General features: G+C 65.9%; 50 protein-coding genes and 3 pseudogenes (1 of these 53 only partly in view). 23 read left to right on the forward strand and 30 right to left on the reverse strand.

Annotation, left to right across the window (positions count from 1 at the left end):
• Positions 1–63: 63 nt before the first annotated feature.
• From napE to ppk2, 7 genes are all read left to right on the forward strand, one after another.
• Positions 64–249 carry a periplasmic nitrate reductase, NapE protein gene (napE, locus tag QX132_RS24980; protein ID WP_315733882.1) on the forward strand — a complete coding sequence of 62 codons (186 nt, stop codon included), beginning with the start codon at positions 64–66 and terminating at the stop codon, positions 247–249.
• Between the two features lie 17 nt (positions 250–266).
• The gene (locus QX132_RS24985; RefSeq protein WP_315733883.1) at positions 267–587 is read left to right on the forward strand and encodes a chaperone NapD; all 321 of its coding nucleotides are present in this window, start codon (positions 267–269) and stop codon (positions 585–587) included.
• 15 nt (positions 588–602) lie between these two features.
• A complete protein-coding gene (gene napA / locus QX132_RS24990) occupies positions 603–3,107 on the forward strand; it encodes a nitrate reductase catalytic subunit NapA (RefSeq protein WP_316163134.1) in 2,505 nt (834 codons plus the stop codon).
• 23 nt (positions 3,108–3,130) lie between these two features.
• Entirely contained in the window at positions 3,131–3,583 is a 453-nt protein-coding gene (locus tag QX132_RS24995; RefSeq protein WP_409999362.1) for a nitrate reductase cytochrome c-type subunit, read from the forward strand.
• Entirely contained in the window at positions 3,580–4,242 is a 663-nt protein-coding gene (locus QX132_RS25000) for a NapC/NirT family cytochrome c (protein WP_315733889.1), read from the forward strand. Before QX132_RS24995 ends, QX132_RS25000 begins: the two co-directional genes overlap by 4 nt.
• 265 nt (positions 4,243–4,507) lie before the next feature.
• Positions 4,508–5,617, forward strand: a complete 1,110-nt coding sequence (locus QX132_RS25005) for an ATP-dependent RecD-like DNA helicase (protein ID WP_316163135.1) — start codon at positions 4,508–4,510, stop codon at positions 5,615–5,617.
• Positions 5,618–5,763: 146 nt separating this feature from the next.
• Positions 5,764–6,891, forward strand: coding sequence for a polyphosphate kinase 2 (ppk2, locus tag QX132_RS25010; RefSeq protein WP_316163136.1), 1,128 nt, complete (start codon positions 5,764–5,766; stop codon positions 6,889–6,891).
• A gap of 10 nt (positions 6,892–6,901) precedes the next feature.
• Here the strand turns inward: ppk2 and QX132_RS25015 are convergent, their stop codons facing one another.
• Both QX132_RS25015 and QX132_RS25020 read right to left on the reverse strand, forming a co-directional pair.
• Positions 6,902–7,153, reverse strand: coding sequence for a hypothetical protein (locus QX132_RS25015; protein WP_315757314.1), 252 nt, complete (start codon positions 7,151–7,153; stop codon positions 6,902–6,904).
• A 177-nt stretch (positions 7,154–7,330) separates the two neighbouring features.
• Positions 7,331–7,588 (reverse strand): hypothetical protein, encoded by a 258-nt coding sequence (locus QX132_RS25020; protein WP_315733898.1) that lies wholly within the window; start codon positions 7,586–7,588, stop codon positions 7,331–7,333.
• Positions 7,589–8,525: 937 nt separating this feature from the next.
• Here QX132_RS25020 and msrA point away from each other — a divergent pair.
• The 3 genes from msrA (at position 8,526) to QX132_RS25035 (ending at position 10,426) form a co-directional block, all read left to right on the forward strand.
• On the forward strand, positions 8,526–9,239 hold the full coding sequence (msrA, locus tag QX132_RS25025; protein WP_316163137.1) for a peptide-methionine (S)-S-oxide reductase MsrA: 714 nt from the start codon (positions 8,526–8,528) through the stop codon (positions 9,237–9,239).
• 95 nt (positions 9,240–9,334) lie between these two features.
• On the forward strand, positions 9,335–9,745 hold the full coding sequence (gene msrB / locus QX132_RS25030) for a peptide-methionine (R)-S-oxide reductase MsrB (RefSeq protein WP_315733900.1): 411 nt from the start codon (positions 9,335–9,337) through the stop codon (positions 9,743–9,745).
• A gap of 396 nt (positions 9,746–10,141) precedes the next feature.
• Entirely contained in the window at positions 10,142–10,426 is a 285-nt protein-coding gene (locus QX132_RS25035) for a hypothetical protein (protein ID WP_315733902.1), read from the forward strand.
• 100 nt (positions 10,427–10,526) lie between these two features.
• Here QX132_RS25035 and QX132_RS25040 read toward each other — a convergent pair whose 3' ends face one another.
• The 6 genes and pseudogenes from QX132_RS25040 to QX132_RS25065 all read right to left on the reverse strand — a co-directional run.
• Positions 10,527–11,078, reverse strand: a complete 552-nt coding sequence (locus QX132_RS25040) for a DUF4112 domain-containing protein (RefSeq protein WP_409997726.1) — start codon at positions 11,076–11,078, stop codon at positions 10,527–10,529.
• A gap of 48 nt (positions 11,079–11,126) precedes the next feature.
• Positions 11,127–11,573, reverse strand: a complete 447-nt coding sequence (locus tag QX132_RS25045; protein ID WP_315798168.1) for a DUF5413 family protein — start codon at positions 11,571–11,573, stop codon at positions 11,127–11,129.
• Between the two features lie 54 nt (positions 11,574–11,627).
• Complete coding sequence (locus QX132_RS25050) at positions 11,628–13,277, reverse strand: hypothetical protein (RefSeq protein WP_315733908.1); 1,650 nt, start codon at positions 13,275–13,277, stop codon at positions 11,628–11,630.
• A gap of 36 nt (positions 13,278–13,313) precedes the next feature.
• A complete protein-coding gene (locus QX132_RS25055; RefSeq protein ID WP_315733910.1) occupies positions 13,314–14,606 on the reverse strand; it encodes an adenylosuccinate synthase in 1,293 nt (430 codons plus the stop codon).
• A 347-nt stretch (positions 14,607–14,953) separates the two neighbouring features.
• Positions 14,954–15,298: pseudogene (locus tag QX132_RS25060) on the reverse strand (ABC transporter ATP-binding protein); the annotation flags it as partial.
• Positions 15,296–15,435: pseudogene (locus QX132_RS25065) on the reverse strand (FtsX-like permease family protein); the annotation flags it as partial. The pseudogenes QX132_RS25060 and QX132_RS25065, both read right to left, overlap by 3 nt.
• A 128-nt stretch (positions 15,436–15,563) precedes the next feature.
• Between QX132_RS25065 and mgtA the strand changes: the two are divergent.
• From mgtA to QX132_RS25085, 4 genes are all read left to right on the forward strand, one after another.
• A complete protein-coding gene (gene mgtA, locus QX132_RS25070; protein WP_316163138.1) occupies positions 15,564–18,122 on the forward strand; it encodes a magnesium-translocating P-type ATPase in 2,559 nt (852 codons plus the stop codon).
• A gap of 144 nt (positions 18,123–18,266) precedes the next feature.
• Positions 18,267–19,196, forward strand: a complete 930-nt coding sequence (locus QX132_RS25075; protein ID WP_315798166.1) for a DMT family transporter — start codon at positions 18,267–18,269, stop codon at positions 19,194–19,196.
• A gap of 97 nt (positions 19,197–19,293) precedes the next feature.
• The gene (locus QX132_RS25080; protein WP_316163139.1) at positions 19,294–20,271 is read left to right on the forward strand and encodes a DMT family transporter; all 978 of its coding nucleotides are present in this window, start codon (positions 19,294–19,296) and stop codon (positions 20,269–20,271) included.
• 120 nt (positions 20,272–20,391) lie between these two features.
• Positions 20,392–21,747, forward strand: coding sequence for an esterase-like activity of phytase family protein (locus QX132_RS25085; protein WP_315798164.1), 1,356 nt, complete (start codon positions 20,392–20,394; stop codon positions 21,745–21,747).
• A gap of 73 nt (positions 21,748–21,820) precedes the next feature.
• Here QX132_RS25085 and QX132_RS25090 read toward each other — a convergent pair whose 3' ends face one another.
• The 6 genes from QX132_RS25090 to QX132_RS25115 form a co-directional block, all read right to left on the reverse strand.
• Positions 21,821–23,506 (reverse strand): methyl-accepting chemotaxis protein, encoded by a 1,686-nt coding sequence (locus tag QX132_RS25090; RefSeq protein WP_315733915.1) that lies wholly within the window; start codon positions 23,504–23,506, stop codon positions 21,821–21,823.
• Positions 23,507–23,623: 117 nt separating this feature from the next.
• The gene (gene ftsH, locus QX132_RS25095) at positions 23,624–25,480 is read right to left on the reverse strand and encodes an ATP-dependent zinc metalloprotease FtsH (protein ID WP_315798163.1); all 1,857 of its coding nucleotides are present in this window, start codon (positions 25,478–25,480) and stop codon (positions 23,624–23,626) included.
• 134 nt (positions 25,481–25,614) lie between these two features.
• The gene (locus tag QX132_RS25100; protein ID WP_315798236.1) at positions 25,615–27,282 is read right to left on the reverse strand and encodes a mucoidy inhibitor MuiA family protein; all 1,668 of its coding nucleotides are present in this window, start codon (positions 27,280–27,282) and stop codon (positions 25,615–25,617) included.
• Positions 27,283–27,715: 433 nt separating this feature from the next.
• Entirely contained in the window at positions 27,716–29,305 is a 1,590-nt protein-coding gene (serA, locus tag QX132_RS25105; protein WP_315733917.1) for a phosphoglycerate dehydrogenase, read from the reverse strand.
• Between the two features lie 275 nt (positions 29,306–29,580).
• On the reverse strand, positions 29,581–30,753 hold the full coding sequence (locus tag QX132_RS25110) for a phosphoserine transaminase (protein WP_316163140.1): 1,173 nt from the start codon (positions 30,751–30,753) through the stop codon (positions 29,581–29,583).
• A gap of 144 nt (positions 30,754–30,897) precedes the next feature.
• Positions 30,898–31,188, reverse strand: coding sequence for a hypothetical protein (locus tag QX132_RS25115; RefSeq protein ID WP_316163141.1), 291 nt, complete (start codon positions 31,186–31,188; stop codon positions 30,898–30,900).
• A 106-nt stretch (positions 31,189–31,294) separates the two neighbouring features.
• Between QX132_RS25115 and QX132_RS25120 the strand changes: the two genes are divergently transcribed.
• Together QX132_RS25120 and QX132_RS25125 are read left to right on the forward strand one after the other, a co-directional pair.
• Positions 31,295–32,281: an aldo/keto reductase gene (locus QX132_RS25120; protein WP_316163142.1), complete on the forward strand. Its 987-nt coding sequence runs from the start codon at positions 31,295–31,297 to the stop codon at positions 32,279–32,281.
• Positions 32,278–33,129 (forward strand): amidohydrolase family protein, encoded by an 852-nt coding sequence (locus tag QX132_RS25125; RefSeq protein WP_316163143.1) that lies wholly within the window; start codon positions 32,278–32,280, stop codon positions 33,127–33,129. The genes QX132_RS25120 and QX132_RS25125 overlap by 4 nt, the downstream gene beginning before the upstream one ends.
• A gap of 5 nt (positions 33,130–33,134) precedes the next feature.
• Here QX132_RS25125 and QX132_RS25130 read toward each other — a convergent pair whose 3' ends face one another.
• The 4 genes from QX132_RS25130 to glmM form a co-directional block, all read right to left on the reverse strand.
• Entirely contained in the window at positions 33,135–33,590 is a 456-nt protein-coding gene (locus tag QX132_RS25130) for a GNAT family N-acetyltransferase (RefSeq protein WP_315733922.1), read from the reverse strand.
• Between the two features lie 28 nt (positions 33,591–33,618).
• Positions 33,619–34,446, reverse strand: coding sequence for an outer membrane protein (locus QX132_RS25135; RefSeq protein WP_315733923.1), 828 nt, complete (start codon positions 34,444–34,446; stop codon positions 33,619–33,621).
• Between the two features lie 189 nt (positions 34,447–34,635).
• Positions 34,636–35,481 carry an outer membrane protein gene (locus tag QX132_RS25140; RefSeq protein WP_315778051.1) on the reverse strand — a complete coding sequence of 282 codons (846 nt, stop codon included), beginning with the start codon at positions 35,479–35,481 and terminating at the stop codon, positions 34,636–34,638.
• Between the two features lie 597 nt (positions 35,482–36,078).
• Positions 36,079–37,431 (reverse strand): phosphoglucosamine mutase, encoded by a 1,353-nt coding sequence (gene glmM, locus QX132_RS25145; protein WP_315733925.1) that lies wholly within the window; start codon positions 37,429–37,431, stop codon positions 36,079–36,081.
• A 401-nt stretch (positions 37,432–37,832) separates the two neighbouring features.
• On the opposite strand from glmM, the gene QX132_RS25150 reads away from it, so the two are divergent.
• On the forward strand, positions 37,833–38,969 hold the full coding sequence (locus QX132_RS25150) for an alpha-hydroxy acid oxidase (RefSeq protein WP_315733926.1): 1,137 nt from the start codon (positions 37,833–37,835) through the stop codon (positions 38,967–38,969).
• Positions 38,970–39,250: 281 nt separating this feature from the next.
• Here the strand turns inward: QX132_RS25150 and QX132_RS25155 are convergent, their stop codons facing one another.
• From QX132_RS25155 to QX132_RS25190, 8 genes are all read right to left on the reverse strand, one after another.
• Entirely contained in the window at positions 39,251–39,829 is a 579-nt protein-coding gene (locus QX132_RS25155) for a hypothetical protein (RefSeq protein WP_315784236.1), read from the reverse strand.
• 143 nt (positions 39,830–39,972) lie between these two features.
• Positions 39,973–40,815, reverse strand: coding sequence for a shikimate dehydrogenase (locus tag QX132_RS25160; protein WP_315771871.1), 843 nt, complete (start codon positions 40,813–40,815; stop codon positions 39,973–39,975).
• A 126-nt stretch (positions 40,816–40,941) separates the two neighbouring features.
• Entirely contained in the window at positions 40,942–42,705 is a 1,764-nt protein-coding gene (locus tag QX132_RS25165) for a SulP family inorganic anion transporter (protein WP_315733928.1), read from the reverse strand.
• A gap of 93 nt (positions 42,706–42,798) precedes the next feature.
• Complete coding sequence (locus QX132_RS25170; protein ID WP_315733929.1) at positions 42,799–43,101, reverse strand: helix-turn-helix domain-containing protein; 303 nt, start codon at positions 43,099–43,101, stop codon at positions 42,799–42,801.
• A gap of 205 nt (positions 43,102–43,306) precedes the next feature.
• A complete protein-coding gene (locus tag QX132_RS25175; RefSeq protein WP_316163144.1) occupies positions 43,307–45,355 on the reverse strand; it encodes an elongation factor G in 2,049 nt (682 codons plus the stop codon).
• A gap of 177 nt (positions 45,356–45,532) precedes the next feature.
• Positions 45,533–46,006: a DUF992 domain-containing protein gene (locus tag QX132_RS25180; RefSeq protein ID WP_315733931.1), complete on the reverse strand. Its 474-nt coding sequence runs from the start codon at positions 46,004–46,006 to the stop codon at positions 45,533–45,535.
• A gap of 173 nt (positions 46,007–46,179) precedes the next feature.
• Positions 46,180–46,704 carry a DUF992 domain-containing protein gene (locus tag QX132_RS25185; RefSeq protein ID WP_316163145.1) on the reverse strand — a complete coding sequence of 175 codons (525 nt, stop codon included), beginning with the start codon at positions 46,702–46,704 and terminating at the stop codon, positions 46,180–46,182.
• A 120-nt stretch (positions 46,705–46,824) separates the two neighbouring features.
• Positions 46,825–48,027 (reverse strand): pyridoxal phosphate-dependent aminotransferase, encoded by a 1,203-nt coding sequence (locus tag QX132_RS25190; RefSeq protein ID WP_315757337.1) that lies wholly within the window; start codon positions 48,025–48,027, stop codon positions 46,825–46,827.
• A gap of 191 nt (positions 48,028–48,218) precedes the next feature.
• Here QX132_RS25190 and QX132_RS25195 point away from each other — a divergent pair, with 191 nt between their 5' ends.
• From QX132_RS25195 to QX132_RS25215, 5 genes are all read left to right on the forward strand, one after another.
• Entirely contained in the window at positions 48,219–49,451 is a 1,233-nt protein-coding gene (locus tag QX132_RS25195) for a glycosyltransferase family 87 protein (RefSeq protein ID WP_316163146.1), read from the forward strand.
• 193 nt (positions 49,452–49,644) lie between these two features.
• Entirely contained in the window at positions 49,645–50,295 is a 651-nt protein-coding gene (locus QX132_RS25200) for a glutathione S-transferase family protein (protein WP_315803309.1), read from the forward strand.
• Between the two features lie 194 nt (positions 50,296–50,489).
• A complete protein-coding gene (locus QX132_RS25205) occupies positions 50,490–50,741 on the forward strand; it encodes a hypothetical protein (RefSeq protein ID WP_316163147.1) in 252 nt (83 codons plus the stop codon).
• A gap of 67 nt (positions 50,742–50,808) precedes the next feature.
• Positions 50,809–51,003 (forward strand): hypothetical protein, encoded by a 195-nt coding sequence (locus QX132_RS25210; RefSeq protein WP_315733936.1) that lies wholly within the window; start codon positions 50,809–50,811, stop codon positions 51,001–51,003.
• A 63-nt stretch (positions 51,004–51,066) separates the two neighbouring features.
• Positions 51,067–51,531 (forward strand): GNAT family N-acetyltransferase, encoded by a 465-nt coding sequence (locus QX132_RS25215; RefSeq protein ID WP_316163148.1) that lies wholly within the window; start codon positions 51,067–51,069, stop codon positions 51,529–51,531.
• Positions 51,532–51,692: 161 nt separating this feature from the next.
• Here QX132_RS25215 and QX132_RS25220 read toward each other — a convergent pair.
• The 4 genes and pseudogenes from QX132_RS25220 to QX132_RS25235 form a co-directional block, all read right to left on the reverse strand.
• A pseudogene (locus QX132_RS25220) lies at positions 51,693–53,676 on the reverse strand (AI-2E family transporter).
• A 571-nt stretch (positions 53,677–54,247) separates the two neighbouring features.
• Entirely contained in the window at positions 54,248–54,568 is a 321-nt protein-coding gene (locus tag QX132_RS25225; RefSeq protein WP_315733939.1) for an antibiotic biosynthesis monooxygenase, read from the reverse strand.
• 137 nt (positions 54,569–54,705) lie between these two features.
• A complete protein-coding gene (locus QX132_RS25230) occupies positions 54,706–55,929 on the reverse strand; it encodes a DUF1501 domain-containing protein (protein WP_316163149.1) in 1,224 nt (407 codons plus the stop codon).
• Positions 55,926–57,446, reverse strand: coding sequence for a DUF1800 family protein (locus QX132_RS25235; RefSeq protein WP_316163150.1), 1,521 nt, complete (start codon positions 57,444–57,446; stop codon positions 55,926–55,928). The genes QX132_RS25230 and QX132_RS25235 overlap by 4 nt, the downstream gene beginning before the upstream one ends.
• Before the next feature lie 140 nt (positions 57,447–57,586).
• On the opposite strand from QX132_RS25235, the gene QX132_RS25240 reads away from it, so the two are divergent.
• Positions 57,587–57,671 carry the start of a cysteine-rich CWC family protein gene (locus QX132_RS25240; protein ID WP_315784232.1) on the forward strand. Its footprint extends 137 nt past the window's final position, so the window shows 85 of its 222 coding nt (coding positions 1–85); the start codon lies at positions 57,587–57,589; the stop codon falls past the right edge of the window.

Here is a 57,671-nt window from a genome sequence, read left to right on the forward strand (position 1 = left end):
AAGATTAGGCGCGGCCCGGATGCCGCAATCCCTCCTGAACCTCCCCTAGCAGAGAATTCTCTCATGTCGCTCGTTGGCAGCGATGCGAACGCGCATGCGCGTCGCAGACGCATGGAAATTTTTGCCTTCCTGTTTCTCACCGCCGTGCTGATGCCCGCGCTCGCGGTCGCCACCGTCGGCTCCTACGGGCTCACGGTGTGGGTCTACCAGATGATGGTCGGGCCGCCCGGCCCGCCTGCTGCGCATTGATTGGAACGACCACGCCCATGCTCTCCCACCGCACCTCCCTCGACCGCCGCGCGCTGATCACCGGCCGTGTCCTCACCGCCGATCCCGTCGTCGCGCCGGCCAAGGGCGAGATCGCCAGCATCATCGTGCAGACCCGCCCCGAGCAGCTCGATCGCGTCGAAGCCGACATCCTCGCGCTGTCCGGCTGCGAGATCCACGGCCGCGACGAGCGCGGCAAGCTGATCGTGGTCGTCGATGCGCCCGATGCCGGCGCGCTCGGCGCCACCATGAACCGGATCGGACTGCTGCCGCACGTGCACTCCGCCTGCCTCGTCTTCCACGCCATCGACGCCGGCTAATCACACGAGACTCTAATGACCGACATGAAGATCGATCGCCGCCAGATGCTGAAGCTGGAGGCCGCCGCGATTGCCGCGGCCGCCGCCGGCATGCCGAGCGCCTCGCTCGCGGCGAACCTCGTCACCGAGCGCGAAGCCTCCGAGTTGAAATGGGACAAGGCCGCCTGCCGCTTCTGCGGCACCGGCTGCAGCGTGATGGTCGCGACCAAGGACAACCGCGTCGTCGCCACCCATGGCGACATCAAGGCCGAGGTCAATCGCGGCCTGAACTGCGTCAAGGGCTACTTTCTCTCGAAGATCATGTACGGCCATGATCGCCTGACGCATCCGATGCTGCGCAAGACCAACGGCAAATACGACAAGAACGGCGAGTTCACGCCCGTCTCCTGGGACGAAGCGTTCGACGTCATGGCCGCGAAGTACAAGGAGGCGCTGAAGAAGCGCGGGCCTTCCGGTGTCGGCATGTTCGGCTCCGGACAGTGGACGATCTGGGAAGGCTATGCGGCCTCGAAACTGTTCAAGGCCGGCTTCCGCTCCAACAACATCGATCCGAATGCGCGGCACTGCATGGCCTCGGCCGTCGCCGGCATGATGCGCACCTTCGGCATCGACGAGCCGCCCGGCTGCTACGACGACATCGAGGCCACCGACGCGTTCGTGCTGTGGGGCTCCAACATGGCGGAGATGCATCCGATCCTGTGGAGCCGCGTCACCGACCGCAGGCTGTCGGCGCCGCACGTCAAGGTCGCCGTGCTCTCGACCTTCGAGCACCGCTCGTTCGACCTCGCCGACATCGGCATGGTGTTCAAGCCGCAGACCGATCTCTATCTCCTCAACGCGATCGCCAACCACATCATCAAGACCGGCCGCGTCAACAAGGAGTTCGTCCAGGCGCATACGGTGTTCAAGAAAGGCCAGACCGACATCGGCTACGGCCTGCGCCCGGAGCATCCGCTGCAGAAGAAGGCCACCGGCGCAGCCAAGGCCAACGACGCCACCGACATCTCGTTCGACGAGTATGCCAAGTTCGTCTCCGACTACACGCTGGAGAAGGCCGCCGAGATGTCCGGCGTGCCGCTGAATCGGCTCGAGGCGCTGGCCGAGCTCTATGCCGATCCGAAGACCAAGGTGGTCTCGTTCTGGACCATGGGCTTCAACCAGCACACCCGCGGCGTCTGGTGCAACAACCTCGTCTACAACATCCATCTCCTGACGGGAAAGATCAGCGAGGCCGGCAACAGCCCGTTCTCGCTGACCGGCCAGCCTTCGGCCTGCGGCACCGCGCGCGAGGTCGGCACCTTCTCGCACCGCCTGCCCGCCGACATGGTCGTCACCAACAAGGAGCATCGCACCAAGGCCGAGCACATCTGGCAGTTGCCGGAGGGCACGATCCCCGACAAGCCCGGCTATCACGCCGTGCTGCAGAGCCGGATGCTGAAAGACGGCCTGCTCAACGCCTATTGGGTGCAGGTCAACAACAACCTGCAGGCCGGCCCGAACGCGAACGAGGAGACCTATCCGGGCTTCCGCAATCCGGACAATTTCATCGTCGTCTCCGACGCCTATCCGTCGGTGACCGCGCTCGCCGCCGATCTCATCCTGCCGACCGCGATGTGGGTGGAGAAGGAAGGCGCCTATGGCAATGCCGAGCGCCGCACGCAGTTCTGGCACCAGCTCGTGTCGGCACCCGGCGAGGCACGCTCGGATCTCTGGCAGTTGATGGAGTTCTCCAGGCGCTTCAAGATCGAGGAGGTCTGGCCCGAGGAATTGATCGCCAAGAAACCGGAATATCGCGGCAAGACGCTGTTCGACGTGCTCTACAGGAACGGCCAGGTCGACAAGTTCCCGCTCGACCAGATCGAGCCGGGCTATGCCAACGACGAATCCAAGGCGTTTGGCTTCTACGTCCACAAGGGCCTGTTCGAGGAGTACGCCTCCTTCGGCCGCGGCCATGGCCATGACCTGGCGCCGTTCGAGGCCTATCACAAAGAGCGCGGCCTGCGCTGGCCGGTGGTCGACGGCAAGGAGACGCGCTGGCGCTTCCGCGAGGGCTCCGATCCCTACGTCAAGGCCGGCACCGGCGTGCAGTTCTACGGCTTCCCCGACGGCAAGGCGCGGATCTTCGCGCTTCCTTACGAGCCGCCGGCGGAATCGCCCGACAAGGACTATCCGTTCTGGCTGTCGACCGGCCGCGTGGTCGAGCACTGGCATTCCGGCACGATGACCCGCCGCGTGCCCGAGCTCTACAAGGCCTTCCCCGAAGCCGTCTGCTTCATGCATCCGGACGATGCGCAGGAAGCCAACCTGCGGCGCGGCGACGAGGTCAAGGTCGCCTCGCGGCGCGGCTTTATCCGCGCCCGCGTCGAGACCCGCGGCCGCGACAAGCCGCCGCGCGGGCTCGTGTTCGTGCCGTGGTTCGACGAGTCGAAGCTGATCAACAAGGTGACGCTCGACGCCACCGATCCGATCTCGCTGCAGACCGACTACAAGAAATGCGCCGTGCGCATCGAGCGGGTGTGACGATCATGATCAGGAAACTTGCCATGATGCTGGTCGCGGCCAGCGTTGCAGCCGGGTCGAGCGCGCTGCTCGCCCAGAGCGTCAGCTCGTCCCTGCGCGGTCCCGCGCCGCTCAACGACGAAGGCCCGGCGCCGCCGATCCAGCCGATGAAGAACACCGCCGAGAGGGAGGTGCGCAACTATCCGGAGCAGCCGCCGGTGATTCCGCATGCCATCGACGGCTATCAGGTCGACATGCAGGGCAACAAATGCCTGTCCTGCCATGCCCGCGCGCGCACCGCGGAGTCGAAGGCGCCGATGCTGTCGATCACCCACTTCATGGATCGCGACGGCCAGTTCCTGGCCTCGGTGTCACCGCGCCGCTTCTTCTGCACCCAGTGCCACGTGCCGCAGAGCGTCGCCAATCCGCCTGTCAGCAACGACTTCGTCGACATCGACACGCTGCTGGCGCACGACAGGCCAGGTGGCAAGCGATGAGCAGCGCCGACATCCCGGAGGGCGCCAAAGCGCCCGTCCCCGAGAAGCGGCTCGGCCTTGTCCGCCGCGCCTGGCAGTTCATTCTCGACCTCATCGACGTGCTGCTGAAGCCGAGCTCCGTGTTCGGGCTCGGCGTGCTGGTGCTGGCGGGCTTCCTCGCCGGCGTCATCTTCTGGGGCGGCTTCAACACGGCGCTGGAGATCACCAACACCGAGAAGTTCTGCACCGGCTGTCACGAGATGCGCGACAACGTGTTCGCCGAGCTGAAGTCGACCGTCCACTTCTCCAACCGCTCCGGCGTCCGCGCCAGTTGCCCGGACTGCCATGTGCCGCACAACTGGACCGACAAGATCGCGCGCAAGATGCAGGCCTCCAAGGAGGTCTGGGGCCATCTGTTCGGCTCGATCAACACCCGCGAGAAGTTCACCGACCGCAGGCTGGAGCTGGCCTTGCACGAATGGGCGCGCTTCAAGGCCAATGATTCGCTCGAATGCCGCAACTGCCACAGCGCGCAGTCGATGGACATCACCAAGCAGTCGCCGCGCGCCGTCGAAGCGCACCAGCGCTTCCTCTTCACCGGCGAGAAGACCTGCATCGACTGCCACAAGGGCATCGCGCATCATCTGCCGGACATGCGCGGCGTCCCGGGCTGGCAGTAGGCTTCTTCTGGAGGGGAACGAGCGATCGCCGCAGGCACGCTGCGCCCCCTCCCCCGCTTGCGGGGGAGGGCTGGGGTGGGGGCGCCACACGGGCAGTCCCGCCGGAGCGTTCCCCCACCCGCATCGCATCTTCCGATGCGATGCGACCTCCCCCGCAAGCGGGGGAGGCGTGGACCCATTCGCATCAAGCGCTTGATCTCTCCCCGCCAGCCCTTAGGTTCACGGAATGTCCCCGAGTCGCTCCGCGGCTCCATTCCGTTGAGCCATGACCACCTTCTCCCCGCATCAGGATTCCGCGCTCAAGGCCGTCGGCGACTGGCTGAAGGCCAAGCCGGGCAATAACGGCACACCGCAGGTGTTCCGGCTGTTCGGCTATGCCGGAACCGGCAAGACCACGCTGGCCCGCCACATCGCCGAAGACGTCGACGGCGAGGTCAAGTTCGCGGCCTTCACCGGCAAGGCGGCGCTGGTGATGCGCAGCAAGGGCTGCGACAATGCCTCCACCATCCACTCGCTGATCTATCGCGCGCAGGAGAGCGGCGAGGAGCAGCCGAACTTCGAATTGTGGGACGACGCGCCGGCGTCCAAGGCCAAGCTGATCATCATCGACGAATGCTCGATGGTCGACGCCGATCTCGGCCGTGATCTCCTGTCCTTCGACTGCCCGTTGCTGGTGCTCGGCGATCCCGCGCAGCTGCCGCCGGTCAAGGGCGGCGGCTTCTTCACCGAGAGCGAGCCCGACGTGATGCTCACCGAGGTGCATCGCCAGGCCAAGGACGATCCGATCGTGCGGATGTCGATGGACGTGCGCGAAGGCAACACGCTCGACATCGGCCGCTACGGCGAGAGCGAGGTGGTGGAGCGCCGCGAGCTCGATCCGTCGCGCGTGATGGAGGCCGACCAGGTGCTGGTCGGCCGCAACGCCACCCGCCGCGCCTACAACAACCGCTTTCGGCAGCGCCTCGACATCGAGGACGCCCTCCCCGTCGCCGGCGACAAGCTGGTCTGCCTGCGCAACAACCGCAAGAAGGGCCTGTTCAATGGCGGGCTATGGCGGGTGAAGTCGCGCGCGACCTCGAAATCCAAGATCGTGACGATGCGGGTCGCGCCCGACGAGGATCTCGGACGCAAGGTAACGAAAGTCTCGGTGCGCGGCGAATGCTTCGGCGGCGGCATCGAGGACATCCCGTGGGAGCAGCGCAAGCCTTATGACGAGTTCGACTACGGCTACGTGCTGACCGTGCACAAGTCGCAGGGCTCGCAATGGGACGACGTGGTGCTGTTCGACGAGAGCTTTGCCTTCCAGGAGAGCCGCGCCCGCTGGCTCTACACCGGAATCACACGGGCCGCGAAGCGGCTGTCGATCGTAGTGTAACGCCGGCTTTACCGCGCGAGGCGATTTCATCCGCCCCGCTGGTACCCGCCTGCGGCCGGTTGATCCACGTCAACCTGACGCAGGGTCCTTGGCGGATAGAGATCGATTCACATCTCTGTTAATCCAGCAGCAGGCGGCGGGATCGCATGGCAAAGTCCAGGACCACGAAGGGCAAGGCCTCCAACGGCCAACGCATGAAGCGCGCAGCCGCCACCGCGCGCGTCGCGCGCCGGCAGTCCGCCGCCAGGCTCGATCCGATCGCGCAGTCGCTGGTCGACGAACAGATGCAGGCCGCGCAGATCACCGGGCTGTCGGCGTTCGAGAGCGTGCTCAACGGACCGCCGGCCCTGGACGCCAACTCTGCGCCGGTCAAGGCGATGCTGGATGGTGCCGCGCCCGACGATGCCAAGCTGATGAAGGCGCTGATCGAGGGCAAGGCCAAGCCCGACAAGCGTCACACCTCCGACGAGCTCGCCGACAACTGGCGCCAGGGCGGCTACCCCTACAAATTCCGCATGTACCGCAAGGACTATGAGGAACAGAAATTCATCCTGCAGACCGAGCTGCTCAAGCTGCAGAACTGGATGAAGGATGCGCGGCAGCGCCTGGTGCTGCTGTTCGAGGGCCGCGATGCCGCCGGCAAGGGCGGCACCATCAAGCGCTTCATGGAGCATCTCAATCCGCGCGGCGCCCGCGTCGTCGCGCTGGACAAGCCGAGCGACGTCGAGCGCGGCCAATGGTATTTTCAGCGCTATGTCGAGCACCTGCCGACCGCGGGCGAGATCGTGCTGTTCGATCGCTCATGGTACAACCGCGCCGGGGTCGAGCGCGTGATGGGCTTCTGCTCGCAGGCCGAATATGACGAGTTCCTGCGCCAGGTGCCGGAGTTCGAGCGCAATCTCGTGCGCAGCGGCATGCATCTCATCAAGTTCTGGTTCTCGGTCAGCCGCGAGGAGCAGCGCCGCCGCTTCAAGGAGCGCGAGGCGCATCCGCTCAAGCAGTGGAAGCTGTCGCCGATCGACACCGCCTCGCTCGACAAATGGAACGACTACACCCGCGCCAAGGAGGCGATGTTCTTCTCCACCGACACCGCCGACTGTCCGTGGACCGTGATCAAGTCCGATGACAAGAAGCGCGCGCGGCTGAACGCGATGCGCTGCGTGCTGCACTCCCTGCCCTATGCCGGCAAGGACGCCTCGCGCATCGGGCAGGTCGACGATCTCATCGTCGGCCGCGCCAGCGTCATCCACGAGCGCGAGGAGCACGCGAGCTGAGGCGACGCGCTCAGCGCCGATGACGCCGATGCGCCCTCACGGGATCGGCCGGCGGCATCGCTGCATTTGCATTCGGAAAGGCCGGCGTGCCACGACGGGCCAGCTCCGCCTGCGCCGCCGGCGTCAGCGCGCCGCCATTGAGCACATCGCGGTCGGGATGCATGGCCGCATATGCCGCCGGCTCGGAGAATTGGGCCGACGCCGCGGTGGCCGCCAGTGGCGACATCAGCAGAGCTGCCGCCAGGCTCCTGAATGCGATCATGATTGGTCTTCCCTGTTGCGCACCAATTCGCGCAGGCGATGATGTAGGCAGGCGAAAGCGGCATCCCAATCACGACCGCGCGAGGTGACGGCCGTTCGTGATCGCGCCCATCTCTCAGACGTAGCGCTGCAGCCGCTGTCCGGGCAGCAGATCGTAGGACGCCTTCCAGGCGACCCGTCATCGCCGCTGCGGCAGCCGATCATACGGGCGGAGATGAGCGGACGGCGGAAACGCGGGCGCCGCGCCGGAGGCGCGCACCAGGCCCATTCGTCCCGCCGGCGTCAGTGCGCCGCCGTTGAGCACGTCGCGATCGGGATACATCGCCTGAAACGCCCCCGGCTCCTGCTCGCCGTAGAACCAGCCCTGCGCCGATGCCGGCGCGGCAGTCGCCATCGACAGCAGCACCGCTGCCGCCTTTGATTTCCAGGATGTCATGATTGTTCTCCAGGTTCTCAAGATGCGGAGAACGCGCACTCGATGTCTGGTCAGGGGTCTGACGATCGAGACGCGTCCGCCTCTGTATTGACCGCAGAGAGAACGAAATATTCGCGGCGTCTCCGCCGCGCGGGCATCACGACCACGAGACCTGAACCACATCATGGTTCGAAGATCGACGAAGTGTGATATCATCGTGAGCTTGCGGACTAGATGGCCCGTCGGGCAAATCGGCCAACGACGACAGAAGCTGTCAAGGTATTCTGAAAAACATAAATCGTTTCGCGGTTTGCCCAAATCAGGCTTATGATGCCCGCGTTTCGTTGCACGGCAGGGGACGTATCGCGATCGTCACGGACGTTGGCAGCGAAATGCGATGGACGCGACATGTTGCAGCGGGCGAAGCGCCTGCGGACGAACGGCATGGCGCGGACGGCGAAAGCGTGTGGTCCTGGCCTCCCGACGCTGAGGCCAAGCTGGTGGTGATGATCCGCCGGCGACGGGGGCAAGACAGCCGGTCCCCGAGGAGAGCACGTATAAGCGTTAACACCATCGCGCGGGGAAGGCCGGATCTGTCTGGCTGCACCTGTGGTACCTGCCGCCTGCATTTTTTTGAGCAGGCGGGCCACGGGCCTCAGCCGAGGTCCGGCCTTCCCTGCGCCCTCCGCTTCCGGAGGGCCAATGAACCGGTATCCCTCGGGCCATTCGAGCCGCGAGAACAAATCGCCATGTCTGGAACGCTCCCGCCACAACTCACAGTGTCGTTCCCGGCGCCCAGTGCGCAATTGTGCACGCCTCGCGCCACCCCGGCCGTTCACGCAGTCGTGTCGCGTCCCCCGTAACGCCGGCCGAGCACCGACGTATCTTGCAGCAGAGGCCGGACCGGGCCAGTGTTTCCGGCTGGCGAGAAGAGCCCACCCCTCACGAGGATCCAAAGATGCGCCTCACCCGCTCCCTTTTCGTCAAGACAGCCGTGCTCGGTGCCATGGCGGCCGGCATCCTGGCCTGGCAGCCGCTGCACGCCGCCGAGGTGGCCGTCGTGATCCCGCCGCCGGCCCAGGATCAGCCAGCCTCCGACGGGCTGGAAACCGCCGTGGTCGCCGGCGGCTGCTTCTGGGGCGTCCAGGGCGTCTACCAGCACACGGCGGGCGTGATCAGCGCGGTGTCCGGCTATGTCGGCGGCACCAAGGCCACGGCCGACTACCGCACGGTCTCGAGCGGCACGACGGGCCATGCGGAATCGGTCCAGATCAAATACGACCCGAAGAAGATCTCCTACGGCAAGATCCTGCAGATCTTCTTTTCGGTCGTGCACGATCCGACCCAGTTGAACCGACAGGGCCCGGACTCAGGCCCGCAATATCGCTCGGCGATCTTCACCACCTCGGAGGCGCAGAGGAAGGTCGCGGAGGCCTATGTCGCCCAGCTCGACAAGGCCAAGGTGTTCGGCAAGCCGATCGTCACCAAGATCGGCAAGCTCGAGGCGTTCTATCCGGCCGAGGCCTATCATCAGGACTATCTGACGCTGCACCCGAGCCAGCCCTATATTGCCTATAACGACCTGCCGAAGATCGAGAACCTGAAGAAGATCTTCGCGGAGAACTACATCGAGAAGCCGACGCTGGTCGGCGAGGCCAAAGCGACGAACTGAGGCGACGACCTGTCGCCACGACTTTGAGGCCGCGACGGTGGCCGATCAGCGCAATGACAGGGGCGGACGAGTCTAGGTCCGCCGGAGGAAAAGAGATGAGCGACACCAGGACCGACGACAAGGTCATCAAGAGCGAGGCGGAATGGCGCGAGGAGCTGACGCCGATGCAGTACGCCGTGCTGCGCGAGAAGGCGACCGAGCGCCCGTTCTCGGGCGAATACGAGCATGAGCATCGCGCCGGGACCTATGTGTGTGCCGGCTGCGGCCAGACCCTGTTCGAGTCCGACGCCAAATTCGACTCCGGCTGCGGCTGGCCGAGCTTCACCCAGCCGGCGACGGAGAGCCACATCGACGAGGAAACCGACTATACCCACGGCATGGTCCGCACCGAGGTGCTGTGCTCGAAATGCTCGGGCCATCTCGGCCATGTCTTTCCCGACGGTCCGGGGCCGACCGGCCTGCGCTATTGCATCAACTCCGCGGCCCTGAAGTTGAAGCCGCGCTGACGTCACCATCGGCCCCGGTTCCGTTACGGACGGTAATGGGGCCGCTGGGCTGGCGGCCGGCGAGGCGTGGGCGGCCAAAACCGGCCACCAGGGGTGAGATTTTAGCCGTGCAGATCGGGCTCTCCTGCATTCACAAGTTGCAGATCGATTAAACTATTGAAAAAATAGGACATTTCAGCGCGGTCCGAACCAGGCCGGATTTACGATGTGAGCGTGCAGGATTCGCATTTCTGCCAAATCGGCCTATATTAGGGGTCGTAACTGACTATGCAGGGCCGGGCCGCCTGGAGCGGCAAATCCCGCCCTCCACCCCCGCAATCGCTGGCGTCATCGCCAAGCTGAATGTTTTGAAAGCTCGCGTCAGCGCTTCCAGCCGACAAGAAGAGGTCTCAGACCATGCGTCCACTGCGTCCGTTCAACTTCAACACCTCTGCCGAACTGTTTCCCGCCGCCATCCGCAAGAAGAAGCGGGCGGGGTTTGCCTATCGGCGGTTCGGCACCGCGGCTGAAGCCGTGCGCTTTGCCATGGAGGAGTTGCCTGCGGATTCGCTGAATGGCGCCTACCTGCAGGTCGAGGAAGCCCGGTTCGACCAGAACGGCATCCGCACCCTGTATGAGAGCGAGGCGTTCCCGCTGCCGCGCCGGGTGGTCGACAAGGCGCCGGACGCCGATGCAGCCTGACGGCTGCCAGACCATTCTCCAACACCCTGCCCCGCCTTGTGCGGGGCAGTTTTTTTATGGGGGTCGGTTTGTGCGGCTTTTGGCCCGGTCTCGCGGCGCATCAACGCGGCTGGGTATCGAGCCACCGCCGCAAGATCTTAGCGTTGCGCATATTGGCGCGGAACAGCACGTCGAAGGCGTCGCCCGCCACCGGCACCATGCCGATCACCCCCTCGACCGCGACATTGCCGAGCATCCGGGTGATGACGTGCCAGGGCGCGCCCAGCGCACGGGCCTCGCGCACCAGCCACAGCGACAGCGCGGTCGCGATGAGGTCACCGACCACGGGGATCAGGCCGATGATGCCGTCGATGCCATAGCGGATGTTGGTGCCGGGCAGGACGAAGGCGACGTCGAGCAGCTTCGCCACCGCCTCCAGCCGCGCGATCCGCTGCTCACGGGTCAGATTGCCGAATGGATTGGAGGTGCTGAAATCGAAGCGCACGCCGCCCGGGCCGACGAAGGCGCCATTGAACGAGGACTGGAAGGATCCCTGCGGGATCTCACGTCCGTCCTGGTCGATGATCGGTCCGCGCGCCTCATTGGCGTTGAAGCGTGCCTGCGAGGCGCGTCCGGAGGCGCGGCGGGGCGAGGGGGTCATCTGCTCTTGCATACCCATCACATAGAAACGCGGCAGCAGGGCGCAAGTTGCGTCACGCCGTCACGCGCTGTGCTCGCTGGGCTGAGCCGCCGGCGCTTCGGGCGGGGTTTCGTCGACGAATTTGTGCACCAGCCACGACGACACCGTCGCGGGAATGAAGCCGACCAGTCCGTAAAGGACCCATTGCAGGGCACCGTATTCGGAGCCGTGCGAAGCGTAGTTGAAGCCGGCGAGCAGGAAGGCGATGCCGCCCACCAGCAGCATCCGCATGGTCGGTCCGATGCGCCTGACGTGGAACAGGATGTCGTCGATCGCGCACATCATCAGTGCCGGCAGGAAGCCGAACAGGTAGCTGTATTGCAGCGAGGTGACGAAGACCTTGAACAGCTTGGCCACTTCGCCGGGATTGGTGTTGGTCCAATAGCCGGACATGTAGGTCGTGACCAGAAGCAGCGCGAAACCGCCCAGCGCCGGGCCCACGGCAACGAAGATGAGATATCGCTTCATGCCCAATCTCCTGCCTCGCCGATTCGCCCAACGCGCGAGGCGCGTGCGGACTGCTCAGTCACCCCACAGCGCGAAGGCGTCGTTGAAGGCGCGCTCGCCCGGCGCGCCCTTCTCGATCGCGATGATGGCCCGGCGCTGATTGCTGTAGACCAGCGGAACGTCGAACCAGGAGCGCTCCTTCAGGAGCTGCACGTTGCGGGTCCGGTCGGCGTCGACATTGGACAGGCCGACCAGGAAGAAGCCGTCGGTGACCTTCACTGCGAGGCCGGCCAGCGGCGTCCCGCGCGCCTGCTCGTTGGATTTCATCAGGATCCCCGGCACGTTGCCGACGCCGCCGCCAGAGAAATCCTGCGGCAGGATGAAGGTCAGTTCCGCGGTGTGGCTCGCCGGCAGCGACGTGTCGGTGTTGCGGCGGAACGACATCGTCATCTTGAACTTGCGATCGGGAATCTCGATGTCGGCGCGCACGGCGATGTCGGCCTTCTGCGTCCCCGTCGCCTTGATCTGCTCGGTGCGCCAGACCACCGAGCCGATGTATTGCTTGCCCTTCGGGTCGGCGGGATCCTCGTCATAGAGCACGACGCGTTGCGCGACCGGCGCGATCTGGTCCGAGGACGGCGACTGCCCGACACGGTCGGTGATCTTCGGCTTGCTCAGCGGCGTGCCGGTGTCCTTGGGCGCCTCGACCGTCGAGGAAGATTTGAACAGGCCATTGACCATCCCGACCAGCGGCCGGCCCCACAGAATTCCGGCGCCGATCAGGATCAGCACGATCCCTGCGGCGATGGCGGCCTTGAACGGAAAGGTCGAGCCGCTGCGCTCCGACTTCTTCTTGCCCTCGCGATCCGGCGCGGCGCCGCGCTGGCGGGTCGAGGTGGCAGGCAGCGCGTAGCGCTCGGCCTCCTGGACCGACTCGTCATAGGAGTATGGCGCCTCGGGCAGCGGCGGCCGATCATCGTCGTCGCCCTCGAGCCGATCGAGATCGGTGGTCGGAACGTTGGCGTAGGTCTTGCGCGCCGCACGGTTGGCCTGGGCAGTGGCCTTGCCGAGATCGTCGACATCAGCGGTGATGTCGCGGAAGCCGCGCATGGCGGGCGGCGTTGCCGGATTGCCGTTGTCCTGAGCACCGCGGCGGGCGGCCGCCGGACGTTCGCGCACCGGAGGCGCCGCCCCATCCTGTGGAGGCGTTTGAGGCGGCTGGGGCCGCGGCGGCACAGCTGGCGCGCCAGCGGCAGCCGGCGGCGCTTCCGGTCGCGGATTGCGCGCCGGACGCGGCTCGGCCGTCTCGCCGCCGAGCGGCGGCCGCTCGGCCCGGGCAGCGGCCGGGGCCGCCGGTCGTGGCCGCGAGGCGGTCGTGGCGGCCTGGTCTGGAGTCGGAGCGGGCTGAGCCGCGGGGGTGGCCGGAGCATCCGAATTGCGCGCACCGGCCCGCCGGAGCGCATCACCTGGGCGGGCCGCGCCGCTGGACGCCCGCTGTGCCTCGCGGGCGCGCTGGGCCGCTTCCGCCTCAACCTTGCGCACGGCTTCCTCGAGCGACAGCCGCTCGCGCGTGATCTCGGATTCGCTCAGCGGCGGCTGGACGCTGCGCAACTGTGCGATCAAGGCCGCCCGCGCCCGCTCGTAAAGCGCACGCCGGCTTTCCCCGGGAGCGTTGGGGTCCAATCCGGCAATGGCACGGGCTATCAGCGGGTAGTAGTCGGCCATATCAACTCAATTCGCGCGCTCAGCTGTCGGGTCCCGTCACGCCTCGAAGGGATTCTGGACCAGAATAGTATCCTCGCGTTCGGGGCTGGTGGAAAGCAGCGCGATCGGGCAACCCACCAGTTCCTCGATCCGCCGGACGTATTTGATGGCCTGTGCCGGCAGATCGGCCCAGGAGCGCGCGTTTGCGGTCGGCTGCTTCCAGCCTTCGATGGTCTCGTAGATCGGTTCGACCCGAGCCTGCGCGCCCTCACCTGCCGGGAAATGATCGATCTCCTTGCCGTCCAGCCTGTAGCCGGTACAGACATCGATGGTGTCGAAACCATCGAGAATGTCCAGCTTGGTCAGCGCAAGACCGTTAATGCCGCAGGTCCGCACCGCCTGGCGGACCAGGACCGCATCGAACCAGCCGCAACGACGCGGCCGGCCGGTATTCGTTCCGAATTCGCGGCCACGCTCGCCGATCTTGCGGCCGGTCTCGTTGTCCTGCTCGGTGGGAAACGGCCCCTGCCCGACCCGGGTCGTGTAGGCCTTGCACAGGCCGAGCACATAGCCGATCGCGCCCGGCCCGAGGCCCGCGCCCGTGGCCGCCTGCGCCGCGACCGTGTTGGACGAGGTCACGTAGGGATAGGTGCCGTGATCGACGTCGAGCAGCGCGCCCTGCGCGCCCTCGAACAACATCCGCTTGCCTTCGCGGCGCTTGATGTCGAGCAGACGCCAGACCGTCTCCGCATAGGGCAGCAGCTTCGGCGCAAAGGCCGTCAGCTCGCGCAGGATCTGCTGGCCGTCGATCGGCTCGAGGCCGAGGCCGCGGCGGAGCGCATTGTGGTGCGCGAGCAGCCGATCGATCTTGTGCGGCAGCGTATCGAGATCGGCGAGGTCCATCAGGCGGATCGCGCGGCGGCCGACCTTGTCCTCATAGGCCGGGCCGATGCCGCGGCGGGTGGTGCCGATCGCGGTCGCCGCGCTCGCGGACTCGCGCAGCGCGTCGAGTTCGCGGTGCAGTGGCAGGATCAGCGTGACGTTCTCGGCAACGCGCAGATTGTCCGGGCTGATGGCGACGCCCTGCGACTGGAGCTTGCCGACCTCGTCGAGGAAGGCCTGCGGATCGAACACGACGCCATTGCCGATCACCGACAGCTTGCCCGTGCGCAGCACGCCCGACGGCAGCAAAGCGAGCTTGTAGGTGGCGCCGTTGATGACGAGGGTATGGCCGGCATTGTGGCCGCCCTGGAAGCGCACGACGATGTCGGCCTGCTCCGACAGCCAGTCGACGATCTTGCCCTTCCCCTCGTCACCCCATTGGGCGCCGACGACGACCACGTTAGCCATTCGCAGCTCTTTCCTCTGCCAAGATCCAAAACAGCACGATCGGTTCGGACGAAATCGCTTCCGATGAGGGGCCAGCCTGGCCAACCATGCGCCCAGCCCAAATCGCGGCCGGGACCGCTCGCTTGCGAGGCGACCCACCGGATAAAGGAAGCCGCCGGGCTAGGCAAGCGAGAACGGGCCTTCGGAGCACACAAGAGCGCCACCAAGCCTTTGATAAGCCCCAAAATTTCATGCCGCCCCGGCTGCGGATCGGGCGACCCGGCCATACGCTTCTGGCGGCGCATCGACCCGGGCGGTTCCATTGAGCACCCGAACGGCGGCGAATCTACGATCGAAGCGGCGCGCTCTCAGCTCTGGATGCGGCCGTCGACAACCTCGATGATGCGATCGCAGCGCCGGGCCAGATCAAGGTTGTGGGTGACGAGCAGGAAGCTCGTGCCGACCTCCCGATTGACCTCGCGCATCAGGCCAAAGACCGCCTCGGCCGACTTGGTGTCGAGGTTGCCGGTCGGCTCGTCCGCCAGCACCAGATCGGGGTTCATCGCCAGCGCCCGCGCCACCGCGACGCGCTGCTGCTGGCCGCCTGACATGTTGCTCGCGAGATGGTCGGCGAATTTCGCCAGCCCGACCTGGTCGAGCAGCTCCGACGCCTGCGCCTCGATCTCGGGGCCCGGGAAGCCGCGATCGACCAGCGAGCCGACGAAGCCGAGCAGTCCGCCTGCAGCAGAAACACACGCAAAATCTGTCCGCGCGAGGTGCCCATCGCACGCAGGATCCCGATCTCCTTGGAGCGCTGGATCACCGAGACGATCAGCACGGCGGCGATGCGGCGCATTGCGGCAACCGAGGCCATCACGGCAGCGGGATGTTGCGCTAGGTCAACCGCCGCCCGGAGAGCTTCATGCAAATCAGCCATGATGACCACGACCATTCATCCACCAACCTGGACAGGCCCGCGTGAGCACTGAGACGACCTCCGGCCCGCACCAATTTTGGCGCCTGTCGCCCGCGCAGGCGGGCGCGACGCTCGGCTGCGACCTGAACGGTCTCGGCGCGGCCGACGCCGAGCAGCGGCTGCAACGCTACGGCCACAACGCCGATGCGCCCTCGCACGTCGTGGGTCCGTTGCGCGCCGTGCTCCGCCGCCTGCTCGAGCCGCTGTCGCTGATCCTGCTGGTGGCGGGCATCATCTCGATGGTGACGGGAGACGTGATCGGCGGCGCCATCATCGTTCTCATCCTGACGCTGTCGATCGGCCTCGACACGGTTCAGGAGGGACATGCCGTCAAGGCGGCCGAGGAGCTCCGCCGCTCCGTCGCCTTGAAGGCCGAGGTCAAGCGGGATGGCGCCTATCGCCAGATCGACGTCGAGGCGGTCGTTCCCGGAGACATCCTGCGCGTACGCGCGGGCGACATCGTTCCTGCCGATGCGCTGGTCATCGAAAGCAAGGCGTTCACCGCCGGCGAGGCGGCGCTCACGGGAGAGCCCTATCCCGTGACGAAACAGGCCGGCATTCCGGCCGTTGAGAACGACACGTCGAATGCGCTGTTCCGCGGCTCGGTGGCGCAGACCGGCGAGGCCGTCGCCATCGTCGTCAACACTGGACCGAACACGATGTTCGGCGCGGCCGCCGCGGCGCTCGCCGAGGGGCAGGCGCGCACACCGTTCGAGCGCGACCTGCATGAATTCGGCCTCGTCATCGCGCGGCTTACGCTGGCCCTGGTCGTGATCGTGCTCACGGTTCGCGTCGTATTCGGACGCGATGTGCTCGACTCGCTGTTGTTCTCGGTCGCGCTCGCGGTCGGATTGACGCCCGAGCTGCTGCCGATGATCACGACGGTGACACTGTCGCGCGGCGCACTGCGCATGGCCAAGCGCAAGGTGATCGTGAAGCGGCTTGCGGCGATTCATGATCTCGGCGCGATGTCGGTGCTGTGCACCGACAAGACGGGAACACTGACATCCGCGGAGATCACGCTCGCCCGCAGCGTCGCGCCCGACGGCACCGACCATCCGCGAGCTGCCGAGCTCGGCGCGATCGCGGCCGCACTCGGCGGTGATCGCGGCTCGCTCGATTGCGCGCTCGTCGCAGGCGCCAATCATGCGGCCGAGGGATGGTCCCTGGGCGGCCAGCAGACCTTCGACTTCTCGCGCCGGCTCGGCTCGGTGCTGGCGATCCGCGGCCAGGATCGGATCCTGATCGTGAAGGGCGCGCCTGAGGCGGTGATCGAGTTGTGCACGCAGCAGCGGCATGGCGGCACGTTCGCGCCGCTCAACGACAACGGCCGCACCGAGATGTACGAGCGCGTTCACGCGCTCGCACGCGAGGGCTTGCGCACGGTCGCGATCGCGTCACGGCCGTGGAACGGCGCGCCGCGCGAGATCGAAACCGACGACGAGCAGGAACTGATCTTCGAAGGGCTGTGCGCGTTCGCCGATCCGCCCAAGCCGACCGCGGCGGCAGCGATCGCGCAGCTTGCCCGCGCCGGCATCGCGCTGAAGATCCTCTCCGGCGACGATCCCGTCGTGGTCAAGCGGCTGGCCGGCCTGGTCGGGCTGAAGGCGGATCGCGTGCTGTCCGGCAGCGACATCGCCGAGCTCAGCGACGACGCGCTCGCGGTGCAGGTGCACTCGGCCGATGCGTTCGGCCGTCTCGCGCCCGATCAGAAATCGCGTATCGTCAAGGCGCTGCAGGCCTCCGGCGAGATCGTTGGCTTCCTCGGGGACGGCATCAACGATGCGCCGGCGCTGAAGGCCGCCGATATCGGCCTGTCCGTCGAAGGCGCCACCGGCGTCGCGCAGTCGGCCGCCGACATCATCCTGCTCGCCTCTGATCTCGACGTCGTCGCCAACGGCGTCGAAGAAGGCCGACGCACCTTCGCCAACATCCTGAAGTATGTCCGAATGGGCGCGAGCTCGAATGTCGGCAACATGCTGTCGATGGCCGCCGCATCGATGGTGCTGCCGTTCCTGCCGATGCTGCCGACGCAGATCCTGCTCAACAATCTGCTCTACGATCTCTCCGAGCTCGGCATTCCGTTCGACCGCGTGAGCCGGCAGGCGACCGCGCGGCCGCAGCGCTGGGACATGAAGCGGCTCATGCGCTTTGCCGCGATCATGGGGCCCCTGTCGTCCCTGTTCGACTTTCTCACCTTCGGCGCGCTGCTGTATTTGTTCCATGCGACGCCCGATGAATTCCGCACCGCATGGTTCCTCGAATCGATGGCAACCCAGATTCTCGTCATCTTCATCATCCGGACCAATGGGCGGCCATGGAGCAACCGGGCGGATCCGATGCTGACGGCGTCGTCGCTCACCGCGCTCGCCGTCGCACTGGTCGTGCCCTTCACACCGGCCGGCGCATGGTTCGGCTTCGTTGCACCGCCCCTCACCGTCTTGGCTGCCATCGCCGCCCTCGTCGTCGCCTATCTGGTCAGTGCGGAGGGCCTCAAATCGCTCGCGGTGCGATCCGGACCGCGGAGACCGCACCGGGGACACGCTCGTGCGCGATCTTGACGACGGCCACCGCTGCATGGTCGCGATGCATCTGCCCTCTTGATAGGCAGCTGCAATTGGTGTCTGTCGAAAGCGCCGGGAGGAACGGCGGCCGGACATCCCGGCCGCGCGCCGCGGCGCATCGAACCAGGCCAACACCGCCGCATGTCCGCCGCCGATCCCACCGCGTCCGCCGCGCCCACGCGCGCCTGGATCGCCAACCAGCCCTATGTGCTGCTCAGCATCACGGCGCTGTGCTGGGCCGGCAACTCGATCGTCGGGCGGCTTGCCGCCGGCCACATCCCGCCGGTGACATTGTCGTTCCTGCGCTGGTCGCTCGCCTTCCTGCTGATCCTGCCGCTCGCCTGGAAACAGCTGCGCCAGGACTGGCCCGCGATCCGGTCGCGGCTCGGCATCATGATCGCGTTGTCCGTGACGGGCATCGGCGCCTTCAACACGCTGCAATACTGGTCGCTCGAATATACGCAGGCACTCAACACCCTGCTGCTGCAGTCGGCTGGTCCGCTGATCGTGGCAATTTGGTCGATGCTGCTGTTGCGCGTGCACCTGACCCTGGCGCAGGCCATCGGCATCGTGCTGTCGCTCGTGGGCGTGCTGCTCATCCTGACGCGCGGTCACCCCACCGCGCTGGCCGACATCAGCTTCAACAGAGGGGATCTGATCTTCCTGCTCGCGATGGCGGTGTTCGGCTTCTACTCGGTGCTGACGATCAAGCGGCCGCAGATCCACGGCCTGTCGATGGTCGCCTTCACCTTCGGTTGCGGCGCAGCCAGCCTCATTCCGCTGCTGATCTGGGAACTCAACGCGCGACCGGTCATGGCGCTCGACGCGCAGAACCTGTTGTCGCTGCTCTACGTCGCCATCTTTCCTTCGACGATCGCCTATCTCTGCTTCAATCGCGGCGTGCTCCTGATCGGCGCCAATCGCGCCGCGCCATTCTTTCACGTGGTCCCGGTGTTCGGCTCGATCATGGCCTTCGTGTTCCTCGGCGAGCAGCCGGAGGTCTTCCACGTGATCGGCTTCGCGCTGGTGCTCGCCGGCGTGTTCGTGGCGTCGCGCAAGCAGGCGACCTGATATCCACGTCCTGCGCGCGCCCCCGCGGCCCTTTGCTATCCGATGCATGGCACCAATCCGCTGCGCCGGCTTGCGAGGGGATACGATTCAGCCCAGATTGCCTCGTCTCTCCAAGCACGCTTGGCTGCCTTTGCCTGCCCAACACCGTCATCCGCTCTCCTGGCTGAACAACCAGCCCTATCTGCTGCTCACGCTGGCCTCGCTGTTCTGGGCCGGCAACATCGTGCTCGCGCGCTATGTGGCCGGTCATGTCCCGCCGCTGACCTTGTCCTGCATCCGCTGGGTCGGAACGTTCCTGATGCTGTGGCCTTTCGCCCGCGCGCATCTCGCCCGCGACTGGCGAACATTGCGCGCGCATTGGCCGCTGATCCTGCTGTTGTCGCTGACGGGCTTTGCCATCAACAACGCGCTGTCCTATTGGGCGATGCAATATACCCAGGCGCTGAACGGTCTCCTGATCCAATCCTCGACGCCGCTGTTCGTCGCGCTGTGGTCGCTGGCCTTGTTCGGTGTGCGCCTGACCATCGCCCAATTCGCCGGCATTGCGATGTCGCTGATCGGCGTGCTGGTGATCCTGCTGCGCGGCGATCTCGGTGCGCTCGCCGGCATCCAATTCAACCGCGGTGACCTGATGTTTGCGGGCGCGCTGATGGTATTCGGGCTCTACTCGGCCGCCATGACGCGACGGCCGGCGGTGCACCAGCTGTCGCTGATCTCAGCCTGCACGGCGGCCGGCGCCGTGCTGCTGCTGCCGTTCGCGGCTTGGGAATACGCGTCGGGCTTCGTGCTCAAGCCCGATCTGCTGTCGGTCCTGACGCTCGGCTACGTGGTCGTGTTTGCGTCGACACTGGCCTACCTGTTCTTCAATCGCGGCATCAGCCTGATCGGACCGAACCGCGCCGCGCCGTTCCTCCATCTGGTGCCATTGTTCGGCTCGGTGCTCGCGATCCTGCTCCTCGGCGAGGAGCTCAGGCTGTTCCACCTTGCGGGCTACGCGCTGGTCATTGCCGGAGTGATCATCGCGTCGCGGGTCCCGATCCGGCCTCCCGGCACGGGTGACCGGCTCAAGGTGTGAGCGTGCGGCAAGACGCCTCATGAAGACCGGGGAGCATCATCCGGCTGTCATCGAAATGTCAGCGGCGCGTCAGGCCTCCTGTTCAGAACGGCGCGTGTTCAAGCTCCCAGGAGGCTTTTCATGCATCGATATCTTCTTACCACCGTGGCCGCGATGGTCCTCAGCGCCGGCTCCGCATTCGCCCAGGGCGAAGGCGAATTCCCGGCGACGCTCTCCGGCCATGCCGTGATGCCGGCCGAGTCCTTCGTCGAGGCGCCGGCCGATGCCCCGAACGATCTCAAGACCTCCGGCAAATACACCACCGGCAAGCGCATCGACGCGATCGGCAGCGTGATGGGCAAGTCCTATGAGCGTCCGACCGGGGTGTCGCTCCCGTTCAAGGGACAACCTCTCCAGGGCCACTCCGGCATCAAGAAGATGGCCGACGGCACGTTCTGGGTCCTCACCGACAACGGCATGGGCTCGCGCTACAACTCGCCCGACTCGATGCTCTATCTGAACCACCACAAGATCGACTGGACCAGCGGCAAGGTCGAGCGGCTCGAGACGATCTTCCTGCATGATCCCGACAGGAAGGTTCCCTTCCGCATCGTCCATGAGGACACCGCCAAGCGCTATTTGACCGGTGCTGATTTCGATACCGAGGGCTTCCAGATCATCGGCGACAATCTCTGGATCGGCGACGAGTTCGGTCCCTACGTCATCAAGGCGGACAGGACCGGCAAGGTGCTGGCCGTGTTCGACACGGTCGCCGACGGCAAGCCGGTGCGCTCGCCCGACCATTGGGCGGTGCAATCGCCGGGCGCGCCAGGCGCGACCTATGCGAACGTCAACCTGCGGCGCTCGAAGGGCTACGAAGGCTTCGCGTCCTCGGTCGACGGCAAGTTCATCTACGGCCTGCTCGAAGGCCCGCTGTGGGACGCCGAGAAGAAGGATTGGGAGAAGGTCGACGGCAAGGAAGCCTCGCGCATCCTCGAATTCGACGTCGCGGCGGAGCGGTTCACCGGCCGGTTTTGGCAGTACGTGTTCGAGCAGAACGGCAACGCGATCGGCGACTTCAACATGATCGATCCGACCCAGGGTCTGATCATCGAGCGCGACAATGGCGAGGGCACCAGCGACAAGGCCTGCCCGCAGGGCACGCGCGGCGACAACTGCTTTCCCGATCTCGCCAAGTTCAAGCGCGTCTACAAGATCGAACTCTCCGACGCCAACGTCGGCAAGCCGCTCCGCAAGATCGCCTCTATCGACCTGATGAAGATCAAGGATCCGGACAACAAGGCGCGCAAGCCGCTCAACGACGGCGTGCTCGCCTTCCCGTTCTTCACGATCGAGAATGTCGACCGCGTCGACGACACCCACATCATCGTCGGCAACGACAACAACCTGCCGTTCTCGTCCAGCCGGGATCCCAACAAGGCCGACGACAACGAGTTCGTGCTGCTGGAGGTCGGCGACTTCCTCAAAGCCAAGTGACGGCTGGCACGCCTACGACTTGACGGCCGCCGTTGATCCGAGAGCCCCGGATCAACGGCGCGCCCTGACCTGATCAGGCCGTTCGCACCTTCGCCATGAAGCCATCGACGGCCTGCTGCAGCAGGCCCGACTGGCTGTCGAGCTCGCGCGCGCTCGACAGCACTTCGGAGGCAGCCATGCCGGTCGCTTCCGCCGCCTTGGTGACGCCGCCGATATGGGCGCTGATCTCGTTGGAGCCTGCAGCGACGGACTGGATGTTGCGGGCGATCTCGCGCGTCGCGTCGCCCTGCTGCGCGATCGAGGTCGAGATCGAATTGGTGATCTCGCTCATCTGCGCGATGGTCTGGGTGATGCCGCTGATGGCGGTGACCGCATCCTGGGTCGAGGTCTGCATCGCCGCGACCTGTGCCGAAATCTCCTCGGTCGCCTTCGCCGTCTGGTTGGCGAGCGCCTTCACCTCCGAGGCGACGACGGCAAAGCCCTTGCCGGACTCGCCGGCGCGCGCGGCTTCGATGGTGGCGTTCAGCGCCAGCAGGTTGGTCTGCGCCGCGATCGAGTGGATCAGCTTGACGACCTCGCCGATCTTCTCGGCGCCGGTCGACAGCACCTGAACGGTCGCATTGGTGCGCTCCGCATCGCCCACGGCTTTGCTCGCAATCTCGCTGGAACGGGCGACCTGGCGCGAAATCTCATTGACCGAGCTCGACAGCTCTTCGGCCGCGGCCGCGACCGTGCCGACATTGTCATTGGCGCTCTGGGTGGCGGCGCTGACGGTCGAGGCGCGCGAGCTGGCATCGCTCGCGGTCGAGGTCATCGATTGCGCGGTGTGCTGCATGCTCTCGGCCGCCGACGCCACCGAGCGGACGATGCCGTTGACGCTGCGCTCGAAGTCGGCGGCGAGGTTCTGCATGGCCGCGGTCCGCTCGGCGGCCGCGCGCTGCTGGGTGGCGGCCTCGGCCTGCTCGAGCTCGCGCATCCGCAGCGCGTTGTCCTTGAAGATCTGGACGGTGGCGGCCATCCCGCCGATCTCGTCGCCGCGGCCGACACCGGGAATCTCGCCATCGAGCCGGCCATCTGCGATCTCGCGCATGCGGATGCCGAGACGATCGAGCGGCACGCTGATGCTGCGGCTGATCAGCCAGGCGATCCCGCCGGCGATGACCGCGATGCCCGCGCAGGCCATCCAGATCAGCCATTTCAGGGGCTTCATCTTCGCATCGAGATCGTCGACGTAGACGCCGGTGCCCACGAACGTATTCCAGCCGGGAATCATCACCGCATAGGAGATCTTGCGGGTCGGCTGCTCCTGACCGGGACGCAGATATTCGTAGTGCAAGGTGACTTCGCCGTTCTTGGCAACGCCGTCGCGCAGCTCGACGACGAGCTTGCGGCCGTTGAGCTCGAAATCGATCACATTCGAGCCACGCTGCTTCGGATCCTGGGACAACACCACGTTGCCGTCCATCGTGTAGGCGAACAGATAACCCATGCCCTTGTCGAAGGTCATCGTTCTCGCGCGATTGACGAACTCGTCGAGCGCGGCCTCCTTCGTCAGCTTGCCGGCTTCGACCTCCTTGATGAGGCCCATGGCCATGTTACGCGCGGTCTCGACGATCGCCCGGCACTGTTCGATGCGGGCGTCGACCATCTCCTTTTGCATCAGAGTGCCGGCAAACGTACCGGCCGCGGCAAGGCCCAGCATCGCCACGCCGACGACGATGGCGAGCTTGGGGGCAATCTTCAGGTTATTCAGCAGCACGTAACGAACTCCGCCCGGTCCCCGATCGACGACCTCGATCTGTCAAGGTGAGCTGCTGGTCAACTGATCAGGCGATGGTTAGATTTCGGTTGCGAACATCCCCCGTAGAAACCCGGATCAGCTCGAGACAACGGCATCCCGGACCGGGACCGCAGCGGAGGCCGGCCGCAACGGCGCAAACTCCTCGGCGGTCAGCGTCTCCTTGGCGATCAGGAGCGTGACGCCGCGCTCGAGGTCCGGGCGATGGCTTTCGAGGATCGCGCGAGCGCGGGTGCCGCCGTCTGCGATCAGATCCCGCACGGCGAGATCGATCTCGCGGCCGGTCTCCTCCGCCGCCGACACGATCTGATCCTGTGGCTGCAGGAACGAGACCTGTGGACGCGGCGCGTATGTGCGCTGCCCGACGGTCGCATCCATCCCGTATTTGGTGACCATCTCGATCGCGATCTCGGTCGCACGCTGCAGATCGTCGGCGGCACCGGTCGAGACGTCGCCGTCGAAGATCAACTGCTCGGAAGCCCGTCCGCCCATCAGCACGGCGATGCGGTTCTTCAATTCGCTGACCGCGAGCAGGAAGCGATCTTCTGTCGGGCGCTGCATCGTGTAGCCGAGCGCGCCGACGCCGCGCGGAATGATCGAGACCTTCTGCACCGGATCGACGCCGACGAGATTGGCTGCGACCAGCGCGTGCCCCATCTCGTGATAGGCGACGCGGCGGCGCTCGGCGGGACTGAGCACGCGGCTCTTCTTCTCGATGCCGGCGACGATGCGCTCGATCGCCATCGTGAAATCGTCGAACGTCACCTCGTGGCCCTTGCGGCGCGTCGCCGCGATCGCAGCCTCGTTGATCAGGTTGGCGAGGTCGGCGCCGGTGAAGCCGGTCGTCAGGGCCGCGACCTTGTCGAGATCGACGCTGTCGGCGACCGTGATCTTGCGGACATGCACCTTGAGAATGGCAAGCCGCCCGCCCCTGTCGGGACGGTCGACCAGCACCTGGCGATCGAAGCGGCCAGCGCGCATGAGTGCGGGATCGAGGATCTCCGGCCGGTTGGTCGCGGCGAGCAGGATGACGCCGGAGCTTGGGTCGAAGCCGTCGAGCTCCGCCAGCAATTGATTGAGCGTCTGCTCCTTCTCGTCGTAGCCGCCAAACTGGCCGCCGCCGCTTCGGCTGCGCCCGAGGGCATCGAGCTCGTCGATGAAGATGATGCAGGGCGCGGCCTTGCGCGCCTGCTCGAACAGGTCGCGCACCCGCGCGGCGCCGACGCCGACGAACATCTCGACGAATTCGGATCCGGAGATGGAGAAGAACGCCACACCCGCTTCGCCCGCGACGGCACGCGCTAGCAGGGTCTTGCCGGTGCCGGGCGGGCCGACCAGCAGGATGCCCTTGGGCACGTGTGCGCCGAGCCGGCCATAGCTCTTCGGATCCTTCAGGAACTGCACGACCTCCTGCAGCTCGAACTTGGCCTCGTCGACGCCAGCGACATCGGCGAAGGTCACCTTGGTGTCGGTCTCGACATAGACCTTGGCGCGCGACTTGCCGATCGACATCAGGCCGCCGAAGCCCTGGCGGTCCATCACCTTGCGGCCGAGGAACACCCAGATCAGATAGAACATCAGCGCCGGCACGACCCAGGACAGCAGCGCCTGAATCAGCCCGCCCGAGGGTACGCCGGTCACCGTCACGCCCTTCGCGGCAAGCTTCGCCGCCAACGGCGGATCGACACGCGTGGTGATGAACGAGGTCTTGCCGTCCGGCTGCTTGTCCTTGAACTTGCCCTGGATCGTGTCCTGGCCAACCGCCACTTCGGTGATCTTGCCCTGCTCGATCAGCTGCTCGAACTGGCTATAGGGAATGGTTTCGACCGTGTTGTAGGTCGTCAGCAGCCATTGCAGCAGCAGCATGCCGACGCCGGCGAGGAAGATGTAGCCGACGGCGACGGCCTGCTTGCGGGTGTTCGGGTCGGATTCCATGGCGGCGCTCTCGGTCGAGTTCGATCACGGCCGGACAGGACGTGATCGAACGGGTTCCCACGCGCATAACAGGAGCGGGACCGGGCGGCTTGTCATGGATCAAACGGCGCCGGCCCGTGGCCTCACGCCCCGCTTCAACCCGACGGCTGCATCACGATCGACTTGTCCTTCGGCCAGCGCACCCGCCAGGCGAAGGCGATATCCTTGGCCTCGCCCGGTTTGGCGTCGATGACCCATTCGACGACGCCGCGGCGATCGCGCACGTTCGTCGACGTCGCCGGCGTGGTCGCGGGCAGCATCTCGACCACGATCTCCTCGTTCTCGCTGACCGGCAGCTGATCCTGGATCGCGACCTTCAGCGGGAAGTCGTGAGCGTTGCGGACTGTCGTCTTGAAGGTGCGCTCGTCGATCTTCGCCGTCGTCACGATCAGGCCGGCCGAGCCTTCGTTGCGCTTGACCACACTGCGCTCGACCTTGACCTTGTCGTCGGCCCCGAAGCCGACATGAACGACCTCGTCCTTGCCGGCCGACGCCAGTCTGCTGGTGCCGACGAACATGCCGTCGCGATAGATCGAGACCTTGCCCGGCAGCAGCGGTGCCTCCTCGTTCTGGGGGAAGCTCGCTTCGAGATAGGCGGTGGGATCGATGACGGGCGCCGAACGGATCGTCAGTTCGGGCGTGATCGTCGCGGTGGAAATACGCAGGCTCTTCGCGCCATCATTGGCACCGACGCTGACGCGTCCGGGGAGGTGGAAGACGGTCTGAAAGGCGCTGATCTCCGCAACCGTCTGCTGCTCGACGGCCTTGTCCGCGACATCTCCGAACGTCGTCCCTCCGCCAAAGCGAAACTCCTGTCGGCTCTCCATGAGTCCTCGCGCGGCGCTGACGGCGGCCGGCTTCGGCGCTGGCTGTGGCGGCGGCGGATATTGCGCGATGATCGTCCTGAGCTCGGGCGCGCTGCCGCCGCGTCCGGTCCGCACCGTCGAAACCGTCAGCGCGACCTCGGACCAGTCCTCCCCGGTGGCCTGCTGGATCTCGGCGCGTCGCACCAGTTCGAGAGCCGGTTTGCGGTCCTTCGCCGACGTGTCGAGACGCGCGTCGTAGAGCGGCACCCAGCGGGCATTGCGCACCGCGTAGGTCACGCGCAAGGTCGCCTTGGTCGCAGCTGCAGCCGACAATTCGATCCGCACCTCCAGCTTGCTCGGGGGCTTCGTCGTAAGATTGTCCTGCAGGCGCGCGATCTCGCGATCGATCTCGCGCTGCTTGCGCTCGGCATCACGGATCGCCGCGTCGGCCTGTCCAACCTCGTCGGCAACGGCGGCGAACGCGGCACGCCATTCTGTGATCGGACGCGCCTCGCCCTTCTCGCCGAGCCCGGCCGGTGACGCCTCGGCAAAACGCTCGGCAAACTTTTTGCGCGCCAGGGCCGCGGCGATCGTGCCATCGAGATTGGCGCGCTCGTCCTTCAGCGCTTCGATGCGCTTGTCAATATCGGGCAGGTTGACCGGCGGCGCCGCACGCGGCGGCTTGGCGTCGACGGTGCCGATCACGAGCTTGGCGCCGGCCTCGCCTTCCACACGAAGCGAGGACGCATCGAGTCCGAGCGGGAAGTCCTTGGCAATCGCCGTCGTGTCGCCGGCGGGAAGGTCGAGCGAGATGACCCGGGTCACGGTCGCGCCGTCGGGATACACGGTGACAGCATCGACGGTGGACGTCGTGTCGAGGCTTGCCGCATGGCCCGGCGCCGCCGCCAGCGAGGCACCGAGAACGAGAGTTGTCGTAACCAGCCACGTCGTTCGCATTGCCATCGATCTCTCCGTATCCCAGCGCCCCTGAGAACCGGATGAGCCGGTCCCTTGCGGGGCGTTAGACGCCACGAGAGGTCCGCGGGTTCAAATCGTGCGACCGCAAAGCTTGCCGTTGAAATTCCGCCGAGCACAGACGAGCACAGAAAAAGGCAGCACGGCCACGGTGCCGTGCTGCCCCTTTCCGGTCGGTCAATTTGGCCCAGCGCGTGAAGAGTTGAGGTCTGGTTGCGAACCGCGAAGGATGTGCGCTCCCTCTCCCGCTTGCGGGGGAGTGCTGGGGTGGGGGTGTCTCCTCAATTGAGGCTGCCCGAGTGGAGGGAGCCCCCACCCGGCGCTTCGCGCCGACCTCCCCCGCAAGCGAGAGAGGTGAACTGAGCCAGCGGCTAAGTCGATTCAACCAAGAAGCACCGCGCGCTCTAGCGCGTCATCAGAACGCCAGCGCCTTGGCCTGCTTGACCTGCGGCAATGCCTGGATCTTGCCGAGCAGCTCGGCCGGCACCGCACCGTCGACCTCGACCAGCGCGATCGCGTCGCTGCCCGGCGCCACGCGGCCGAGATGGAAGGTCGCGATGTTGATCTTGGCGTCGCCCAGGAGGCTTGCGAACTTGCCGATGAAGCCCGGCTTGTCCTCGTTGGTGACGTAGATCATCGACTTGCCGAACTCGGCGTCGACACGGATGCCCTTGATGTCGACGAGACGCGGCTTGCCGTCGGCATAGACCGTACCCGACACCGCGCGCTCCTGGTGCTCGGTGGTGACCGCGACCGTGATCAGGCTCTCATAGTCGCTCTCGCCGGCGCGCAGCACCTCGTCGACGATCATGCCGCGCTCCTTGGCGATCACCGGCGCCGACACCACGTTGACCTCGCCCAGCATCGGCCGCAGCAGCCCGGCCAGCACCGCCGAGGTCAGCGCCCGGGTCTTCATCTCGGCGACGTGGCCTTCATAGGTGATCTGGATCTTGGTGATGCTGCTTTCGGTGAGCTGGCCCGCGAACGAGCCGAGCTTCTCGGCGAGCGCGATGAACGGCTTCAGCTTGGGCGCTTCTTCCGCGGTGATCGACGGGAAGTTGATCGCGTTCGAGATCGCGCCGGTGAGCAGATAGTCGGACATCTGCTCTGCGATCTGCAGCGCGACGTTCTCCTGCGCTTCCGTGGTCGAAGCGCCGAGATGCGGCGTGCAGATCACATTGGCATGACCGAACAGCGGATTGCTGGTCGCCGGCTCCTCGGCGAACACGTCGAGCGCCGCACCCGCGACATGCTTGCTGTCGAGGGCCTCGAGCAGCGCCTGCTCGTCGATCAGGCCGCCGCGCGCGCAATTGATGATGCGCACGCCCTGCTTCATCTTGGCGATCGCCGCGGCATCGATGATGTTGCGGGTCTTGTCGGTCAGCGGCGTGTGCAGCGTGATGAAGTCGGCGCGCTTCAGCAGCTCCTCGAGCTCGACCTTCTCGACGCCGAGATCGAGCGCGCGCTCCTCGGTGAGGAACGGATCGAAGCCGATCACCTTCATGCGCAGGCCCTGCGCACGGTCGCAGACGATCGAGCCGATATTGCCGCAGCCGATCACACCCAGGGTCTTGCCGGTGATCTCGACGCCCATGAAGCGGTTCTTCTCCCACTTGCCGGCTTGCGTCGAGGCATCAGCCTGCGGGATCTCGCGCGCCAGCGACAACATCATCGTGATCGCGTGCTCGGCGGTCGTGATCGAATTGCCGAACGGCGTGTTCATCACGATGATGCCCTTGGCGGTCGCCGCGGGAATCTCGACATTGTCGACGCCGATGCCGGCGCGGCCGATCACCTTGAGCCGCTTGGCGCGCTCGATGATCTTGGCCGTGGCCTTGGTCGCGGAGCGAATCGCAAGGCCGTCATAGTCGCCGATGATGTCGGCGAGTTTGTCCTTGTCCTTGCCGAGATTGGGCTGGAAGTCGACCTCGATGCCGCGATCCTTAAAGATCTGCACGGCAGCCGGCGACAGCGCATCGGAAATGAGAACTTTGGGTTTGGACATGACGATGTTCCTTCACGCCTCTCGCGAGAGAGGGACAGCGCATCAGCGCCGGAATGGGTGGAAGCAATCGAATCGTAGGGTGGGCAAAGCGCAGCGTGCCCACCGTCTTTCGCGTCGGTTGACGTTGATGGTGGGCACGGCGCTTCGCGCCTTTGCCCACCCTACGCGTCTTGAATTTCGTCATTGCGAGGAGCGGAGCGACGAAGCAATCCAGACTTTCTTCGTGGCCCTGGATTGCTTCGCTGCGCTCGCAATGACGGCACGACGAGCGTGGGTCAGGCCGCCTTGGGCAGCGCGGCCTTGGCTTCGGTGAATGCCCAGTCGATCCACTGCGTCAGCAGTGCGACGTCGCTCGCTTCCACCGTGGCGCCGCACCAGATGCGCAGGCCGGCCGGCGCATCGCGGTAGTGCGCGAAGTCGAAGCCGGCGTTCTCCTTCTCGACCAGCGACACCAGCTTCTTCGCGAACTCCGCCTGGGCATCGGCCGACAGCGATGTGATCGCGGGATCGACGACCTTGAGGCACACTGAGGTGTTGGAGCGGATGGCGGGATCCTTGGCGAGAAAATCGATCCACGGCGTCCGCGCCTTCCAGTCCGCCAGCACCTTGGTGTTGGCGTCGGCGCGGGCGATCAGCGCCTTGAGGCCGCCGATCGACTTGCCCCAGTTGAGCGCGTCCAGATAGTCCTCGACGCACAGCATCGAGGGCGTGTTGATGGTCTCGCCCTCGAAAATGCCGGCATTGAGCTTGCCGCCCTTGGTGAGGCGGAAGATCTTCGGCAGCGGCCAGGCCGGTTTGTAGGTCTCGAGACGCTCCACCGCGCGCGGCGAGAGGATGAGCATGCCATGCGCGGCCTCGCCGCCAAGCGCCTTCTGCCAGGAGAAGGTGACGACGTCGAGCTTCGGCCAGTCGAGCGGCTGCGCGAATGCGGCCGAGGTGGCGTCGCAGATCGTCAGGCCTTCACGGCTCGCGCTGATCCAGTCGGCATTCGGGACACGCACGCCCGACGTGGTGCCGTTCCAGGTGAAGACCACGTCGCTTGCCGGATCGACTTTCGACAGATCGGGGATCTCGCCATAACCGGCGTGCAGCTTGGTGACGTCCTTGAGCTTGAGCTCCTTGACGATGTCGCTGACCCAGCCTTCGCCGAAGGATTCCCAGGCGATCGTGGTGACGGGCCGCGCACCGAGCAGCGACCATAGCGCCATCTCGACCGCGCCGGTGTCGGATGCGGGCACGATGCCGATCTTGTAGTCGGCTGGCACTTCGAGAACGTCGCGCGTCAGCTCGATGGCCTGCTTGAGCTTGGCCTTGCCGATCTTCGCGCGATGCGAACGGCCGAGGGGAGCGTCCTTGAGATTTTCGGAGGTCCATCCGGGGCGCTTGGCGCAGGGGCCGGAGGAGAAATGCGGCACGGCAGGCCGCTGCGAGGGCTTCGCTGCAGTCATCGTCTATCCTTCCAGATAGTAAGCCTCCCGTTGGGGGGAGGTGTCCCGCCGGCGTGAATACGGGAAGGGTCGTTCCGCGTCAAGGAACTTCGCGCCCTCTTGTCGGCGTTCACGCAGTCGTGCTGGCATGCAAGCGAATGCAATTCATTCCGGTGCGGCACCGACCGGTGCCTGACCAGCCGGCGGACGATGCAGGAAGGTCATCGAGGCATAGGCGCCGATCCAGGAGCCGACCGCCGCGAACGCGACGTAGATCCAGTTCTCGGTGTAGCTGATCACGGCGAAGGACGAGAGCATGTACCAGATCGAGCTCCAGGTCGCCGCTGACACTCGCCGCTTGGCAACGACCGCCGAAGTGAACATGACGTAAACCGCATCGGTCGCTGCAGTCGCTAGGGCGACACCGAAGGCCGTGAGTGGATTGATCGCCGACATCGTCCTCTCCTCTTCGTTGTGCTGCACCAAGCGACGTCATTGTCTCGCCGAACGCATCCATGCACAATGACGCGATCTGTACGCGCCGAACAACAAGGACAGAACAATGGAACGCGTCCGTCTCGGGAGGAGCCCGCTCGACATCACCCGACTCGGCCTCGGCACGGCGCCGCTCGGCGGCCTGTTCGAGCCGGTCAGCGATGGCGATGCCGAAGCCACGATCGCTGCGGCGTGGGCGCGCGGGGTGCGCTTCTACGACACCGCGCCGCTCTACGGCTTCGGCCTCGCCGAGCAGAGGCTCGGTGCGTTTCTGCGCCGGCAGCCGCGCGACAGCTACGTGATCTCGACCAAGGTCGGACGGCTGCTGCGGCCGGACCCGACGGCGTCGGGCGAAGATACGCACTATAAGGGCACGCCGCCGCTGCGGCCGCAGTTCGACTATTCCTACGACGGCGTGATGCGTTCGGTCGAGGAGAGCCTGGTTCGGCTCGGCCTGGATCGCGTCGACATCCTGCTCGTGCATGATCCCGACGACCACTATGACGAAGCCGTGGCTGGCGCCTTCCGTGCCCTGCAGCGGCTGCGCGACGACGGCAGCATCAAGGCGATCGGCGCCGGCATGAACCAGTCGGAGATGCTGGCGCGCTTCGCCGAGGCCGTTCCGGTCGACTGCTTTCTCCTGGCGGGCCGCTACACGCTGCTCGACCAGGGCGCGCTGACGGCGCTGTTTCCGATCTGCCGCGCGAGGAACATCGCCATCATTCTCGGCGGCATCTACAACAGCGGCATCCTCGCCAATCCTTACGGGCCCGCGAAGTTCAACTACGAAGATGCCGATGCCGCCTTGGTGGCCCGCGCGCGCCAGCTCGACGCCCTGTGCAAGCAACACGGCACCGAGCTCAAGGCCGCCGCGATCCAGTTCTGTCTCGCCCATCCCGCCGTCACCGTCGGCCTGCAGGGCGCGCGCAATGCGCAGGAGGCCGCCGACAACATCGCGTTGGCGCAGGCGCGAATCCCCGACACGTTCTGGCGCGACCTGCGCGCCAGCAATCTGATCGATGCCCGCGCACCGCTGCCGGGAGAGGCGTCATGAGCCGCGTCATCGATGCGCATCAGCACTTCTGGGATCCCGGTCGCGCCGACTATCCGTGGATGGCCGGGGACGCGCTGGCGCCGATCCGCCGTCCGTTCGGTCCTGCCGACCTTGCTCCGCGGCTCGCCGAGAATGGTATCGAGGCCAGCATCCTGGTGCAGACCCGGTCGTCGCTCGACGAGACCGAGGAATTCCTGCGCATCGCGCACGCGACGCCGTTCGTCGCCGGTGTCGTCGGCTGGGTCGACCTGAGCGGTCCATCGGTAGGGTCGACGATCGACAGGCTGCGCGGCCTGCCCGGCGGCGACAGGCTGGTCGGCATCCGCCACCAGGTCCATGACGAGGCCGATCCGGCGTGGATCTATCGCGGCGATGTCAGGCGCGGCCTCGACATCGTGCTCGCGCACGACCTGACCTACGATCTGCTGGTGCGCACGCGCGAGCTGCCGGCGGCGATCGCGACCGTCCGCGCGTTTCCAAGAGCACGCTTCGTGCTGGACCACGCCGCCAAGCCGCCGATCGTAACCGGGTTCGATCAGGACTGGGCCGATCGCATCGCCGAGCTCGCGGCCTGCGGCAATGTCTGGTGCAAGGTGTCGGGGCTGGCGACGGAAGCCGTCTGGACCGACTGGGATGCCGAGCGGCTGTTTCCCTATGTCGCGCACGTCGCACGCTGCTTCGGCGCCGACAGGCTGATCTTCGGCTCGGACTGGCCGGTGTGTCTGCTCGCCGGCAGCTATGGCGAAATCAAGCAGGCGCTCGAGCACTGCCTGACCCGGCTCGGTGCCGAGGTCCGCGACAAGGCCTTCGGCCCGAACGCCGTCGCAGCCTACCGCCTGCCGCTCTGATTAGATCAGAACCGCATCACCATGCCGAAATGGCTTTTGGCGAAGCCGAGCCGCTCATAGAAGCGCTGTGCGTCGGTGCGGCTCTGATGCGTCATGAGCTCGACCAGATTGCAGCGCCGGCTGCGGGCCTCGGCAATCGCCCATTGCAGCAGCTGCTCGCCGATGCCCCGGCTGCGCCGGTCGATTGCGACCCGAACGTCTTCGATCAGCGCGCGCGACGCACCTTGCGAGCTGAGCCCGGGCAGGATGCAGAGTTGCAGGCAGCCGACCACCCTGTCCGCCTCCACGGCGACGACCAGGGTGATATTCGCGTCCCGCACGATCGCCTCGAATGCGTCGTAGTAGGACTGCGGCAACGGCTGCTCGACACGCTCCCGCGCCCGGCCGAGATGATCGTCGGCGAGCATGGCGACAATGGCGCCGACGTCGTCGCGTTGCGCAGGCCGGATCATGATGGACATGAGCTTTCAGGACAGGCTTGCAAACAGCTCAGAACTTGTAGCCGAGGCCCGCGCGCACCGTGTTGATGCTGGTGTCGACGGTCGAGGTGAAGCGGATGTATTCGTATTCGGCCCGCGCAAACAGGCCGCCGACGAGATTGACGTCGACGCCGAGACCGGCGCTGTAGCCATAGATCAGGTGATTGTGCTGAATGTTGTTGGCGCTGAGCGGCGCGAGCGGCGTGTAGGTCCCCAGGAAAGTGGTGCTGACGCGATCCTGAACCGTCACGGACTGGCCGAGATCTGCATTGCCGAGCGCAAGGCCGAAGAACCCATAAGGCAGGAAACAGCCCATTGCATAGCCGGCACGACCCCGGATCGTTGCCATGTCGGTGATCGATATCTGCGAGGACTGCGTCGAGGTCACGGCGTGAAAGTTGCCGTCAGACAGTGCGGCCGTGCTGACAAGCGTGCGGCTCGAAGAGGCCATGCCGCCATACTTGCCATGCAGATAGCTCGCCTCGACGCCGAGCACGACGTCGTCCCACTGACTGTTGTAGCCGACGAAGGCGCCGAAGCCAGATGCGCGCGAGGACTGCTTGCCGAGATTGGGGTTCCACGACGATACCTGCATCTGGCTCTCGATCAGCGTGTTGGCAAGCACCGCCGCCGTGATGTTCTTGGTCGAGCCGTTGAAATTCTCATCGGACGAGCCGTAGCCGCCCTGGACGCCGACGTAATAGCCGTCCCAGTTGACCCGCGAATTGTTCAGGCCCTCGGTCAGGCCGCCCCGCAGGATCGGAAGGTCGGACAAATCCGCGGCCTGCGCCGCGGAGATCATGCCGCACACCGAAACCGCCACCACCAGGCTACGCATCGCAACGCTCCAATCAACACTTGACTCTCTGTTCCGATCATCGCGCGTTAACCTTAATCATTCGTTGTCGCAGCGCTCTGCGCGGAAATTCTTTCAGCGTGGAGGCGTTCGAACAGCGGTATCAGAAACGCTAAGCGGCGCGGGAGGCCCGCGCCGCTTGATTGTTTACAGTGATGAGGACCGCTCGGCTCAGCCCTTGCGGATCAAGGGCGGCATCATCGGGGGCGGCGGAGGCTGGTCGAAATTCCAGCGCACGCCGAGCTTCAGGTCGTGCGAGGTGATGTCCTTGAACTTGAAGACGTTGCCGGTGGTGTTGCCGACATAGTCGGACAGGACGCCGGTCTGCCCTTGACCGAGATCGACGTAGCTGTAGGCCAGCTCCAACACCAGGTTCGGATTGACGTTGTAGGCGAGACCCGCATGGGCCGCCCAAGCGAAATTCCATTTCGAGGAGGTCGGCGCCGTCGCGAAGCTCGTGGTCGTGAACGGCAGGTTGTTGATGCCCGTGTCGGTGAAATTCGAAATCGTCACCCGCGCACCGCCGACACCCGCGCCGATGAACGGCGTCACGCACCACCAGGTGCCGAGATCGACATAGGCGTTGGCGAGCACCAGCCATTCGGACTTGCTGCCGCTGTAATTGTCGATGCCGCTATAGGGCACGCCGCCCGCCGTTGCATTGAAGCGGTCGGTGGCCTTGAAGTTCGAATTGCCGCGATACTGGCCGGTGACGTCGGCGCGGAACCAGCTGTTGAAGCGATAGCCGACGCCGACGCCGTAGATGCCCGCGGTGTCGAACGCCGAGGTCTGGTTGAACGACGTCATCGGCGTGTAGGCGGACTCGCGCGAGTAATGAACGTCCTTGACCTTTTGATTGCTGAAACCGATGTCGCCGCGCAGATACCAGCCACCGAAATCGGCCGCCGGCGGCGGCGCGTAGACCGGAGGAGGCGCGATGGGCATGTCGGCCGCAAAGGCGAGAGTTGAAAACAGAGAGGCCGCTCCGGCGGCGATCAAAGACTTAACGCTACGCATTGGCTTCGTCCCTTTGGCCGGTGAGGCGATCGAGAATCCGGCCCCACATCACAACTGACGACCGTACAATCGCGCCAAATGCTTAAGCGGCGCTTAACCCTAATTATTAAGGTTGATATTTCCTGAGCGCACAAGAACCGTTAACGACCGCGCAACACCTCCTAACAATTCGTCATCTCCGTCTCGTCCTCGTAGTAATCATCAACTAATTAGTTCAACTTAAAATTGTCGACATCGCCTCTCTCCAGACGGAGCGATCGCATATGGCGATCTGCGTTTTGCGCCGTCTGCTCCCACATCGTCGTGGCCGGCCTGTCCCGGCCAGCCACGTCCTTGTTGCGCTCGGAAGGAACGTCGTGGATGCCCGGGTCAAGCCCGGGCACGACGTAACAGATTGGCAGACTTGCCCGCCGCGATTGGCCGATTTCATCGATGCATCGCCCTGTCCTGGCCCCTGCCCGCTTTACGACGAGCCGCAGATCGCGCCGGCAGACCCGAGCCCACCGCTCTCGCGCGCAGGACGACAAGCTGCCGACAAAAAGGCCTGCCATCAGACGATGATGGCAGGCCGCAAAGGCCGAATATGACGGTTGATGATTATGCGGCGGCCGCAGCCGCGTTGCCAACCGCAGCAACGATCTCGTCGACGACCTCCTCGACCAGATCGCGGTCGTCACCCTCGCCCATCACGCGGATCACCGGCTCGGTTCCGGAGGAGCGCACGAGCAGTCGGCCATGGCCGTTGAGGCGCTTCTGTCCGGTGTCGATCGCCGACTTCACCTCGTCCGCGTCGAGTGGCTTGCCGCTGCGATAGCGGACGTTCTTGAGGATCTGCGGCAGCGGATCGAAGCGATGGCAGACCTCGGAGACCGGACGGCGCAGCCTCTGCACCGTCGCCAGCACCTGCAGCGCGGCGACGAAGCCGTCCCCCGTGGTCGCGTAGTCCGAGAGAATGATATGGCCCGACTGCTCGCCGCCGAGATTGTAGCCGTCGGCCAGCATGCGCTCGAGCACATAGCGGTCGCCGACCGGTGTGCGCACCAGCTCGAGCCCCTGCCCCTGCAGGAAGCGCTCGAGACCGAGATTGGACATCACGGTCGCGACGATGCCGGCGCGCGCCAGGCGGCCGTCTTCCTTCCAGCTCTGCGCGATGACCGCGAGCAGCTGATCGCCATCGACGATGTGGCCGCGCTCGTCGACCAGGATCACGCGATCCGCGTCGCCGTCGAGCGCAATGCCGATGTCGGCGCGCATCTCACGCACCTTGCGGCACAGTGCCTCCGGCGAGGTCGAGCCGCATTCCTTATTGATGTTGAAGCCGTCCGGCTCCACGCCGATCGAGATCACGTCGGCACCCAGCTCCCACAGCGCCTCGGGCACGACCTTGTAGGCCGCACCATTGGCGCAATCGACCACGACGCGCAGGCCGTCGAGCGAGAGGTCGCGCGGCAGGGTGCGCTTGGCGAATTCGATGTAGCGATCGTGCACGCCGTCGATGCGGCGGGCGCGGCCGAGGCTCGCGCTCTGCGCCAGCTTCTTGTCGAGCGACTCGTCCAGCAGCTGCTCGATCTGCTTCTCGACATCGTCTGACAGCTTGAAGCCCTGCGGCCCGAACAGCTTGATGCCGTTGTCCTCGAACAGATTGTGCGAGGCCGAGATCATGACGCCGAGATCGGCGCGCATCGACTTGGTGAGCATGGCGACCGCCGGCGTCGGCATCGGGCCGACCAGCAGCACGTCCATGCCGACCGAGGTGAAGCCGGCCACCATCGCGTATTCGATCATGTAGCCGGACAGGCGGGTATCCTTGCCGATCACCACCCGGTGGCGATGCTCGCCGCGCTGAAACAGAAGACCTGCGGCCTGCCCGACCTTGAGCGCGAGTTCCGGTGTGATCAGGCCGTTGGCGCGGCCACGAATCCCATCGGTCCCGAAATAGTTACGGCTCATATGACCCCCAGCAACGGCTTCTGGATTTCGTTACCGGCGGGGGCGAATCACATGGCAAGCCCCTCCGGTCAGCCCGCGGGTTATAGTCGCCTTAAAGCTAAGATGGATTCAAAAAATGTGATCAATCATTACCACGAAACCGCCACGGCCGCCGCAAGTCATTGTTAAGGCTAATTTTTCACTCGACCTGACGGCTCCGGAGGGCCCCCCTCGGAGCGCCCCCGCAGCAGGAATGTGCTCGCTCCGGCGGCCCCTGACGTCCTGTTGCGGAACGCTCGCAGTTTGCGTGTCTTGCCCGGACGCCGTGGCGGTTCCCAAGTTGGATTTGGCAGGCGCCGCAAAGATGCTAGATGACTGCCGAGCCCAAGAAACGAGACGTCGGTGGGGAGTCGAAGAGCGCGATGAAACACGTCACCTGCATTGAAGACCTGCGCCTGCTGCACAAGCGCCGCGTGCCCAAAGCCTTCTTCGACTACGCCGATCGCGGCTCCTATGCCGAGGAGACGCTGCGGGCCAACCGCGACGATCTGCAGAAGATCAAATTCCGCCAGCGCATTCTGGTCGACGTGTCCAAGCGGGATCTGTCGACGACGATCCTTGGCGAGCCGTCATCGATGCCGCTGATCCTGGCGCCGGTCGGCCTTCTGGGCATGCAGCACGGCGACGGCGAGATTCACGCCTGCCGCGCCGCCCAGGCCGCCGGCATCCCGTTCACGCAGAGCACGATGTCGATCTGCTCGATCGAGGACATCGCGGGCAGCGTCGAGAAGCCGTTCTGGTTCCAGCTCTACGTCATGAAGGATCGCGGCTTCATCAAGGCCCTGGTCGAGCGCGCGATCGCCGCGAAGTGCAGCGCGCTATGCCTGACCGTCGACCTGCAGGTGATCGGCCAGCGCCACCAGGACATCAAGAACGGCATGAGCGTGCCGCCGGAATGGACGCTGTCGAAGCTGTTCGACTTCGCCACCAAGCCGGCCTGGGTGCAGGGCGTGCTGCAGGGCAAGCGCCGCACCTTCGGCAACATCGCCGGCCACGTGAAGAACACCGAGGATCTCACCAAGCTCTCGGCCTGGACCGCGGCGCAGTTCGACACTTCGCTGAACTGGAAGGACGTCGACTGGATCCGCTCGATCTGGCCGGGCAAGCTGATCATCAAGGGCATCCACGACATCGAGGACGCGAAGCTCGCGGCCGCGACCGGCGCGCAGGCGCTTGTCGTCTCCAACCATGGCGGCCGCCAGCTCGACGGCGCACCGTCCTCGATCCACGTGCTGCCCGGCATTGCGGAAGCGGTCGGCGACAAGATCGAGATCATGTTCGACGGCGGCATCCGCTCCGGCCAGGACGTGATGCGCGCGCTCGCGCTCGGCGCCAAGTCGTGCATGCTCGGCCGCGCCTATGCCTACGGCCTCGGCGCCGGCGGCCAGGCCGGCGTCGCCAAGGCGATCGACATCATCCGCAACGAGCTGCTGACGACGATGGGCCTGTGCGGCATCAACACGGTGGCCGAGATCGACCGGAAGGTGCTGGCGGATTGATCGACACTTAACCGGTTGGGACAAAGCATGACGCTGGTCTCACACCGTGATGATCCGAAGCGCTTGCCAAGCAAAAGCTGTCGTCCCTGCGAACGCAGGGACCCATAGCCACCGCTGTCAGTTATTTCGGGCGGTCGCGCCACTGCATGGTGCGTTTGGGCATCTGCTCAGACTAAGACACCCTGGCGTGCCCCGACACTCCATCCTGGGGTTATGGGTCCCTGCGTTCGCAGGGACGACACCTTTTGTCAGGATGCGGCATACGCTCCAGATGAGCTGGGTCACATCGGCGGCGTCAGCCCATCGCGGCCGACGCTGACGCGGCTGGTCTCGAGCGAGCCATCGGGTAACTGCTTGACGGTGGCCATCACCTTCGCGCCGGCCGTCAGCTCGGATTTGTCGCCGGGCACGAAGGTCACGATCGGCGTGTCCGGCGCGATGTCGACCCGCTTCTCGCCGCCCTTGTATTTGACGAGCAGCGAGTGACCGTCGGTCGAGACCGAGCTTTCGGATACGGTGGCGTTGGTCATGCTCGAATTCGGCTTCAGGTCCCACGACCGCGAGCCTTCGCCCGTGCCGCGCATGTCCTCGGGAAAGATGTGGATCTCGACCGCCTTCGGCGCGCCGTCCGGGCCGGGCACCGTGGTGGCGCCGATGAACGAGCCCAGCTTGATGTCGGAAAGCTGCGCCTTGACGACACCCGAAACGCGCAGATCACCGGCCATGCGCAGCTTGAAGATCTCGCCGCTGCGGGCTTTCACCGTCATCATGTCGGCGTCGACGCTTTCGATGGCGCCGCGCACGCGCGTCGGCACCGGCGCCTGCTGGGCAATGGCGAGCGCGGATACAGCCGCAACCATGGCGAGTGAAGCGACGGAACGGATCAGGACGAGACGAGCGGACATGCAGGGCTCCGAGGGCGAGAGAAGATCATCCGCGTCCAATGCGGGGCTACGCGGACGCTCGATCAATGAGACGCCGACCATCTGCGCTTATTCCGCGTTCAAGCCCTTGTGAGATCGGCCTCGACCAGCGCGCGCAACTCGGGCGTGACCTGCGGACGGCGGCCGAACCACAATTCGAAGCCACGCACGGCCTGGTGCAGCAGCATGCCGAGCCCATCGGCAGTGCGCAGCCCCCTCGCCCGCGCCGCCGCGAGCAACTGCGTCTCCAGCGGCACGTAGACGATGTCGGCGACGACAGCCTGCTGCGGCAACAGCTCGACGTCGAGCTCGAGCGGCGGCTGGCCGTGCATGCCGAGCGAGGTGGTGTTCACGAACAGGCCCGCGCGCGGCAGCAGCGCGCCGACGCGGTCCCAGCCTTCGGCAACGACGTGGCTGCCGAACTGATCAGCCAGGGCTTGTGCGCGCGCCGCGGTGCGATTGATGACGTGGACGCGGCCGATGCCGCGCTCGAGCAGGCCGAACACGACGGCCCGCGCCGAGCCGCCGGAGCCAAGCACCAGCGCCTCGTCGGTGCGGTCCCAGCCTGGGGCGGCGGCATCCAGATTGCCGATGAAGCCTTCGACGTCGGTGTTGGTGGCCCGCAGGATGCGGTCCTCGTACCAGAGCGTGTTGGCCGCGCCGACCGCGCGGGCACGCGCGTCCGGCTCGCTCAGCTCCAGCACGCGCTCCTTGTGCGGGATCGTGACGTTGGCGCCGACGAAGCCGCGACGGTCGAGATGCATGACGAAGTCCGCCAGCTCTTCCGGCGGCACCGCCTCGATGGTGTAGCCGCCGGCAATGCCAAGCTCGTGCAGCCAATGATGATGGATCAAAGGCGAGCGCGAATGCGCGGCAGGCCAGCCGATCAGGCACGCAGCGCGGGGTTTGGCGGCGAGGGTCATGGCCGTGACATCGGACAAGCCCCGGCTGGAGTCAATGCTGGGGCTCGGCAGTCGCCCCCCGGGAAAGCGCCGCAGCGGCCGAGAGGCGCCATGGCCCAAACGGCGACGCGGCGTTAAGGTCGCGTGTCAGCTCGCGGCGAGCCCATCGGCGACGTCCGCCGGCGCCGTCTCCTTGCCCTTGATGTCGGCCACGGCGCGCTCGATTGTCTCGCGATAGCGCACCAGCGGCGGCCGCACGCCGTGGGTCAGCAGCGCCCGGCGCACGGTCGGCGACGCGCCCGTGATGAACAGGCGGATGCCCTGGCGCCTGGCCTTGGCGGCGACGCGGCTCATGGCGTTGGCAGCCGTCGAATCCAGGAACGGTACGGCGGCGAAGTCGACCACGAAGGCTTTGCGGCGGTCGGCGATCGAGTCGAGCACGGTGCCAACGGTCGAGGCGGCGCCGAAGAAGAACGCCCCGGTGATGCGATAGACCAGCACGTCCTTGTCGGTGCTGAGCTTGGGATTGTAGGGCACCCGCGCGCCGTCCTCGAAATCCGCACGGTCCTGCGCGACCAGCGGCGTGCTGTCCTCGACGCCGGTCATCTGCGCCATGCGGTTGATGAACAGCACGGCGCCGAGCGCAAAGCCGACCAGGATGCCCTCGGTGAGATCGCGGAAGACCGTCAGCCCGAAGGTCGCGAGCAACACCGTGGCATCGCCCCAGGACGATCGGATCAGGGTGGCGAACTCGTGCTTCTCGGCCATGTTCCAGGCCACCACCACCAGCACCGCGGCGAGCGCCGACAGCGGGATGTAGCTCGCGAGCGGAGCCGCGATCAGCATGAACACCAGCAGGAACAGCGAATGCAGCATGCCCGACACCGGCCCGCGTGCGCCGGCGCGAACGTTGGTGGCGGTGCGCGCGATGGTGCCAGTGACGCAGATGCCGCCGAACAGCGCCGAGCCGACATTGGCAAAGCCCTGCGCCACCAGCTCGCAGTTCGAGCGATGGCGACGGCCGGTCATGCCGTCGGCGACGACGGCCGACAGCAGCGATTCGATGGCGCCGAGCAGTGCGAAGGCGATCGCGTCGGGGAACACCGCCTGGACCTTGGCGAGCGAGAACGCCGGCAACGCCGGCGCCGGCAGCTCGCGCGGGATACCGCCGAATTTCGTCCCAATGGTCTCGACCGGAAGCTGCAGCGCGAAGGTGATGATGGCCGCGACCACGACCGCGATCAGGATGCCGGGCCAAGTCGGCCGCAGATGCTTGAGGCCGATGATGATCGCGATCGACAGCGCGGCCGTCACGACCGCAGACATGCTCGCGGTCGGCGCGCCATGCGCGAGCGCCGTGAGCTTCGGAAGCAGCTCGCCCGGCTCCTTGCCCGCAAGCGTGATACCGAACAGATCCTTCAGCTGGCTGGCAAAGATGATGACGGCGATGCCCGCGGTGAAGCCGACCGTGACCGGATAGGGAATGAACTTGATGTAGGTGCCGAGCCGCAAATATCCTGCGATCACCAGGATCACGCCGGACATCATCGTCGCGATCAGCAGGCCATCGAGACCCTGGCGATCGACCGTCGCAGCGACCAGCACGATGAAGGCACCCGCGGGACCGCCGATCTGAAAGCGGCTGCCGCCGAGCAGCGAGACCAGGAAGCCGCCGATCACGGCGGTGTAGAGACCACGCCCCGGCGAGACACCGGAGGCGATCGCGATCGCCATCGACAGCGGCAGCGCCACGATCGCCACGGTCAGGCCCGCCAGCGCGTCGGCGCGAAAGTCGCTGAGGCCGTAGCCCTCGCGCAAGACCGTCAGGAGTTTGGGGGAATAAAGCTCGGCGAAGGTCGGCTCATGATGTCCGACCCGCCCGTGCGAACGGTGTTCATTTGCGATGCTCATGCCCGTCACGCTCCCGTCGCCTCATCGGGCCGCGGCGCAGCCGACGATGCGTCCCACACGAAGCGCCCAGGGGCCCCGTGCCGCGCGATGAGCCTAGCTCGCGTCATCGCGCACAATGTCAGTTTGACGGCCCATGCGGCGGGGCGGCCCCGGTTCCTTCAGGCGAACACCACGCCCGCCATTCTCGCTGCGGGAATGCTCACCGATCAGATCCACGCCCGCACGATTGAGCGCATCGACGACCTTGGTCAGCGAGTCCACCACGCCGCGGACGTTGCCCGTGGAGGCTTCCATCCGCTGGATCGTCGGCAGCGACACGCCGGCCAGCTCGGCCAAGGTTCTCTGATCTATCCCGAGCAGCGCACGGGCTGCTCGCATCTGGAACGACGTGATCACGATGGCCTCACGTAGCAGACACCATAAATGATGTCTGAGACAAAGACAATGATGTAAAATACATCATAAATTGCTTTCGGAGGCAAGCTGGAACCCAGCCCTCGTCCTCTGTTCCCTGCGCGCCCGAGCAAGGTCCCGACGCGATCCGGCCCGCCATCCCGAGAGAGGATGACGGGCCGGTGCTGCTCGGCGCGGAGCGTTCGGCTCAGGCGGCGTCGCGGTGGGAGGCGATGATGTGGTCGGCGGCGCGGCCCGTCACCTCGGCCATGTGGTCGAACTGGCGGGTGAAGCTGCCGGCGCCGGCCGTGGCCGAGCGCAATTCGACGATCAGCTCGCCGATCTCGGCCTCCGGCATCATCGCGCGGACGCAATCCCAGCCCAGCCAGCCGTCGCGGGTGTCGAACGACAGGATCTGGCCGCGCCGCGCCGACAGGATCGCATTGATCCTGGCAGTCGCTTCCGTGGGGCAGACGATCTCAACGGTGTGAATCGGCTCCAGCAGCACCGGCTGGCATTGCGGCAGCCCCTCGCCGACGCCGACCCGCGCCGCGGTGCGGAACGCGAGGTCGGACGAATCCACGCTGTGATAGGAGCCGTCGGTCAGCGTGACCTCGACGTCGATCACGGGGAAGCCCAGGGGGCCGCGGGCCATTGCGTCGACAACGCCCTCCTCCACCGCCGGGATGTAGTTGCGCGGCACCGCGCCGCCGACCACCTTCTCGGCAAAGCGGAAGCCTTCGCCGCGCGGCAGCGGCCTGATGTCGAGCACGACGTCGCCGAACTGGCCGTGACCGCCGGACTGCTTCTTGTGGCGGCCGCGCTGCGTGATCGGCTTGCGGATGGTCTCCTGATAGCCGATCGCAGGCTGATGCGATTTCACGTTGACGCCGAAACGGTCGCGCAACCGCTCCAGCGCGACGCGCAGATGCATCTCGCCCTGCCCCCACAGCACCGTGTCGTGGGTGCGCGGGTTCTGTACCATCGTCAGCGATGGATCCTCCTCGTGGAGCCGCTGCAAGGCCTGGCCGAGCTTGACGTCGTCCTTGCGGTCCACGGCGGCGATCGAGAGCGCCAGCACGGGTGGGCACGCCTCGACCTTTGCCAGCGGCAGCGGCGCCGTCTTGCCGGTCGCAACCGTATCTCCGGTCTTGACCGCATCGAGCTTGCCGAGCGCGACCGTGTCGCCGGCTTCGGCGCCCGCGCGCTTGCTGTCATAGGCGCCGGTCGCAGCCAGGATGCCGGACACGCGCGCCGCCTCGCCCGAAGCGGCATGCAGCGTCGCTCCGTCGTCGAGATGGCCCGAAAGCAGGCGCGTCAATGACAGCTTGCCGCCGTGCTGCAGGTGCAACGTCTTGAAGACGTAGCCGAGCGCCTCCTTCGCGTCCTTCACGCCCAGCCGCTGCGCGGTCTCGGCGATTCCGGGCGCCTCGTGGCGCAGCGCCTTCATCAGCCTCAGCACGCCGTTCTCGCGCAGCGCCGAGCCGAGCAGCACCGGGCAGATCAGCCCCTCGCGCAATTCGCGCGCGAGATCGTCGAACACGGCGTCGCGCGGCGGCGGGATGTCCTCCAGCAGTTGCTCCATGAGCGCGTCATCGTGATCGGCGAGCTTCTCCAGCATCGAGAAGCGCGCCTCCTTCTCGCGGTCGAGATCGCCGCCTTCGAGCCCAACGACTTCCGACGCCTTGTGCTCGCGATAGATGAAGGCGCGCTCCAGCGCGAGGTCGACGAAGCCCTCGATCAGCTCGCCGTTCCAGATCGGAATCTGGCGCAGCACCAGCGGCACGCGCGAGGCCGGCTGCAATGTGGCAAGCGTCTCCCTGATGCGCGCATTGGCGCGGTCGATCTTGTTGAGGAACAGGAAGCGCGGGATGCGCAGCTCCTCGAGCTCGCGCAGGATGATCTGCAATTGCGGCAGCTTCTTCTCGTCGGCCTCGCAGACCACGATGGCGGCATCGACCGCCGGCAGCGCCGCGCGCATGTCGTGGATGAATTCGATCGAGCCGGGACAATCGAGGAAGGTGTAGCTGTCGCCCATGAAGGTCGTGGTCGCCGCCGTCATGGCGACGCTCATCTTGTGCTGACGCGCCTCCGGGCTGGCATCGCCGACGGATGTGCCGGCGTCGACGCTGCCCGCGCGCGGGATCACGCCCGTCCGCGCCAGGATCGCCTCCAACAGAGTGGTTTTACCGCTTTGGAAAGGGCCCACCAGCGCAATGCACCGTGGACCGCGGGGACTTCTCAGGTCTTGTCCCATTCGCCGCCTCCTCGTTGTGGAGCTCGGCCCTTGATTGGGTCGGCAAAGCCGAATGCTCTGCCTCAGCTGCCGCTTTGGCAAGCAGGCGGCCTGCGAAAAACGTTGCTGCAGTGCGGGGGATCGCGCCGTCTTCCCGCACGATGGCGGGAAGAGCGGCTATTCACGGCAAAGGGAAGATCACCGCCCCGGGCGCAATTCGAGGCTTTGCAGCCCCGCCGAGACGCTGAGGCCGACCTGGCCCTGGACGCTGAGTGGCTGCAGCGCGATCGAGTTGGCGGAGCCGCCGACCAGCACGTTGCCGCCAAGGCCGACGCCGACGGCGGCCGAGCCCTGTGCGCCGGCATAGTCGCCGGAGAGATCGCCCGGCCCGAGCCGTGCAACCGGGGCATAGACCACCCAGGCCAGCAGCGATTCCTGGGTGATGCCGAGATCGAGGCCGACCTTGCGGATGGTCGCGACGTAACGATCCTCCGGCAGCCCGTCGGCGCGCAGCACGCAGCCGAGATGGGTGACCGAGCCGACGATGAAGCCGACGCTGGCGCCACCGCGGCATTCGAGGACGCCGACCCGCACGCGATCTTGCGCCTGGGCAGCGCCGCCGGTGCAGAGGACGACCGCAGCAGCGAGCCCGGCGAGGATGGTCGAGCGCATGAATAAAAACTCCGGCTGAAATGAACGTGTGATGCAGACCCGTCGATCGGACTGACGATCACGGGGCATCACATCTATGCCACAAGCCTTACAGTCGCACCAGATTCGCCGCGCCGTCAGCACGCGCCATCGCGCCGGCCATTGCGACGCGTTCGCCCGAACGCTTCCGCGGCTCAGCGATAGAAGCGCGAGAAATAGGACGATGAACGGCTCGGGCTCGGGTGGATCGGCAGCAGCGGCACCAGCTCGACCTCGGTGATTCCGGCAGCGATGTTCAGGCCGGTCTGCCCCTGCAGGCTGATCGGCTGCAGGGCGGCGGCGCGATCGGTGTCGCGCACCAGGAAGCTGCCGCCGAAGCCGACCAGAGCCGCGGCGTTGGCGGACAATCCACCGTAGCGCCCGCGCAGCTCGCTGCGGCCGAAATCGTTGACCGGTGCGCTGACCGCCCACGCCATCCTGGTCTCATCCGTCAGCCCGACATCGAGGCCGTAGCGCCGGACCTTGGCGACATAGCGCTCCGGCTGGCGACCCTGGCTGCGAAACACGCAGCGCAGGCGTGACTGGGACATCACGAGCTTGCCGGAAGTCTTTCGTCCCGCGCACTCGAGCACGCCGGCGCGCATGGGGCGATTTGCGTGGGCTTGCGCGAACGGAGCAACCGACACAAGCAACGTGATCGACAGCAGAAGCAGCCGCATCGAACTCCAACCCTACGCCACCAGACTTATCGACCGACAAGAGAAAGGCGCCATGTTCAAAACATGGCGCCTTTCGGCCTGGAACTTGGCTTCTGGAGTTTCGAGACGGATGTTGCCCGATTACCTCAGATTGCCGCAGAAGCGCTGGATGCGCTTGCAGGCGTCCTCGAGATCGGAGGTCTTGGTCGCGTAGGAGATGCGGAACGCCGGGCCGAGGCCGAACGCCGAGCCGTGCACCACCGCGACGCCCTCGGTCTCCAGGAGCTCGGTGACGAATGCCTCGTCATTGTCGATCACCTTGCCCGACGGCGCAGTCTTGCCGATCGTGCCGGCGCAGGACGGATAGACGTAGAAGGCGCCTTCCGGCCGCGGGCATTCGATGCCGCTCGCCTGGTTCAGCATCGAGACCACGAGGTCGCGGCGCTCCTTGAACACCTTGTTGTTCGCGGGAATGAAGTCCTGCGGACCGTTCAAGGCTTCCACCGCCGCCCATTGCGCGATCGAGCACGGGTTCGAGGTCGACTGCGACTGGATCGTCGCCATCGCCTTGATCAGGTGCGCCGGACCACCGGCATAGCCGATGCGCCAGCCGGTCATGCAATAGGCCTTGGAGACACCGTTCACGGTCAGCGTGCGGTCGTACAGCGACGGCTCGACCTGCGCCGGCGTGGTGAACACGAAGTCGTCATAGACGAGGTGCTCGTACATGTCGTCGGTCATGATCCAGACATGCGGATGCTTGACCAGCACCTCGGTGAGCGCCTTCAACTCGGCCTTGGTATAGGCCGCGCCGGTCGGATTCGACGGCGAGCACAGGATCAGCCACTTGGTCTTCGGCGTGATCGCCTTCTCCAACGCCTCCGGCTGCAGCTTGAAGCCATGCGCCGCGGTGCAGACCACCGGCACCGGCTCGCCGCCGGCGAGCGCCACCATCTCCGGATAGCTGACCCAATACGGCGCCGGGATGATCACCTGGTCGCCGGGATTGATGGTCGCCATCAGCGCATTGTACAGCACCTGCTTGCCGCCGACGCCGACGATCACCTGGTTCGGCTTATAGGTGAGGCCGTTCTCGCGCTGGAACTTGCCGATGATGGCTTCCTTCAGTTCGGGGATGCCGTCGACCGCGGTATACTTGGTCTTGCCGGCCCGGATCGCCTGGATCGCAGCTTCCTTGATATTGTCCGGGGTGTCGAAATCCGGCTCGCCGGCGCCGAGGCCGATGACGTTGCGGCCCGCCGCTTTGAGGACGCGCGCTTTATCCGTGACCGCGATGGTCGCGGACGGCTTCACACGGTCGAGCGCAGCGGCGAGAAAGGACATCATCAGCTCCTATGCAGGCGTCGTGCATCACCCCTTCAGGGCCACGACCAGTCATGTCAGGGAAACGCCTGCTTTTAAGGCCCGCGGCGCGGCATCGCAAGAAGCTTGGGCACATGGCTCCCAAGACTTTAGGGAACGTTAAAGCCGCCCCGCTAGCGTGGGCCCACGATTGTCCAGAGTCTCAGGCCGAAATGACCACTATCGGGTGCGCCCTGCGATCCGGCGACTGGCTCACGGCCACGCGGATCAAGTCCTACAGCTGGATTCTGCTCGCGGTCACGATCGCGGCAATCGCCGGCTGGATCGCGCTGTCCGACGGGCTGATCGACCGCAACGGCAAGCCGATCGGGACCGACTTCTCCAACGTCTATGCGGCAGGCGTGCTGACCCTTCACGGCAAGGCGGCGGATGCCTACGATCCGCCGCTGCAGCATGCGATGGAAAAGGCCGTGTTCGATGGCCGCGACGTGCCGTTCTTCGGCTGGCACTACCCGCCCTTCTTCTTCGCGATCGCCGCCATCACCGCCCTGCTGCCCTATGCCGGAGGGCTCGCGCTCTGGGTCGTGTCGAGCCTGCTCGCATACCTCGCGGTCATGCGCGCGATCCTGCCGCGTTCCGAGACCCTGCTGGTGGCGACCGCCTTTCCCGCCGTGTTCGTCAACATCGGTCACGGCCAGAACGCGTTCTTCACCGCGGCGCTGCTCGGCGGCGCGCTGTTGCTGATGGAGCGCGACCGGCCGTGGGCGGCCGGCATCCTGATCGGCCTGCTCGCCTACAAGCCGCAATTCGGCGTCCTCATTCCCGTGGCGCTGCTCGCAGGCACGCGCTGGCCGACGATCGCTGCTGCAGCCGCCACGGTGGCCGCGCTGGTCGCGATCAGCTTCGCCGCGCTCGGCAACGAGGTCTGGCACGCCTTCTTCCAATCCATGACTTTCACACAGAGCGTCGTGCTCGAGCAAGGCGGCACCGGGTGGGAGAAGATCCAGTCGGTATTCTCCGCCGCGCGCCATTGGGGCGCCGATGTCAGGTCCGCCTATGCGCTGCAAAGCCTGCTGGCGCTGTCGCTCGCGGCCGGACTTGCCTGGCTGTGGCAGAGCGAGGCTGCGTTCGATCTCAAGGCTTCGGCACTGGCGAGCGCGAGCCTGCTGGCGACGCCCTACGTGCTCGACTACGACCTCGTGGTCGTTGCGGTTGCGATCATTTTCTTCGTCCGGCACGGCCTCGCGAACGGCTTTCGCGACTACGAGCTCAGCGTGCTCGCGGCCGCCTGGATCGTGCCGCTGCTCTCGCGCAGCGTCGCCGGGCTGACGACGATACCGCTGGGCCTCATCATTCTGATGGCCCTGTTCGCGCTGACCCTGCGCCGCGCACTCACCGATCGCGCCGTCGAGATCGGTGGACACGCGCGCATCGCACAAGCGTGATCTCGATTGTTTGAACCTATTGGAAAGTTGTTATTCGAGAGTGCAGTGCAGTAGCGCATTTCGACTTTTTCCATCCGCCGGCACTTGCAGCCTGCGCTCATCGGCATCATTGTCTGGCCGCATTGCGGGACGATCTGGCGTCCGGATGCGCGATGCGTCCAACCCTTGATTCCTCGAACTCGAAATCGGCCGGATGTACAAGCTCTATTCGATGCAGCGGTCAGGCAACAGCTACAAGGTCCGCCTTGCGCTCGCGCTTCTGAACGCGCCCTATCAGGCGATCGAGATCGACATTCTGCGCGGCGAGAGCCGCACGCCGGATTTTCTCGCCAAGAATCCGAGCGGCCAGGTGCCGCTGCTGGAAGTCGGCGAGGACCGCTTCATCGCCGAATCGAACGCGATCCTCTGGTATGTCGCCGGCGGCACGCCGCTGGTGCCGGAGCAGCGCATCGAGCGCGCCGAAGCGCTGCAGTGGATGTTCTTCGAGCAGCATGCGCTCGAGCCGAACATCGGCGCCGCCTATTTCTGGCTGCTCCTGGTCAAGGGCGGGCGCGACCTTCAGACCCATGCGCTGGAGGACTGGATGGAGCGCGGCTATGCCGCGCTCCAGGTGATGGAGAATCATCTCAAGAGCAACGATTACTTTGCCGCGAAACAGCTGACGGTCGCCGACATCGCGCTCTACGGCTACACGCACGTCGCCGATCGCTGCGACTTCGATCTGTCGACCTTCCCGAAGATCCGCAGCTGGCTGCGCCGCGTCGAACAGACACCCGGTTTCGTCGCGATGGATTGGCAGCCGGCACTGATCGATTCAGCCGGCATCGCCGCCGACTACGGGTGACATGCTCACCGTAAAACTACCGACCGCCCGTAGAACAGCGGGGAAAATACACGTTTAGGCGGGAACAAATACCACGAGCGCCATGTTCTTGCCTTTTTTGCTGATTTGCCGCCGCAATCCTGCCCAGCGCTACCTTAGAATTTACCTCTGCGAGTGATTCGCTCGCGGATGTATGGGTAAGGGATTTCGACTTCATGTCCCGGTGGCGTTGTGCTTCCGTTCCGAAGTTCAGTTGGGTCCGCGGCCGCGCGTCGCCGCAGGAGTCGAACCACCGTAGAGGGCTCCGCACGCCCGTCAGCGGCTTTCACGGCCACGCAACGCTCACCCTTTCGCCCGGCCTGACCACCGCCGTGGTCGCAACGATCGCGGCCAGCACGCTCTCATTGGGTGTCAGCGTCACCATTGCGGTGGTGTCGATTCGCGCCGTCTTGTCGATGCCCGCTTAGCAGGAAGCCATTTTGACAACCCTTCGCGGTTTTCGCGACAACAGGCGATGATTGTCTCGCACACAAAATGGCGATGAAATCAACGGTCGTAATCGTTGCCGTGACCCTGGCACTCGCGATCCTGCTGGCGGCGTCACTGCTGATCCTGATCGAGCGACGGGGCGAGCTCTCGCTCTCGCCGCTGACCGAGGAGGATCGGTCGGTCTACGTCGAGCTGATGCGGCCGCCCACCGCCGAACCGGTGCTGCCCATCCCTGATTGATCGCGAACACGGCTGCGCGTATCGAAGGTCCGTCGGGATTTTCAAACGGACGACGAATCCTTCATGCACGAAGCACTCATCACTGTGCGCGCCATCGCGCGCGACGACCATGATCGCTGGCTGCCGCTCTGGGACGGCTACAACGCCTTCTACGGCCGTTCCGGGCCGACGGCGCTGCCGGCCGAGGTGACCGCGATGACATGGTCGCGCTTCTTCGATGCCAACGAGCCGGTGCATGCCCTGGTCGCCGAGAGCGGTGGCGAGCTGATCGGCTTGGCGCATTACCTGTTTCATCGCGCCACCACCACGATCGGGCCGCTTTGCTATCTCAACGACCTGTTCACGAGCGAAGCCGCCCGCGGCAAGGGCGTCGGCCGGGCGCTGATCGAGGCGGTCTACCGCGAAGCGCGGCAGGCCGGTGCGCCGCGGGTCTATTGGCAGACGCACGAGACCAACAGGACGGCACAGGCGCTCTACGACAAGATCGCCGAGCGCTCGGGCTTCATCGTCTACCGCAGGGCGCTGTGAACGGGCGGTGTCACGCCGCCGTCACGGGGCCGGCCTACGCTCCATCGAGCGCCTGATCATCCCCCCGTCACCGGTCACGCGTTTCAGCGGTCCCCGTCAGTCGCCGTCTCTGACCGGGGCCGCATTTTTTTGTCGGGCCTGGTCGTTGGACGTGGCGCGTCTCACGCCACGTTCGTCGTCGTGCCCTGCTGCTCCAATGGTGCCAGCTGAGAAGCCTTCGCCTGCGCGGCTTCGATGCACATTCTGACAGCCTCGCCCATGCTCGCCGCGACCAGATCGGCCTTGGTGGCTTCTTGCAGCACCTTCGCGGCCTCCTGATCAACGTCGGCCGCGCAGCAGACCAACATCACTTTTGCTCTGGGGAGCCGTCGCTTCAAGCGACGAACGGAGTAGCGCATATGTGCGACGCCGGAATTGCCGATATAGATCAGGCAGGCAATCGCAACACCTGCGGGCTCGAGCTTGATGACGTTCGCCGTCGAGAGCGCCTCCGCTCCTGAAACCTTCGCGCCCAACCCGTGCGCCGACGACAGTTGCGCGAGAATCACCGCCGCCGCTTCGTCGATCGGGGTTCGCCCCGCCACGCACAGGACCGGCTGCTCGCTCCGCCATCCTTCGGCGAGATTGTCCTTGCTGAGGATGGGTATCGTGTCGATGGCCCCACTGCTGGCCGAGCTGTCGACGGCCGATGCCGCCTCCGGATCGCTGGTGGTCTCGCGTTTCGCCAGCGGACCATCATTCTGATCGGAAAGATCGGCGGTCAACTCGGCGACGGCGTCACGGATCGTTGCAAGGCGATCATAGGCGAGCGCCCCCCGGTCGGCGTCGGCTTGGGCCAATTGCAGCCCCTTCACCGCGACCTCGTCGCAATAGGCAATCAACGAGCGCTCCTTCAAGAACTCCTCTGCCTTCTCGGCTGCTTCCGTCGGATCGTTCGCAAGCATGCGCTGGTAGAAGATCTCGGGAGGAGACAGCGCTGGACGATCACCGAACATGACGTCGAGGAACTCCAGGCGCTCCACATGTCGTCCGATGACGACCAGGCAGACCGTCAGCGGCGTCGCGAGCACCAACCCGATCGGGCCCCACAGCGCGGTCCAGAACGCGGCCGAAACAACCACCGCCACGGGGGACAGGCCCGTGCTGCGCCCATAGACCATCGGTTCGATGACGTGGCCGAGCAACGGCTCGACCACGAGAAACAGGGCCAGCGTCCAAATCAGCATCGACCAGCCAGGGTCGACCGCTGCCGCCAGAGCAAGCGGAAAACGCCGCGGCGATGACGGCGCCGATATAGGGCACGAACCGAAGCGCTGCGGCGAGGATTCCCCAAAGGAGGGCGCTGGGGATGCCGATGAACCACAAGCCGACGCCGATCACGACGCCGAATCCGCCGTTCAGGGCGAGCTGAGTGAGGAACAGCCGGCTGAGCCTGTAAGCCGCATCATCGAGCGCCGCCGTGGTGCGCTGCAGGTCCGATGAGCCCGCAAGGCGGATGAGCCGATTCCGCAGGTCCTCGCGTTGAAGCAATATGAAGATCACGAAGATGATGATGATGCCAGTCGTCGCCAGGGGATGAATGAGCGGCGAAATCAGCGTGCGAAGACTGTCCAGCGCTCCAGGATCGGGCTGCCGGACCTCCACCGGGATCGGGGTCACAGGGACTGAGGAATTCGTTCGCAGTCCGCTCGGCGGCCGAGCCGCTTCCGGCTCTTTCGGTTTGTCGAGTTCCTTGCCCAGATCCTTGAGCATGTCCGATGCACGCTCGAGCGTCCCTCTCCCGGCCTTGGTGTCGCGGAACGACTGGATCTTGTTGCTCATCGTCGATTGATAGTTCGGCAACTCACTGGCAAGCTGGGTGAGCTGGGTGGCGAGCAGGCTGCCCAGCGTAAAGATCACGACGAACGCGAGAACGACCACGCTGACGACGGCCAGTCCGCGCGGGGCACGAAGCCGCTGCAGTTGCGCGACCAACGGCGCCAATACGAAGCTGAGCAGGATGGCCAGGGCCACGGGCACCAGGATGTCACGACCGAAATACAGCAGCGCGATGATGATGACCGCAAAAATGGCGACGGCCAGCGCGCTGATCAGCCCGAGAACTTCCTCCGGGGTGCGGACCTTGAGCGGCTGTCTGATGATCATCGAATCTCGCTCCGAACGAGGAAGGGCGGCGCACGTCGCTCATGCGGTCAGGCTGTCAACGTCGACGAAGGTGGCGCGTTGCAACGGAGGGAAGCTTCTGACGATGTCGCCGGCGCCGGTGGTCATATGCCGGAAGGTTCGTCTCGATCCGAGCAACCATCCCGGCCTTCGCTAGAACAGAACGACCGAGGGCGCTGGCCGGCGCTGCCCGCCCTGCCGGACATTCGGCTTCCTGTTTCAGACACGCGATAACAGCCTCGTGAGGCTCCAGTTCCCGAGAGCGCCTGACGTCGCCTGCGCGTCTGCTGACGGCTACGACTGCTCAGCTTCGGCGCGCCGTCTTACCTGCTCGAATCAGCCGGAGCTTCGCTATGGCGTTGTCCTTGTTGACGCCAGCAGGCCCGGCGGACCGGCTGGCCCGGCGCGAGCAGCTTGCGATGGCGCACGACCGGCGGCCGTCCGGGTCCTGTCGGCCGCCGCGTCGCTTCAGCGCAAAACGAGCGTCCGCTCGGCCGTGCTCAGCCAAGACGAGTCGCGGAGACGGATCGCAATGGTGGGCTTTGTCCTTGTCCTACGTCTTGCTGCCCACCGTTTGGCGGACCTCGAACCCCTCGAACTGCGGCGGGCCGAGATAGTGCACCTTGGTGTCGCCGGCCCGCTGGTGCGCGGCGCGGAATGCTTCGGACTTGGTCCAGTCCTCGAACGTCGTCTTCGACGCCCAGATCGTATGCGAGGCGTAGAGCGTATGGTCCTCGGCTTCCGGTCCCTTCAACAGGTGAAACTCGACGAAGCCCGGCACCTTGTCGAGATGGCTGTCGCGCGACAGCCAGACCTGCTCGAAGGCGGCCTCCGAGCCCTTGGCGACGCGAAAACGATTCATGGCGATGAACATGCTGATCTCCTGAGGGATGAATGCCGCAGGTCGAGGAGTAGCAGACTTCGCGGTGCAATGCGCCTGCGACGACGGCCGCTGATGCCGCAATGTGGAAGGCTTCAGGACGCCTGATCAGGAAATGGCGCAAGCGAGCCTTACGCTACGAGCCCCTTGATCGGCTTCACGGCCGCGCTGTCCGGAAACACCGCGCCGCCGAGCGCGTGCTCGCCGATGCCGAGATGATCGGCGAGTACGCCCTTGAACACCGCGCGAAGATCCGTCGTCGGCGCAAGATCGCGTCCCTGGTAGAGGCTCGCCATCTTCAGCGTCGGCCAGTCGGCGATCACCCGTCCGCCCTTCACCGCACCGCCGGCGAGCAGCGCAATCGTCCCGGTCCCATGATCGGTCCCCTGGGTGCCGTTGATCCTTGCCGTGCGCCCGAACTCGGTTGCGACGACCACGACCGTATCGCGCCAGCACGGGCCAAGCCCGCTTTCGAACTCGGCGAGCGCACCGTCGAGACCCGACAAGAGCTGCGCCAGCCGACCGACCGCACCACCTTCATTGGCATGCGTGTCCCAACCGTCGAACGCCAGCGCGGCGATGCGCGGACCATCCTCCGCGGCGATCAGCTTCGCCGCGCCGCGCGCGACCTGGCGCATCGCCGCGATCTGGTTGCCGCCCGGCTTCGGCTTCATGTCGTCACCGACCGCGACCTTCTCGAGCTTGAGCCCTTGCGACAACGCAGCCGCCAACGCGGGATCGCGATGCGCATAGAGGTCGACCAGCCGCATCGCGGTGTCGTCATCGGCCTGCGGCACCGTCACCGGCGCCCAACCAACGGTGGGCGCTGCGCCGCGCAGCACCAGCGGCGCCGTCGGACCGACCGCGAGCGCGCCCGTGACGCGCGGACCGCGCGGCAGAGCCTCCACCGCGCGGTTCAGCCAGCCCGATTGCACGCGGCCAGGACCGGCGAAGCCGCTTTCGAGCACGTCCTGACCATCGAAATGCGAGCGCTCGCGATACGGTGTCGCGACCGCGTGAACCACGGCAGCCTGCTTGTCGCGATACATGCGCGCGAATTCCGGCATTGACGGATGCAGCGCAAAGAACGAATCGAGCGGCAGCGCCGGATTTGGTCCCGCCGTCGTCAGCGCGATCGCGCCATGCAGTCCGGCGTAGTCGGGATCGCCGATCGGCGCGACGGTGGCGAGGCCATCGAGCGCGCCGCGCAGGATCACGACGATCAGCCGCGGGTCGCGCTGGCCGGCGGCCCGCGCGAATTTCGGCAGATAGCCCCAGGCCGCAAAGGACGCGCCTGCCAGCAGCAAATGGCGTCGCGAGGTCAACAGCGAGGTCGCGATCCGGTCCATCGTCATCTCCTCTGGAATTCCGGCGACATCAGCAACAACGCCAGCGCCTGCTGGCGCGATTCCGCACGCTCGATCGTGCGCCGCGTCTCCGTCGAGGTCGCATCGCCCGCGACGAGATCGAGCAGGTCGCGCGGATCGAGATTGTTGCCAAGACGTGCGGCGAGTTGCGCGGAAATGTCCAGCCGCAGCTTCATGCCCTCAGGGGCAGCCCACATCGCGTTGGTATCAGCAAATCCGTTTGGTCCTGCGGGCGCCCATAGCGGCTGGCCGAGCGTGTTCAGGGAACTGAGATAGAAGCCGGGATCTTCCGGCACGCGCGCCAGCAGCCGGCCGCCGGCGACCAGGAACTCATAGGGCGAACGGATCTTGGTCAGCGGCGCCGACCAGGCCTCGTCGGAGTCGACCAGCGCCAAGGTCAGCGCCTTGAGGTCGCCATCGCCCTTCTTGAACACGGCTTCGAGCCGGGCGACGAGCGCGGGCGGCGGATCATCGGCGACGAAATGGCGCGCGAGCCTGGTGGCGATGAACTTCACCGTCGAGGGATGGCGGGCGACGTCCGCGAGCGCGGCCTGGCCCTGCGTGAGACCGTCATCCTGATAGACCTTGCCGAGCAGGGTCTGCGGCCCCGGCTGGTGCGCATTGGCATTGAACACGAAGCTGCCGGGCGCCGCGTTGCGGCTGTTGCGGCCGGCAAAGCTCCAGCCGGTGATGATGCGCGCCAGCGAGGTCACGTCCTCCTGGGTGTAGCCGCCGCCGACACCCAGCGTGTGCAGTTCCATGATCTCGCGGGCGAGATTCTCGTTGAGGCCGCGCTTGCGGTTCTGGCCGGCGCGCGAGTCCGGTCCGAGCGATTCCTGGTTGTCGAGGAAGAACAGCATCGCCGGATGCTGCTCGACCGCCTTCAGCATGTCGGCGAAGCGTCCGAGCACGTGCGGCCGGATCGCCTCGCGCTCGAACGCACCGGCCCACATCCGCGCCAACTCGCCCTTGCCTGCGGAGATGCAGAAATGGTTCGACCAGAACGCCACCAGCCGCTCGGTGAAGCCGCAATCGGCGAGCACGGCGCGCTGCAGCCGCGCCAGCGCCTCGGCACGGAACGTCTTCTGGACGACGTTGGGCGGCTGCTGAGCCTGCGCGGGCTTTGCCGGCGTTCCCTGCATCGCGGGTGCAGGGTCGGCGCCGGCTGCTGGGGCCGCCGATGGCGTTGCGGCCGAGGCTTTGTCCGCGCCGTTCGTGGACAGGCCGCGCGTGGGGCTGGACTGCTCCTGCGGCGCAGCCTCCGACTTCGCGGCCTCGCGGGCCCGCTTGACCTCGTCCTGATAGGCGAAGACGGCATCGGCGAGTGCGGGCGTCGGCTGCAGACCCGGCGCTTCCAAGAGCGCTCCATTGGGACGCCCGAGCTCGGCCTTGACGAAGCCGCGCGGGTCCGATGCCGCATTGACGAGATCGCCCGAGGCGCCGCCACGCGCGCCGAAGCCGAAGCGATTCAATGCAACAAGAGCCGCTCGAGCATCACGCGCCATGCCACATCCTCGAGCCTGTCATCGCGGGAGCTCCCGAAACGCTGTGTTGCCGCGACCGCAGACTGCGATGGCGCGGCAGATTGTCACGCACTATACTTGCCCCGGCAGATGAACCGGACATGAAAAGGGGCTGGTCGCACGTGGCTCCGAACGTGACAAATCGTTTAGCGGACATGACCGCGCGGCAACTCACCTGCGAGTCGTGCGGCGCGGAGTTCAGCTGCG

Source organism: Bradyrhizobium sp. SZCCHNRI20481 (assembly GCF_032485055.1).
Lineage (GTDB): Bacteria > Pseudomonadota > Alphaproteobacteria > Rhizobiales > Xanthobacteraceae > Bradyrhizobium.

Coding starts and splice junctions, on each gene's coding strand:
- msrB (WP_315733900.1), top strand. CDS start 9,335: ATGAGCGACACCAGGACCGACGACAAGGTCATCAAGAGCGAGGCGGAA.
- QX132_RS25050 (WP_315733908.1), bottom strand. CDS start 13,277: ATGGCCGACTACTACCCGCTGATAGCCCGTGCCATTGCCGGATTGGAC.
- QX132_RS25180 (WP_315733931.1), bottom strand. CDS start 46,006: ATGCGCTCGACCATCCTCGCCGGGCTCGCTGCTGCGGTCGTCCTCTGC.
- QX132_RS25225 (WP_315733939.1), bottom strand. CDS start 54,568: ATGTTCATCGCCATGAATCGTTTTCGCGTCGCCAAGGGCTCGGAGGCC.
- QX132_RS25085 (WP_315798164.1), top strand. CDS start 20,392: ATGCATCGATATCTTCTTACCACCGTGGCCGCGATGGTCCTCAGCGCC.
- napE (WP_315733882.1), top strand. CDS start 64: ATGTCGCTCGTTGGCAGCGATGCGAACGCGCATGCGCGTCGCAGACGC.
- QX132_RS25045 (WP_315798168.1), bottom strand. CDS start 11,573: ATGAAGCGATATCTCATCTTCGTTGCCGTGGGCCCGGCGCTGGGCGGT.
- QX132_RS25075 (WP_315798166.1), top strand. CDS start 18,267: ATGTCCGCCGCCGATCCCACCGCGTCCGCCGCGCCCACGCGCGCCTGG.
- QX132_RS24995 (WP_409999362.1), top strand. CDS start 3,131: ATGATGCTGGTCGCGGCCAGCGTTGCAGCCGGGTCGAGCGCGCTGCTC.
- QX132_RS25100 (WP_315798236.1), bottom strand. CDS start 27,282: ATGCGAACGACGTGGCTGGTTACGACAACTCTCGTTCTCGGTGCCTCG.
- QX132_RS25210 (WP_315733936.1), top strand. CDS start 50,809: ATGGCGATGAAATCAACGGTCGTAATCGTTGCCGTGACCCTGGCACTC.
- QX132_RS25140 (WP_315778051.1), bottom strand. CDS start 35,481: ATGCGTAGCGTTAAGTCTTTGATCGCCGCCGGAGCGGCCTCTCTGTTT.
- QX132_RS25215 (WP_316163148.1), top strand. CDS start 51,067: ATGCACGAAGCACTCATCACTGTGCGCGCCATCGCGCGCGACGACCAT.
- QX132_RS25185 (WP_316163145.1), bottom strand. CDS start 46,704: ATGCGGCTGCTTCTGCTGTCGATCACGTTGCTTGTGTCGGTTGCTCCG.
- QX132_RS25205 (WP_316163147.1), top strand. CDS start 50,490: ATGTCCCGGTGGCGTTGTGCTTCCGTTCCGAAGTTCAGTTGGGTCCGC.
- QX132_RS25035 (WP_315733902.1), top strand. CDS start 10,142: ATGCGTCCACTGCGTCCGTTCAACTTCAACACCTCTGCCGAACTGTTT.
- QX132_RS25235 (WP_316163150.1), bottom strand. CDS start 57,446: ATGGCGCGTGATGCTCGAGCGGCTCTTGTTGCATTGAATCGCTTCGGC.
- QX132_RS25000 (WP_315733889.1), top strand. CDS start 3,580: ATGAGCAGCGCCGACATCCCGGAGGGCGCCAAAGCGCCCGTCCCCGAG.
- QX132_RS25110 (WP_316163140.1), bottom strand. CDS start 30,753: ATGACTGCAGCGAAGCCCTCGCAGCGGCCTGCCGTGCCGCATTTCTCC.
- QX132_RS25120 (WP_316163142.1), top strand. CDS start 31,295: ATGGAACGCGTCCGTCTCGGGAGGAGCCCGCTCGACATCACCCGACTC.
- QX132_RS25165 (WP_315733928.1), bottom strand. CDS start 42,705: ATGAGCATCGCAAATGAACACCGTTCGCACGGGCGGGTCGGACATCAT.
- QX132_RS25015 (WP_315757314.1), bottom strand. CDS start 7,153: ATGATCGCATTCAGGAGCCTGGCGGCAGCTCTGCTGATGTCGCCACTG.
- QX132_RS25020 (WP_315733898.1), bottom strand. CDS start 7,588: ATGACATCCTGGAAATCAAAGGCGGCAGCGGTGCTGCTGTCGATGGCG.
- ppk2 (WP_316163136.1), top strand. CDS start 5,764: ATGGCAAAGTCCAGGACCACGAAGGGCAAGGCCTCCAACGGCCAACGC.
- ftsH (WP_315798163.1), bottom strand. CDS start 25,480: ATGGAATCCGACCCGAACACCCGCAAGCAGGCCGTCGCCGTCGGCTAC.
- QX132_RS25150 (WP_315733926.1), top strand. CDS start 37,833: ATGAAACACGTCACCTGCATTGAAGACCTGCGCCTGCTGCACAAGCGC.
- glmM (WP_315733925.1), bottom strand. CDS start 37,431: ATGAGCCGTAACTATTTCGGGACCGATGGGATTCGTGGCCGCGCCAAC.
- QX132_RS24985 (WP_315733883.1), top strand. CDS start 267: ATGCTCTCCCACCGCACCTCCCTCGACCGCCGCGCGCTGATCACCGGC.
- QX132_RS25195 (WP_316163146.1), top strand. CDS start 48,219: ATGACCACTATCGGGTGCGCCCTGCGATCCGGCGACTGGCTCACGGCC.
- QX132_RS25200 (WP_315803309.1), top strand. CDS start 49,645: ATGTACAAGCTCTATTCGATGCAGCGGTCAGGCAACAGCTACAAGGTC.
- QX132_RS25175 (WP_316163144.1), bottom strand. CDS start 45,355: ATGGGACAAGACCTGAGAAGTCCCCGCGGTCCACGGTGCATTGCGCTG.
- msrA (WP_316163137.1), top strand. CDS start 8,526: ATGCGCCTCACCCGCTCCCTTTTCGTCAAGACAGCCGTGCTCGGTGCC.
- QX132_RS25040 (WP_409997726.1), bottom strand. CDS start 11,078: ATGCAAGAGCAGATGACCCCCTCGCCCCGCCGCGCCTCCGGACGCGCC.
- QX132_RS25230 (WP_316163149.1), bottom strand. CDS start 55,929: ATGACGATGGACCGGATCGCGACCTCGCTGTTGACCTCGCGACGCCAT.
- QX132_RS25005 (WP_316163135.1), top strand. CDS start 4,508: ATGACCACCTTCTCCCCGCATCAGGATTCCGCGCTCAAGGCCGTCGGC.
- QX132_RS25155 (WP_315784236.1), bottom strand. CDS start 39,829: ATGGTTGCGGCTGTATCCGCGCTCGCCATTGCCCAGCAGGCGCCGGTG.
- QX132_RS25125 (WP_316163143.1), top strand. CDS start 32,278: ATGAGCCGCGTCATCGATGCGCATCAGCACTTCTGGGATCCCGGTCGC.
- QX132_RS25135 (WP_315733923.1), bottom strand. CDS start 34,446: ATGCGTAGCCTGGTGGTGGCGGTTTCGGTGTGCGGCATGATCTCCGCG.
- QX132_RS25055 (WP_315733910.1), bottom strand. CDS start 14,606: ATGGCTAACGTGGTCGTCGTCGGCGCCCAATGGGGTGACGAGGGGAAG.
- QX132_RS25130 (WP_315733922.1), bottom strand. CDS start 33,590: ATGTCCATCATGATCCGGCCTGCGCAACGCGACGACGTCGGCGCCATT.
- serA (WP_315733917.1), bottom strand. CDS start 29,305: ATGTCCAAACCCAAAGTTCTCATTTCCGATGCGCTGTCGCCGGCTGCC.
- QX132_RS25115 (WP_316163141.1), bottom strand. CDS start 31,188: ATGTCGGCGATCAATCCACTCACGGCCTTCGGTGTCGCCCTAGCGACT.
- napA (WP_316163134.1), top strand. CDS start 603: ATGACCGACATGAAGATCGATCGCCGCCAGATGCTGAAGCTGGAGGCC.
- QX132_RS25160 (WP_315771871.1), bottom strand. CDS start 40,815: ATGACCCTCGCCGCCAAACCCCGCGCTGCGTGCCTGATCGGCTGGCCT.
- QX132_RS25190 (WP_315757337.1), bottom strand. CDS start 48,027: ATGTCCTTTCTCGCCGCTGCGCTCGACCGTGTGAAGCCGTCCGCGACC.